This window comes from Pseudoalteromonas sp. SCSIO 43101, from assembly GCF_023650775.1.
GTDB classification, from domain to species: domain Bacteria; phylum Pseudomonadota; class Gammaproteobacteria; order Enterobacterales; family Alteromonadaceae; genus Pseudoalteromonas; species Pseudoalteromonas apostichopi.
Genome location: NZ_CP072673.1, coordinates 426626 through 483974 on the forward strand (window position 1 = coordinate 426626; position 57349 = coordinate 483974).

Annotated in this window: 58 protein-coding genes (2 of these 58 cut by a window edge); 31 read left to right on the forward strand and 27 right to left on the reverse strand. The window is 41.3% G+C overall.

All coding sequences use genetic code 11. From position 1 onward, the window contains the following. Positions 1 to 1295 carry the 3' portion of a YgiQ family radical SAM protein gene (locus tag J8Z25_RS02065; RefSeq protein WP_167658736.1) on the forward strand. Its footprint begins 886 nt before the window's first position, so only the last 1295 of its 2181 coding nucleotides appear in the window; the start codon falls outside the window, past its left edge; it ends in the stop codon at positions 1293 to 1295. Positions 1296 to 1329: 34 nt separating this feature from the next. On the opposite strand, the gene mgtE is transcribed toward J8Z25_RS02065, so the two are convergent. From mgtE to J8Z25_RS02125, 12 genes are all read right to left on the reverse strand, one after another. Then, positions 1330 to 2688 (reverse strand): magnesium transporter, encoded by a 1359-nt coding sequence (gene mgtE / locus J8Z25_RS02070; protein WP_130049836.1) that lies wholly within the window; start codon positions 2686 to 2688, stop codon positions 1330 to 1332. A 211-nt stretch (positions 2689 to 2899) separates the two neighbouring features. Then, the gene (locus tag J8Z25_RS02075) at positions 2900 to 3172 is read right to left on the reverse strand and encodes an HPr family phosphocarrier protein (protein ID WP_167658735.1); all 273 of its coding nucleotides are present in this window, start codon (positions 3170 to 3172) and stop codon (positions 2900 to 2902) included. 15 nt (positions 3173 to 3187) lie between these two features. Next, entirely contained in the window at positions 3188 to 4033 is an 846-nt protein-coding gene (gene rapZ / locus J8Z25_RS02080) for an RNase adapter RapZ (RefSeq protein WP_130049834.1), read from the reverse strand. Next, complete coding sequence (ptsN, locus tag J8Z25_RS02085; RefSeq protein WP_130049833.1) at positions 4034 to 4486, reverse strand: PTS IIA-like nitrogen regulatory protein PtsN; 453 nt, start codon at positions 4484 to 4486, stop codon at positions 4034 to 4036. Positions 4487 to 4489: 3 nt separating this feature from the next. Then, the gene (gene hpf / locus J8Z25_RS02090; protein WP_036971325.1) at positions 4490 to 4777 is read right to left on the reverse strand and encodes a ribosome hibernation promoting factor; all 288 of its coding nucleotides are present in this window, start codon (positions 4775 to 4777) and stop codon (positions 4490 to 4492) included. Positions 4778 to 4804: 27 nt separating this feature from the next. Continuing rightward, positions 4805 to 6301, reverse strand: a complete 1497-nt coding sequence (locus J8Z25_RS02095) for an RNA polymerase factor sigma-54 (RefSeq protein ID WP_130049832.1) — start codon at positions 6299 to 6301, stop codon at positions 4805 to 4807. 117 nt (positions 6302 to 6418) lie between these two features. After that, positions 6419 to 7144: an LPS export ABC transporter ATP-binding protein gene (gene lptB, locus J8Z25_RS02100; protein ID WP_062566533.1), complete on the reverse strand. Its 726-nt coding sequence runs from the start codon at positions 7142 to 7144 to the stop codon at positions 6419 to 6421. After that, on the reverse strand, positions 7141 to 7662 hold the full coding sequence (lptA, locus tag J8Z25_RS02105; protein ID WP_130049831.1) for a lipopolysaccharide transport periplasmic protein LptA: 522 nt from the start codon (positions 7660 to 7662) through the stop codon (positions 7141 to 7143). Before lptA ends, lptB begins: the two co-directional genes overlap by 4 nt. Beyond that, positions 7652 to 8206 (reverse strand): LPS export ABC transporter periplasmic protein LptC, encoded by a 555-nt coding sequence (gene lptC, locus J8Z25_RS02110; protein ID WP_130049830.1) that lies wholly within the window; start codon positions 8204 to 8206, stop codon positions 7652 to 7654. Before lptC ends, lptA begins: the two co-directional genes overlap by 11 nt. Further along, positions 8203 to 8754, reverse strand: a complete 552-nt coding sequence (gene kdsC / locus J8Z25_RS02115) for a 3-deoxy-manno-octulosonate-8-phosphatase KdsC (protein WP_054561100.1) — start codon at positions 8752 to 8754, stop codon at positions 8203 to 8205. The genes lptC and kdsC overlap by 4 nt, the downstream gene beginning before the upstream one ends. A 3-nt stretch (positions 8755 to 8757) precedes the next feature. Next, positions 8758 to 9729 carry a KpsF/GutQ family sugar-phosphate isomerase gene (locus tag J8Z25_RS02120; protein ID WP_130049829.1) on the reverse strand — a complete coding sequence of 324 codons (972 nt, stop codon included), beginning with the start codon at positions 9727 to 9729 and terminating at the stop codon, positions 8758 to 8760. Between the two features lie 3 nt (positions 9730 to 9732). Continuing rightward, positions 9733 to 10701: a calcium/sodium antiporter gene (locus tag J8Z25_RS02125; RefSeq protein WP_130049828.1), complete on the reverse strand. Its 969-nt coding sequence runs from the start codon at positions 10699 to 10701 to the stop codon at positions 9733 to 9735. Between the two features lie 248 nt (positions 10702 to 10949). On the opposite strand from J8Z25_RS02125, the gene J8Z25_RS02130 reads away from it, so the two are divergent. From J8Z25_RS02130 to murA, 7 genes are read left to right on the forward strand one after another with little or no spacing between them, the layout of a single operon-like run. Beyond that, positions 10950 to 11768, forward strand: coding sequence for an ATP-binding cassette domain-containing protein (locus J8Z25_RS02130; RefSeq protein ID WP_167658743.1), 819 nt, complete (start codon positions 10950 to 10952; stop codon positions 11766 to 11768). Continuing rightward, positions 11761 to 12540 (forward strand): lipid asymmetry maintenance ABC transporter permease subunit MlaE, encoded by a 780-nt coding sequence (gene mlaE / locus J8Z25_RS02135; RefSeq protein ID WP_130049827.1) that lies wholly within the window; start codon positions 11761 to 11763, stop codon positions 12538 to 12540. The genes J8Z25_RS02130 and mlaE overlap by 8 nt, the downstream gene beginning before the upstream one ends. 13 nt (positions 12541 to 12553) lie before the next feature. Continuing rightward, complete coding sequence (gene mlaD, locus J8Z25_RS02140; protein ID WP_130049826.1) at positions 12554 to 13102, forward strand: outer membrane lipid asymmetry maintenance protein MlaD; 549 nt, start codon at positions 12554 to 12556, stop codon at positions 13100 to 13102. A gap of 2 nt (positions 13103 to 13104) precedes the next feature. Then, complete coding sequence (locus J8Z25_RS02145; RefSeq protein ID WP_130049825.1) at positions 13105 to 13782, forward strand: MlaC/ttg2D family ABC transporter substrate-binding protein; 678 nt, start codon at positions 13105 to 13107, stop codon at positions 13780 to 13782. Next, the gene (locus tag J8Z25_RS02150; protein WP_130049824.1) at positions 13775 to 14068 is read left to right on the forward strand and encodes an STAS domain-containing protein; all 294 of its coding nucleotides are present in this window, start codon (positions 13775 to 13777) and stop codon (positions 14066 to 14068) included. Before J8Z25_RS02145 ends, J8Z25_RS02150 begins: the two co-directional genes overlap by 8 nt. Before the next feature lie 5 nt (positions 14069 to 14073). Next, a complete protein-coding gene (locus tag J8Z25_RS02155; protein WP_054554171.1) occupies positions 14074 to 14331 on the forward strand; it encodes a BolA family protein in 258 nt (85 codons plus the stop codon). 15 nt (positions 14332 to 14346) lie between these two features. Then, the gene (gene murA, locus J8Z25_RS02160) at positions 14347 to 15606 is read left to right on the forward strand and encodes a UDP-N-acetylglucosamine 1-carboxyvinyltransferase (RefSeq protein ID WP_130049823.1); all 1260 of its coding nucleotides are present in this window, start codon (positions 14347 to 14349) and stop codon (positions 15604 to 15606) included. 230 nt (positions 15607 to 15836) lie between these two features. On the opposite strand, the gene J8Z25_RS02165 is transcribed toward murA, so the two are convergent. The 3 genes from J8Z25_RS02165 to J8Z25_RS02175 form a co-directional block, all read right to left on the reverse strand. After that, entirely contained in the window at positions 15837 to 16919 is a 1083-nt protein-coding gene (locus J8Z25_RS02165) for a trypsin-like peptidase domain-containing protein (protein ID WP_130049822.1), read from the reverse strand. 98 nt (positions 16920 to 17017) lie between these two features. Then, positions 17018 to 18370: a DegQ family serine endoprotease gene (locus J8Z25_RS02170; protein ID WP_130049821.1), complete on the reverse strand. Its 1353-nt coding sequence runs from the start codon at positions 18368 to 18370 to the stop codon at positions 17018 to 17020. A gap of 123 nt (positions 18371 to 18493) precedes the next feature. Then, positions 18494 to 18937 (reverse strand): Z-ring associated ZapG family protein, encoded by a 444-nt coding sequence (locus tag J8Z25_RS02175; RefSeq protein ID WP_130049820.1) that lies wholly within the window; start codon positions 18935 to 18937, stop codon positions 18494 to 18496. Positions 18938 to 19156: 219 nt separating this feature from the next. On the opposite strand from J8Z25_RS02175, the gene zapE reads away from it, so the two are divergent. The 3 genes from zapE (at position 19157) to rpsI (ending at position 21402) form a co-directional block, all read left to right on the forward strand. Further along, positions 19157 to 20245, forward strand: coding sequence for a cell division protein ZapE (zapE, locus tag J8Z25_RS02180; protein ID WP_130049819.1), 1089 nt, complete (start codon positions 19157 to 19159; stop codon positions 20243 to 20245). A 327-nt stretch (positions 20246 to 20572) separates the two neighbouring features. Beyond that, complete coding sequence (gene rplM, locus J8Z25_RS02185; protein ID WP_130049818.1) at positions 20573 to 21001, forward strand: 50S ribosomal protein L13; 429 nt, start codon at positions 20573 to 20575, stop codon at positions 20999 to 21001. Between the two features lie 8 nt (positions 21002 to 21009). Next, positions 21010 to 21402, forward strand: a complete 393-nt coding sequence (gene rpsI / locus J8Z25_RS02190; RefSeq protein ID WP_095209788.1) for a 30S ribosomal protein S9 — start codon at positions 21010 to 21012, stop codon at positions 21400 to 21402. Between the two features lie 134 nt (positions 21403 to 21536). Here rpsI and J8Z25_RS02195 read toward each other — a convergent pair whose 3' ends face one another. Beyond that, positions 21537 to 22196 (reverse strand): LiaF domain-containing protein, encoded by a 660-nt coding sequence (locus tag J8Z25_RS02195; RefSeq protein WP_130049817.1) that lies wholly within the window; start codon positions 22194 to 22196, stop codon positions 21537 to 21539. Positions 22197 to 22514: 318 nt separating this feature from the next. Between J8Z25_RS02195 and J8Z25_RS02200 the strand changes: the two genes are divergently transcribed. The 3 genes from J8Z25_RS02200 to J8Z25_RS02210 all read left to right on the forward strand — a co-directional run bounded on the left by J8Z25_RS02200 (position 22515) and on the right by J8Z25_RS02210 (position 23758). Continuing rightward, a complete protein-coding gene (locus J8Z25_RS02200) occupies positions 22515 to 23081 on the forward strand; it encodes a BON domain-containing protein (RefSeq protein ID WP_167658732.1) in 567 nt (188 codons plus the stop codon). A gap of 55 nt (positions 23082 to 23136) precedes the next feature. Then, the gene (locus J8Z25_RS02205; protein WP_064971745.1) at positions 23137 to 23295 is read left to right on the forward strand and encodes a YqaE/Pmp3 family membrane protein; all 159 of its coding nucleotides are present in this window, start codon (positions 23137 to 23139) and stop codon (positions 23293 to 23295) included. Between the two features lie 253 nt (positions 23296 to 23548). Next, on the forward strand, positions 23549 to 23758 hold the full coding sequence (locus J8Z25_RS02210) for a hypothetical protein (protein WP_239976560.1): 210 nt from the start codon (positions 23549 to 23551) through the stop codon (positions 23756 to 23758). On the opposite strand, the gene J8Z25_RS02215 is transcribed toward J8Z25_RS02210, so the two are convergent. Next, positions 23743 to 25770, reverse strand: coding sequence for a methyl-accepting chemotaxis protein (locus J8Z25_RS02215; protein WP_178926548.1), 2028 nt, complete (start codon positions 25768 to 25770; stop codon positions 23743 to 23745). The genes J8Z25_RS02210 and J8Z25_RS02215 overlap by 16 nt on opposite strands. A 113-nt stretch (positions 25771 to 25883) precedes the next feature. Between J8Z25_RS02215 and J8Z25_RS02220 the strand changes: the two genes are divergently transcribed. Beyond that, positions 25884 to 26654, forward strand: coding sequence for a Rossmann-fold NAD(P)-binding domain-containing protein (locus J8Z25_RS02220; protein ID WP_130049813.1), 771 nt, complete (start codon positions 25884 to 25886; stop codon positions 26652 to 26654). Here the strand turns inward: J8Z25_RS02220 and hutC are convergent, their stop codons facing one another. Then, entirely contained in the window at positions 26655 to 27362 is a 708-nt protein-coding gene (hutC, locus tag J8Z25_RS02225; RefSeq protein ID WP_250661602.1) for a histidine utilization transcriptional repressor HutC, read from the reverse strand. Positions 27363 to 27504: 142 nt separating this feature from the next. Here hutC and hutI point away from each other — a divergent pair, with 142 nt between their 5' ends. Together hutI and J8Z25_RS02235 are read left to right on the forward strand one after the other, a co-directional pair. Continuing rightward, entirely contained in the window at positions 27505 to 28746 is a 1242-nt protein-coding gene (hutI, locus tag J8Z25_RS02230; RefSeq protein ID WP_250661603.1) for an imidazolonepropionase, read from the forward strand. 118 nt (positions 28747 to 28864) lie between these two features. Then, the gene (locus tag J8Z25_RS02235; RefSeq protein WP_250662007.1) at positions 28865 to 30541 is read left to right on the forward strand and encodes a GGDEF domain-containing phosphodiesterase; all 1677 of its coding nucleotides are present in this window, start codon (positions 28865 to 28867) and stop codon (positions 30539 to 30541) included. A gap of 303 nt (positions 30542 to 30844) precedes the next feature. Here the strand turns inward: J8Z25_RS02235 and J8Z25_RS02240 are convergent, their stop codons facing one another. Beyond that, positions 30845 to 31894, reverse strand: a complete 1050-nt coding sequence (locus J8Z25_RS02240) for a formimidoylglutamase (protein WP_250661604.1) — start codon at positions 31892 to 31894, stop codon at positions 30845 to 30847. Between the two features lie 5 nt (positions 31895 to 31899). After that, positions 31900 to 32397 (reverse strand): ribonuclease E activity regulator RraA, encoded by a 498-nt coding sequence (gene rraA, locus J8Z25_RS02245; protein WP_054552822.1) that lies wholly within the window; start codon positions 32395 to 32397, stop codon positions 31900 to 31902. Between the two features lie 212 nt (positions 32398 to 32609). Between rraA and J8Z25_RS02250 the strand changes: the two genes are divergently transcribed. From J8Z25_RS02250 to J8Z25_RS02260, 3 genes are all read left to right on the forward strand, one after another. Further along, a complete protein-coding gene (locus tag J8Z25_RS02250) occupies positions 32610 to 33146 on the forward strand; it encodes a phosphatase PAP2 family protein (RefSeq protein ID WP_130049809.1) in 537 nt (178 codons plus the stop codon). After that, positions 33143 to 34192, forward strand: coding sequence for an MJ1255/VC2487 family glycosyltransferase (locus J8Z25_RS02255; RefSeq protein WP_250661605.1), 1050 nt, complete (start codon positions 33143 to 33145; stop codon positions 34190 to 34192). The genes J8Z25_RS02250 and J8Z25_RS02255 overlap by 4 nt, the downstream gene beginning before the upstream one ends. Before the next feature lie 105 nt (positions 34193 to 34297). Further along, positions 34298 to 36178, forward strand: a complete 1881-nt coding sequence (locus J8Z25_RS02260; protein WP_167658727.1) for a methyl-accepting chemotaxis protein — start codon at positions 34298 to 34300, stop codon at positions 36176 to 36178. A 341-nt stretch (positions 36179 to 36519) separates the two neighbouring features. Here J8Z25_RS02260 and J8Z25_RS02265 read toward each other — a convergent pair whose 3' ends face one another. From J8Z25_RS02265 to priA, 5 genes are all read right to left on the reverse strand, one after another. Next, complete coding sequence (locus J8Z25_RS02265) at positions 36520 to 36894, reverse strand: gamma-butyrobetaine hydroxylase family protein (protein WP_130049806.1); 375 nt, start codon at positions 36892 to 36894, stop codon at positions 36520 to 36522. Positions 36895 to 36970: 76 nt separating this feature from the next. Then, positions 36971 to 38299 carry an ATP-dependent protease ATPase subunit HslU gene (gene hslU, locus J8Z25_RS02270; protein ID WP_130049805.1) on the reverse strand — a complete coding sequence of 443 codons (1329 nt, stop codon included), beginning with the start codon at positions 38297 to 38299 and terminating at the stop codon, positions 36971 to 36973. A gap of 11 nt (positions 38300 to 38310) precedes the next feature. Beyond that, positions 38311 to 38829 carry an ATP-dependent protease subunit HslV gene (hslV, locus tag J8Z25_RS02275; protein ID WP_054552816.1) on the reverse strand — a complete coding sequence of 173 codons (519 nt, stop codon included), beginning with the start codon at positions 38827 to 38829 and terminating at the stop codon, positions 38311 to 38313. A gap of 80 nt (positions 38830 to 38909) precedes the next feature. After that, positions 38910 to 39437 carry an SPOR domain-containing protein gene (locus J8Z25_RS02280; protein WP_130049804.1) on the reverse strand — a complete coding sequence of 176 codons (528 nt, stop codon included), beginning with the start codon at positions 39435 to 39437 and terminating at the stop codon, positions 38910 to 38912. A 15-nt stretch (positions 39438 to 39452) separates the two neighbouring features. Beyond that, positions 39453 to 41633, reverse strand: a complete 2181-nt coding sequence (gene priA, locus J8Z25_RS02285; protein WP_250661606.1) for a primosomal protein N' — start codon at positions 41631 to 41633, stop codon at positions 39453 to 39455. A gap of 233 nt (positions 41634 to 41866) precedes the next feature. Between priA and rpmE the strand changes: the two genes are divergently transcribed. Both rpmE and J8Z25_RS02295 read left to right on the forward strand, forming a co-directional pair. After that, positions 41867 to 42082: a 50S ribosomal protein L31 gene (rpmE, locus tag J8Z25_RS02290; RefSeq protein ID WP_036973208.1), complete on the forward strand. Its 216-nt coding sequence runs from the start codon at positions 41867 to 41869 to the stop codon at positions 42080 to 42082. Positions 42083 to 42654: 572 nt separating this feature from the next. Further along, positions 42655 to 43896, forward strand: a complete 1242-nt coding sequence (locus tag J8Z25_RS02295) for a malic enzyme-like NAD(P)-binding protein (RefSeq protein WP_130049802.1) — start codon at positions 42655 to 42657, stop codon at positions 43894 to 43896. 99 nt (positions 43897 to 43995) lie between these two features. On the opposite strand, the gene metJ is transcribed toward J8Z25_RS02295, so the two are convergent. Continuing rightward, complete coding sequence (metJ, locus tag J8Z25_RS02300) at positions 43996 to 44316, reverse strand: met regulon transcriptional regulator MetJ (RefSeq protein WP_036973203.1); 321 nt, start codon at positions 44314 to 44316, stop codon at positions 43996 to 43998. 224 nt (positions 44317 to 44540) lie between these two features. On the opposite strand from metJ, the gene metB reads away from it, so the two are divergent. Next, on the forward strand, positions 44541 to 45800 hold the full coding sequence (gene metB / locus J8Z25_RS02305) for a cystathionine gamma-synthase (RefSeq protein ID WP_250661607.1): 1260 nt from the start codon (positions 44541 to 44543) through the stop codon (positions 45798 to 45800). Between the two features lie 5 nt (positions 45801 to 45805). Beyond that, a complete protein-coding gene (gene metL, locus J8Z25_RS02310) occupies positions 45806 to 48151 on the forward strand; it encodes a bifunctional aspartate kinase/homoserine dehydrogenase II (protein ID WP_250661608.1) in 2346 nt (781 codons plus the stop codon). 83 nt (positions 48152 to 48234) lie between these two features. Here the strand turns inward: metL and J8Z25_RS02315 are convergent, their stop codons facing one another. Then, positions 48235 to 50745: a penicillin-binding protein 1A gene (locus J8Z25_RS02315; protein ID WP_250661609.1), complete on the reverse strand. Its 2511-nt coding sequence runs from the start codon at positions 50743 to 50745 to the stop codon at positions 48235 to 48237. A 132-nt stretch (positions 50746 to 50877) separates the two neighbouring features. Between J8Z25_RS02315 and J8Z25_RS02320 the strand changes: the two genes are divergently transcribed. The 7 genes from J8Z25_RS02320 to aroB all read left to right on the forward strand — a co-directional run. Beyond that, a complete protein-coding gene (locus J8Z25_RS02320; RefSeq protein WP_130049798.1) occupies positions 50878 to 51957 on the forward strand; it encodes a pilus assembly protein PilM in 1080 nt (359 codons plus the stop codon). Continuing rightward, a complete protein-coding gene (locus J8Z25_RS02325; RefSeq protein WP_130049797.1) occupies positions 51945 to 52517 on the forward strand; it encodes a PilN domain-containing protein in 573 nt (190 codons plus the stop codon). The genes J8Z25_RS02320 and J8Z25_RS02325 overlap by 13 nt, the downstream gene beginning before the upstream one ends. Beyond that, positions 52507 to 53112, forward strand: coding sequence for a type IV pilus inner membrane component PilO (locus tag J8Z25_RS02330; protein ID WP_130049796.1), 606 nt, complete (start codon positions 52507 to 52509; stop codon positions 53110 to 53112). Before J8Z25_RS02325 ends, J8Z25_RS02330 begins: the two co-directional genes overlap by 11 nt. Next, positions 53109 to 53645 carry a pilus assembly protein PilP gene (locus tag J8Z25_RS02335; protein WP_130049795.1) on the forward strand — a complete coding sequence of 179 codons (537 nt, stop codon included), beginning with the start codon at positions 53109 to 53111 and terminating at the stop codon, positions 53643 to 53645. The genes J8Z25_RS02330 and J8Z25_RS02335 overlap by 4 nt, the downstream gene beginning before the upstream one ends. Further along, positions 53632 to 55725, forward strand: a complete 2094-nt coding sequence (locus J8Z25_RS02340) for a type IV pilus secretin PilQ (protein ID WP_130049794.1) — start codon at positions 53632 to 53634, stop codon at positions 55723 to 55725. Before J8Z25_RS02335 ends, J8Z25_RS02340 begins: the two co-directional genes overlap by 14 nt. Positions 55726 to 55904: 179 nt before the next feature. Continuing rightward, complete coding sequence (aroK, locus tag J8Z25_RS02345) at positions 55905 to 56423, forward strand: shikimate kinase AroK (RefSeq protein WP_036973192.1); 519 nt, start codon at positions 55905 to 55907, stop codon at positions 56421 to 56423. 27 nt (positions 56424 to 56450) lie between these two features. Beyond that, positions 56451 to 57349, forward strand: the 5' portion of a protein-coding gene (aroB, locus tag J8Z25_RS02350; RefSeq protein WP_130049793.1) for a 3-dehydroquinate synthase. It continues 172 nt past the right edge of the window; only the first 899 of its 1071 coding nucleotides appear in the window; it begins with the start codon at positions 56451 to 56453; its stop codon lies off the right edge, out of view.

Genomic DNA, 57349 nt, shown 5'->3' on the forward strand with positions numbered 1-57349 from the left:
TGCCAGCGTTTGAGCAAGTGAGTGTGAATAAGCCGCTTTATGCCCATGCGTCGCGTATTTTGCACCAAGAAACAAATCCAGGCTGTGCACGTGCGTTATTTCAACGTCATGGCGACCGTTCTATTTGGGTAAATCCGCCAGCATTTCCACTAGAAACAGAAGAAATGGATGGTGTATTTGGTTTGCCATACCAACGTATTCCGCACCCAAGTTATGGTGATGACAAAATCCCTGCGTATGAAATGATTAAAACCTCAGTGAACATTATGCGTGGCTGCTTTGGTGGTTGTTCTTTCTGTTCGATCACAGAGCACGAAGGGCGTATTATTCAAAGCCGTTCAGAGCAATCAATTATTGATGAAATTGAACAAATTCGTGACAAGGTACCGGGCTTTACAGGGGTTATTTCTGACTTAGGTGGACCGACTGCGAATATGTATAAGTTGCGCTGTAAGAGTAAAAAAGCAGAGAGTACTTGCCGTCGTTTATCATGCGTTTATCCTGATATTTGTAAGCATATGGACACGGATCACACGCCAACCATTGAGCTTTATAAAAAAGCCCGAGATGTGAAGGGTGTGAAGAAAATCTTAATTGCTTCAGGCGTACGCTATGACTTAGCAGTTGAAGATCCACGCTATGTAAAAGAGCTGGTTACCCATCACGTAGGCGGGTATTTAAAAATTGCCCCTGAGCATACCGAAGATGGCCCATTATCTAAGATGATGAAGCCGGGTATGGGTGCTTATGATAAGTTTAAAGAGCTATTTGATAAATACTCAAAAGAAGCAGGTAAAAAGCAGTATCTGATCCCGTACTTTATTTCTGCTCACCCAGGAACTAAAGACGAAGACATGGTTAATATGGCGCTTTGGTTAAAGAGTAATGACTTTAAGCTTGATCAAGTACAAAACTTTTATCCGTCGCCAATGGCCAACGCAACGACGATTTATCATACTGAGATGAACTCGTTACGCAATATTAAAAATAACACTGAGCAAGTGCCTGTACCAAAAGGCGCCCGCCAGCGTCGTTTACACAAAGCGATTTTACGTTACCATGATCCTGCTGGTTGGCCGATGATCCGTGAAGCGCTAAGAAAAATGGGCAAAGCGAATCTAATCGGTAAGGGGCCAAACTGTTTGGTACCTGAAGAAGGTCGCAACGAGAAAGCAGCTAAAGGGAAGGGCGGTAAAGGCCGCGCGGCACTGACTCGTCATACCGGTTTTAGCCAGTTTAAAAAGGCCAATACTAAACCAAGAGTTGGTAAAAATAAGCAGCGTGCAAGTAAATAGAAATAAATACGGCCCTTAAAGGGCCGTTTTCAGATTAGATTAATAACCACGTTGCAGTACCTAAGAAGGCAAAGATACCGACAATATCGGTAACGGTTGTGAGTACCACACTGCCAGCGAGGGCAGGGTCAATTTTCATTTTCTTGAGAATTAATGGAATGCTTGCACCCGCAATACCTGCAGCAACCAGGTTCATAAACATTGCAAAGGCTAATACTGCACCGAGCTTAAAGTCCCATTGCCATAGGGCAACAACACCGGCAATTAATATCGACCAAATAACGCCATTCAGTGCGCCAATCGCTAATTCCTTGAGTAATAAGAAGCGTTGGTTAGTTTGATTAATATGGCCAACGGCTATACCACGAATAACCAGTGTTAAAGTTTGACTGCCTGCAACGCCACCCATTGAAGGTACGATACCATTGAGTACTGCCAAAATAGGCAAAATTGCTAAGGTATTTTCAAAAAAGCTTGCCACAATTGCTGCTAGCAATGCGGTTAATAAGTTAACTCCAAGCCAAATAGAGCGACGTTGCGAACTTTTTAGCACTGGCGCAAAGGTATCTTCTTCGTCATCAAGACCAGCGAGGCTTAGCATGCTATGTTCAGCATCTTCGCGGATTACGTCAACGATATCATCGATGGTAATACGACCTAGCAAGTGTGCGTTGTCATCAACAACCGGGGCTGAAATCCAGTTATGACGTTCGAAAAGTTGTGCTACATCACTTTCATCCATTGAAATAAGTATAGACTCACAATCTTCATCCATTAAATCGCGAACAATTTTATCAGATGGGCTTGTCAGCAGTGTAGTTAACGAAAGTGCTCCTAGGAAGCAGTTATGCTTATCAACAACGTATAAGTCATCAGTGCCTTCTGGTAGCTCACCTCGTAGGCGTAAATAGCGTAGCACTACATCTAAAGTAACATCTGGGCGAATTGTTACCGTATCGCTGTTCATCAAGGCACCGGCAGAGCGCTCTTGATAAGAAAGTGCCTGAGTAGCCCTTTCTCTATCTTGCGAGTCCATTGCACTAACTACGTCTTGATATACGGTATCAGGAAGGCTACGTAAAACCTCACCTAAGTCATCGTCGTCCATGTCCTCGGTGGCGGCAGCAATGTGCTCAGGTTCCATCTGCGCAATAATACCAAGACGTACATCTTCAGACAGTTCTTCTAGAACATCACCACGCACATCTGGATCAACCAGCTGCCAAAGCATACGACGAATTTTATGGGGAGAAGACTCAAGTAAAAGGGCTGTATCACAAGGCGCCGTTTTGGCTAACATACCGCGCACTTGAACAAATTGACCACTATTGAGTGACTTGGTCACTTGTTTGAGTTGTTGTAGTGGGTAATCTTGTTCAAAGGCTTCTGGCATTGGCGTCCTTACAACTGAAAAAAGTTTATATAGGCTGAGCAAATACAGCATAGTTGCTTTGTGGTGTATTTGCAGAGATATCGTCGCACTGTGATAAATTTATTAAGAGTTTTGCAACTTAGAAAAGCGAGCGATATAAAAGTAGGATATTTAAAGGGAATTTAAAATATCCTAATTAAGTTTACCGTAAATCTTGAAGGCTTAGCAAATGCTATTCTTGCTCGTGAAAGCGCTGTGCGATTAATTCACCGATTGCAGTTAATGCTGCATCAGCATCAGGGCCTTCACAAACGACTCTAACTTCTTTACCTTGACTGCTTTCAAGTAGCATTAATGCCAATACGCTGTCACCTTCAGCTTCTTTATCGTCTTGATAAAGCGTAATTTTAGCATCAAATTGTAGTGCTAATTGGGCTAAAACAGTGGCTGCGCGAGCATGTAAGCCGAGTTTGTTTTGAATTAAAAAGGTATCTTCAGCGCGCATTATAATAGTGCCTAATTAAATGTCTTGTTCACGGTGGCGAATTTTTACATTGTCATGGCTTTTAGCAAAACTCTCACCAATTGTTTGCGCTAAGTAAACAGAGCGATGTTGGCCACCAGTACAACCAATGGCAATGGTAAGGTAACTTCGGTTGTTACGCTCTAAATGTGGTAGCCATGTTTGTACAAATGTTTGAATTTGCCATGTGAACTTTTGCACTATGCTGTGGCTAGCTAAGTAATCTTTTACTGGTTGATCTAGACCCGTTAGCGGCTTCAAATCAGGTTCCCAGTGTGGGTTAGGTAAAAAACGTGCATCAAATACGTAATCAGCTTCTTTTGGAATACCGTGTTTAAAGCCGAAAGACATAAAAGTGATAATCAGTTTTTTATCCTTTTTACCCAAAATCTTTTCGCGAATTGATTCAGCTAACTGATGAACACTGAGATCTGTGGTATCAATCATAAAATCAGCACGAGTGATCAACACATCGAGTAAGACTTTTTCTTGTTTAATGGCCAGATCAAGTGGCAAAGAATCAATGGATAATGGGTGTAAACGACGAGTCTCTGAAAAGCGTTTTATCAGGGTTTGGTCATCACTGTCTAAGTAAAAAAGTGTTGGATTTGCGAAACCTGGAAGGTACTCAAGAATATCATTAAATTCTTGCTGCTCTTTTGGAAGGTTACGCACATCAATACTGACCGCTATTTTATCGTAGTTATCTGATACGCTACGCACGAGCGAAGGCAGTAAATTGACTGGAATATTATCAACGCAATAATAACCTAAGTCTTCAAGTACTCGTAAAGCGACCGATTTACCTGAGCCTGAGCGACCGCTGATAATGATTAATTCCATTTATGCCTCTGCTGATATAACCTGAAACAGTTGCTGATCGGTAGTAGCACTACGCAGCTGTTTACAAAACTCTTTATCTTTAAGTCTATCAGCAATTGTTGATAAGGTCTTTAGATGAAGCTGAGAGTCACCATCTGGTACGATGAGTGCTACAAAAATGTCAACAGGGCGATTATCAATTGCATCAAAATTGATTGGGGATTCACTCACTATGACAAACGCCTGAGGTTCATCGGCGCCACTCATTCGGCCATGTGGAATAGCAATACCTCGGCCAATACCAGTGCTACCTAGCTTCTCTCGGTTGAGTAAAGCATTTAGGATATCTTGTTGAGATAAATGAGGAAGCTGCTGGTGAGCCAGTTCGCTGATATATTCAAGAATTCTTTTTTTGCTATTAAAAAGGACCGCAGCTTTGCTGCAGTCCTGATTAGTAAGTGAACTTAGTTTCATAATTTAATGTCGAGCTAATTTCTCTTTGTGTTTAATGACTTGGCGATCAAGCTTATCGATCAACGAGTCAATGGCTGCGTACATATCTTGATGTTCTGTAGAAGCGAACAATTCGCCTCCGTTTACATGTAAAGTTGCTTCTGCTTTTTGGCTTAATTTTTCTACATCTAGAATGACATGAACATTATTAATATGGTCAAAATGCCTTTCTAGTTTCGCAAACTTGGTGTTTACATAGTCTCTTAATGAATCAGTGATTTCTACATGACGACCAGTTAAATTTAGTTGCATAAGCATTTTTCCTTCTATGTAAAACGTCTAAATCAAACTCTTACGCTGATTAGACGGAGGTATTGCTAGAGACTCACGATATTTTGCAATTGTACGTCTAGCTACTTTAATTCCTTGCTCAGCCAATATATCTGCAATTTTGCTATCACTCAATGGTTTAGCCGAGTTTTCTGCAGCGACTAACTTCTTGATTAAAGCGCGTATTGCTGTTGAAGAACACTCACCACCATTTTCAGTGCTGACATGGCTTGAGAAGAAATATTTCAACTCAAAAATACCCCTAGGGGTATGCATATATTTTTGCGTTGTTACTCGTGAAATCGTCGATTCATGCATTTCGACCATTTCAGCAACATCATTTAGCACCATCGGCTTCATTGCTTCTGGGCCATGCTCAAAGAAAGCTTGTTGTTGTTGAACGATACAGTTGGTCACTTTTAATAGTGTATCGTTACGGCTTTCTAAGCTCTTAATAAACCACTTTGCTTCTTGTAAGTGAGAGCGAATAAATTGGCTGTCGCTACTTGATTTAACAGAGCGAGACATAGCCGCATATTGGCTGTTCACTCTAATCTTTGGCATACTATCTGGGTTTAACTCAACCACCCAGCGACCTTTTACTTTTTTCACTGATACATCAGGTATGACGTACTCAGACTCTTCGCGTACTATGCTATCCGCAGGCTTAGGGTTTAAGCTGTGAATTAGCGTCATTACTTCTTTAAGCTCATTTTCTTTAAGCTTAGTCTTTTTCATCAAAGTTCGATAGTCGCGACTCGCTAATAATTCGATATGCTCAGATAAAACCATTTTAGTTTCAGCTAAATATGGCGTGTTTGCATCGAATTGGCGAAGTTGAATACACAGGCATTCCTGTAAACTACGCGCCCCAATACCGACAGGATCAAACAATTGAATTCTCTTTAGGACCGCTTCGACTTCATCAAGTTCGATTTCTTCTTCATCACTATTTTGATTAAAGCTCTCGACGATATCTTCACAGCTTACCGTTAAAATACCAGAGTCATCGATAGCCTCAACAATTGCCACAGCAATCGCTTCATCAGTCGGACTAAAGGGAGTTAGCTGTAATTGCCACATAAGGTATTCGTGAAGGGTTTCGGTCGATGCACCTTGATAAATAGATTCATCTTCTGGCATTGGCCCTGATGATGTTGATGGAGCGGCACTCATGTACTCATCCCATGTAACATCCATGGCTAAATCGTCACTTACAGTGTCTTTATTTAGAGCATCACTGCTTTCTTGTTCATATTCGCTAGGTGCTTCGTCTGCAGAAGCGCTGACTTGCACATCGTCAGATTCAGCTTTTTGCTCATTTTTGCCGATGCTTTCTTCGTTGTAATCCGCTTCTTCCACTTCAAGTAAAGGGTTACTATCTAGCGCCTCTTGAATTTCTTGTTGGAGATCCAATGTACTGAGCTGCAACAAACGAATAGCTTGTTGCAGTTGTGGAGTCATTGTAAGTTGCTGGCCCATGCGCAGCTGTAATGATTGCCTCATGTATCCCTAACAATCCTTTTTTTAAGTTATCGATAACTGTGCAAAGACAGTTAAGTTATTATCGATTTATTGTCATTGTTATAAGTCTAGCAGATGCTCTAGTCGGTGGCGTAATGGTTACAGCCTAAATTGCTCGCCTAGATAAACATCGCGTACAGTTTGGTCAGCTAATACGTGCTCAGGTGTGCCTGATGCAATTAGCTCCCCATGAGAAACAATGTAGGCTTTTTCACAAACATCAAGGGTTTCTCGAACATTATGGTCAGTAATTAGTACACCAATACCACGATTTTTTAGGTGCTCAATAATTTTCTTTATATCTAACACTGAAATTGGATCAACACCAGCAAAAGGCTCATCTAAAAGGATAAATTTAGGATTAGCGGCTAATGCGCGAGCAATTTCAACGCGGCGACGTTCACCACCAGATAGCGCCATACCTTGACTATCACGGATGTGTTGGATGCTAAATTCATCTAATAAGCTATTTAGAGTTTCTTCCCGCGTGGTTTTATTTAGATCTTTACGAGTCTCTAAAATAGCCATCAAGTTTTGGTAAACTGTTAACTTTCGAAAAATCGAAGATTCTTGCGGTAGATAACCAATACCCAACCTCGCACGGCTGTGCATTGGCAAAAGGGTAATATCGTTATCATCGATGCTAATTTTACCTTTGTCGCTCGGAACTAGGCCTACAATCATGTAAAAAGTCGTGGTTTTACCAGCACCATTTGGGCCAAGCAAGCCAACAATACTGCCTGCTTCAACTTCCAGACCGACATTTTTAACCACTTGGCGGCCTTTGTAGCTCTTAGCTAAAAGCTCTGCTTTTAATGTGCTCATGGTTGGCCTTTATTGTCTTTTTTATTTTCAACAGGTACTAAAATAGTGTGTACACGATCTGATGAGTTTTCGTCTTTTTCAGCACTGATAAGCTGCTGAGCCATATCATAGGTAATGCTTTTCGCTGTTACTTTTTGACCAGCTTGGGTAACTTCAGCTTCACCGTTTAAGGTTAAGAAGCGTTTCGCAACATCATAACGAACTTCTTCAGCACTGGCGCTCATTACGGAACCATCCGTTTGTTTTTCTTCGAAGTAAGCTGGTTTGCCTGTTGCAATAATTAGCTCTACAGTACCTTCGGTATCACCGCCGTGTGCTTCAAGACGTTCTGCTGTAATACGACGATTACCATGCACGATCTCTACGTTACCTTCAAATATGCCAACGCCATCTTTTAGTTTACCAACTTGGCGATCTGAGCTAATGCTAATTTGTGCGCCAGTTTGCTCGGCAGCGGTGCCGGAAAACGCAATCAATAAGCTTGGGATCAGGAGTAATTTCTTCAGTTTATTGGTCATAGTATATGGTTCGTGTATGGTTAGTTAACTCAACAATTTCGGTTTTTAAATCGGCTTTTAAGCCTTTACCGGTAATCTTTAAATTCGGTCCTGTTAGTGTTACAGGTTGCTTTGAAAACATGGTCATTTTATTAATGTCGACATTAATGTTTTCTGCTTTTATATCTTCGATCATACCGTTATGGGTTAAGTTTTTAGCAACTACATCCCCTTCAAAAATCAGCTGATCATTTTCGTATAAAGTGGCTTCTTTGGCTTTTACTTGCCAAACCTGCTGGTCGCCATAAATAGTAAATACAGGTTGCTCAAAAAAGGTAAACCCTAATTGTTGATACAACTCCATTTTAGCCGCAGCTACTTTATGACTGATTTTTCCTTGCTCGTCATAAGCAGTTTGCTTTAACGCCACCGCAGTGTAATCAGGCGTTGCAATGATCTCGTCTTCACTAGTTATTGTGTCTGCTGATTGATTAAAGTACGGATACCACAACCACACCATGCAACAAACAAAAACAACACTCAGTAAAATACGGGCTATATTCATGCGCTGGTTCCATCGCTAGTTAACGGCTTACCGTTTTCTAACATCAGTAAATCAGTTAATTCACGCACGGCTCCAAAGCCACCTGGTAATAATGTGGTGTAATGAGCCAGCTTTTTAATTAGTGGGTGTGCGTCGTTAACAGCAACAGCAAACCCTACTTTTTCCATTACTGGTAAGTCTGGACCATCATCACCAATATAGGCAATTTGCTCATCAGTTAGCCCCAGTTTATCCTTTAACTCTTGATAAGCAATTAGCTTATCTTCTTGTCCCTGATAAATGTGCTGAACTGTTAGGCTAGTCATTCGCTGCTGAACTATTTGTGAATGGCGGCCAGTAATGACTGCCACTTCAAAACCACTATTTATGAGCGCTTTAATACCAAAGCCATCTTTTGTATTGAATGCTTTAAGTTCTTCGCCATCATTGCCTAAATAAATTCGGCCATCAGAAAAAACACCATCAATATCGCAGATTAGCAATTTTACTTTTTGTGCGCGCTGACTCACATCAGGGCTAAGAGGCTGGTAAAGCTCGGCGAATGTCATTGCTTAAAGAACTCCTGCTTTTAATAGGTCTTGCATATTAAGGGCACCAATAGGCGTATTACTATGATCTACCACAATTAAACCATTGATACGTTTACGTTCCATAATGTTCAATGCCTCAGCTGCAAGCATGTCAGGGCGCGCAGTAGTACATGAACGAGTCATCACTTGACTAATAGCAGTACTATGGATATCAATGCGCTGCTCTAAAATACGGCGTAAATCACCATCGGTGAATAATCCGGCTAACTTTTTGTCTGCACCTATTACCGCAGTCATACCAAGGCCCTTGGCTGACATTTCAATTAACGCATCTTTAATGCTTTGCGTTTCGTTAACGATTGGGGTGGCATCGCCTGCGTGCATAACATCATCTAATGTTAGTAATAAACGTTTACCTAGACTGCCACCAGGATGCGAAAGTGCAAAATCGTCAGCTGTAAAACCACGCGTTTCAAGTAACGCAACGGCTATTGCATCGCCCATAACTAATGTTGCTGTTGTACTAGCAGTTGGTGCTAGGCCTAACGGGCATGCTTCTTTACTTACTTTAATGCAAACATGGACATCAGATAACTTTGCCATGGTTGAATCTGGATTGCCTGTTAGTGAAATCATCTTTGCGCCAATGCGCTTAATAACAGGAATTATGCTTAGTACTTCGCTGGTCTCACCAGAGTTAGAAATACACATCACTACATCATCATGAGTGATCATGCCTAAATCACCGTGGCTTGCTTCACCAGGGTGAACAAAAAATGCGGGTGTACCAGTACTTGCAAGGGTCGCCGCAATTTTATTACCAACGTGGCCTGACTTGCCCATACCGATAACAATGATACGGCCTGTACACTGGAACATTAATTGACAAGCCTTATCGAAATCTTGATTTATATATTGCTCAATTTCTTGTAAGGCTTGTGCTTCAATTTCGAGTACGCGCTTACCTTGCGCGATAAAGCTTTGTTGTGTCATTGATTATCCTATTTGGCTAAAAATATAGCCCTGATATGCAATAAATGCGACTAACAAGAAGCCACCTTCTACTCTATTGATACGACGAGCACCTTTAAAGTTCAATGACATGGCCATCAATACAACGGTTGCTGCAATCATAATAAGTGCATCGCGGTTTGCCGCAGAAGGGTCAATAATTGAAGGGTTGATAATGCCCGCAAGTGGTAATACAGCGAGTAAATTGAAGATATTTGAGCCAACGATATTACCCAGTGCTAAATCGTCTTCGTTTTTTAAAACCCCAGCAATACAGGCTGCTAGCTCAGGTAAGCTGGTACCAATGGCAATGATGGTTAAGCCAATAACGAGATCAGATAAACCAAAATATTTTGCAATATCAACCGCCGACCCAACTAAAAAATGCGAGCTAATAGGTAATAAAATCATGCCGATGACTAACCAAAATACGGCTGATTTTGTGCTCACGTCGTTCGGGACATCTTCACATGCTTCACTGACAAAAGGATCATCTTGGTTTTTCGCGCGCAGTGAGACGATCACTAAGCCACCAATGAATACAGCAAAGGCAACCATCAATGCAATGCCCTCAGTGAATGAAAAATAGTTATCTGAAAACACATACCAAGCTGCTACAGAGATTAACAGTACGAGTGGCATTTCGCGTTTAAGCGTCAAAGATGATACTGAAAGAGGACGCAATAAAGCAGTAACACCAAGTACAAGTAAGATATTGGTGATGTTAGAACCAACCGCATTACCTACTGCAGTATCTGTTTTATCAGCTAGAGCTGCTGATGCTGATACCATCATTTCAGGCGCAGATGAGCCCATAGCTACTACGGTTAAACCAATGATTAGGGTGGGGATCCCCATGTTTTTTGCGAGTGCAGCCGCCCCATAAACAAACCGATCGGCACTCCAAACGAGTGCAGCAAAACCAATAATTAAAATGACAAAAGAAGTCACCATTGTGATACGCCAACATTACTTATACAGATGACTGCAAATAGTAACAAAAGCGAAACTGAAAGTATAAGTAAAAGAATGAGCTGGCAAGCATAAAGCGTGCTGGGCGAGGAATCTAAATTTCAGGTGTGATTAAGTTCTTTGCAGCTAGCTTTAGAATTTATTGATAGGAAATATTACAAAATTTTACGATTTGTTTTTTCCATATTGACTAAAAAACCCTTAAAATGGCAAAACTAGTGAAAAAAGTTATGGAGAGCGACTTGTCGCAATCAATAGTAGAAATCAAGGATGTAACCTTTTCACGGGGCGATAGAATCATATATAAAAATATGAGTTTTAACATTCCGAAAGGCAAGATAACCGCTATCATGGGACCGAGCGGCATTGGTAAAACCACCATGTTACGCTTAATTGGCGGTCAGCTTAAGCCTGATTCTGGTGACATTTTATTTGAAGGCAACAGTATTCCTGGCATGACTCGCAAGGAACTTTATGCTGCCCGTACCAAAATGAGTATGCTGTTCCAAAGCGGTGCCTTATTTACCGATATGTCAGTATTTGACAATATCGCCTTTCCTTTGCGCGAACATACTCAACTTAGCGAAGATTTAATTCGTCTTGTCGTTTTAATGAAATTACAAGCCGTCGGTTTACGTGGTGCACAAGATTTAATGCCGTCTGAGCTTTCTGGTGGTATGGCTCGCCGTGCAGCCCTTGCGCGTTCTATTGCTCTGGACCCTGAACTGATTATGTACGATGAACCTTTTGCTGGCCAAGACCCTATCTCAATGGGGGTGTTAGTAAAGCTAATTAAATCACTTAATGAGGTGTTAGGTTTATCATCACTTATAGTAACTCATGATGTGACTGAGGTTTTGAGCATTGCTGATCACGTTATCATCATCGCTGATCAGGGGGTGATAGGAGAAGGTTCACCTGAACAAATGCAAAATCATCAATCTGAGCTAGTGCAGCAGTTTTTAAACGGCTTGTCTGATGGGCCTGTGCCGTTCCATTATCCAGCTCCTGCTTATGATAAAGAGTTATTGGGAGTGCACAATGCTTGATCTATTTCAGAAGTTAGGTCACAAAACGCTAGGCCGGTTTGCTGCTCTTGGTCGTTCAACACAAATGTTGTTTGGCGCATTAGTGAATATGCCTAACTTCAAAAAAGGCACGCCTTTACTTGTTCGCCAATTATATATGGTGGGCTCGCAATCTCTTTTAATCATCATGGTATCAGGCCTATTCATCGGGATGGTGCTCGCTCTGCAGGGTTATACCGTTCTAGTAGGTTATGGTGCAGAAGATAGCTTAGGGCCTTTAGTGGCATTAAGTTTGTTACGCGAATTAGGTCCCGTAGTAACAGCGTTACTGTTTGCAGGGCGGGCGGGTAGTGCGCTTACTGCTGAAATAGGTTTAATGAAAGCCACTGAGCAATTATCAAGTCTAGAAATGATGGCAATCGACCCACTTAAGCGTATTATTGCGCCGCGTTTTTGGGCTGGTTTTATTAGTATGCCATTGCTTGCGCTGATTTTTTCGGCAGTTGCTATTATTGGTGCTCACTTAGTTGGTGTTGATTGGCTAGGTGTTGACTCGGGTAGCTTCTGGTCAATTATGCAAGCACAAGTGTCGTTCCAACAAGATATTGTTAACGGCATAATTAAAAGTTTTGTATTCGCCATGATTGTGACTTGGATCGCTCTTTACAAAGGCTATGACTGTGTTCCGACTTCTGAAGGTATCAGTAAAGCGACAACAGAGACCGTAGTGCACTCGTCACTGGCAGTATTAGGTTTTGACTTTATTTTAACCGCGGTAATGTTTACCAGCTAATTAGGGTATAAAGATGAATTCACGGAAATTAGAAATTTTAGTTGGCTTTTTTGTAGCCCTTGGTATCGCTGCATTTGCATTACTAGCATTGAAAGTTGCCAATGCTGGTATTAGTGGTAGCGGTGAAACTTACCAACTAAATGCAAAGTTTGAAAACATTGGCTCTTTAAAGGCCAGAGCACCTATTAAAGTAGGTGGTGTTGTTGTTGGTCGAGTTGAGTCTATTTTCATTCACCCGAAAGAGTTTGTACCAGTCGTTAACATGGCGATTGATGCAAATTATTTATGTAAATTTTCAGACACAACATCTATCTCAATTTTAACATCAGGTATTTTAGGTGAGCAGTACTTAGGCATTAATCCTGTTATTGCAGCTGAGTCTGCTGAGCAACGCTGTATGGGTGAGGATGTAACTGCAAGTGAGCATGATTCAGATTTAGATGATTTATTTGGTGTTGAAAGCAAAGCGCTTTCAGATGGTGATTACATTACTGATACAAAATCAGCGCTTGTTTTAGAAGAGTTAATTGGTCAGTTCTTATTCAACCAAGGTGGTGAGTAATTATGTTTAAGAAGTTTTTATTATGTATTGGTGTGTTGTTTTCACTTAACACACATGCTGCTGAGCCTGCGGTTGATTTAAAAGACCCGTATAAAATGGTACGTACGGTGTCAGATAATACCTTTGCACGTATTACTAAAGATCAACCGATTATTGCAAAAAACAAAGAGCATTTACGTGTTATCGTTGAAGAAGAGTTGATGCCTTACATTGATTATAAATATGCTGCACTACGTGTGCTTGGTAATCATGTGTCGAAGGTGCGTGCAATCGAAGATAAAGATGAAAAAGCGAAAGCGATTAAGGAACTACAACGCTTTATCGATGTTTTCCAAAAGTATTTAATTGCCACCTACGCTGGCGTGTTTACTCAATACACTAACCAAAGTGTTGAGTTTGCTCCGGCACAACCATTTAAGGGTAAAGACGTGGTGGTCGTTAAAACCAAAATTGTTGAAGCCGGTAAACCTGATATCAGAATCGACTTTAAAGTACGTGAAGACCGCAGTGGTGACTGGGGCGCGTACGATATGATTGCAGAAGGTATTAGTTTGCTTGATGCTAAACAAAGTGAATTACAAGGTATTTTACGCCAACATGGTCTAGATTATGTTAGTGACTTACTTGAGCAGAAGAGCCAACTGCCAGTGCAATTTAGAGGTAATGGTGGCGATGAGTAAAGTCGAGATTACTCAACTTGAAGATAACCAGTTTCGAGTCAGTGGTGAACTGACTCGAAATTCAATTGGCCGTGAACGCCTTCTGAACGTCAAGCCAGATTCTAGCCATAAAACATGGTATTTTGACCTTTCTGGGTTATCTAGGGTTGACACGGCGGGCTTAGCTTGGTTAATTCACTCTTTCGCAGAATTAAAGCAGCAAGGTATTCACCTTGAACTGCAAAATAGCCCTGAACAATTGCAAAACTTGATGCAGTTGGGTCAGGTCACAAACCTATTTGAGTGAGATTTATGGAAACAAGCCAAGTCGAAACGTTATTACGCGACGAACTAAAACTAGATGAAGTGATTGTTAAAGCAAATGGTAGCCACTACGAAGTGATTGCTGTTGGTGAGTGTTTTGATGGCTTATCTCGCGTGAAGAAGCAGCAGTTGGTTTATGCTCCGTTAATGTCAACAATCTCAGACGGTACAATCCACGCTGTATCTATCAAAGCGTTTACACCGACTGAATGGAAACGCGAACAAAAATTCATTTTACCTCAATAGTCGCAGGGCCTCCTCATGGATCAATTTGTTATTCAAGGTGGCACCTCGCTGGCAGGTGAAGTCACTATTTCGGGCGCGAAAAACGCCGCTCTTCCAATTCTTTTTGCTGCACTTTTAGGACAGGGTAAAAGTACTTTTAGTAATGTTCCTCGTTTACGCGATATCGGCACCACAGAAGCCTTATTAAAAACGCTGGGCGCCAATGTTGAGTGGCAACAAGATAAGCTAATCATTGATGGCGCGACGGTTGATAAAACCCTTGCTCCGTATGAGCTGGTTAAGCAAATGCGTGCTTCAGTGTTAGCATTAGGCCCTTTGGTTGCTCGTTTTGGTGAAGCGCAGGTTTCACTGCCTGGTGGCTGTGCGATTGGTGCCCGTCCGGTTGATATCCATATTCAAGGCCTTGAGCGCATGGGTGCTATCATTAAGGTCGAAAATGGCTACATTAATGCCAAGGTGGATGGACGCTTAAAAGGTGCTGAAATCTTTATGGAGATGGTCAGTGTTGGCGCAACAGAGAACTTACTAATGGCAGCTACGCTGGCTGATGGTAAAACTGTACTTGAAAATGCAGCCCGTGAACCTGAAATAACTGATCTGGCAAATTGCTTAATTGCGATGGGGGCGAAGATCAACGGGGCAGGCACAAGCCGCATCGAAATTGAAGGTGTCGAATCACTATCGGGCTGTGAATACAGCATTCTTCCCGATCGCATTGAAACAGGCACCTTTTTGGTCGCGGCGGCAATGGCTGGCGGTGAAGTGCTTTGTAAAAACACTGATCACCATAGCCTTGATCCTGTGATTGAAAAGCTGCGTGCTACCAATGCTTTGGTTGAAGTGACTGATAACAGCATTTATCTTGATATGCGTGGCCGTGAATTAAAAGCGGTGAACATTAAGACCATGCCACACCCTGGTTTCCCTACCGATATGCAAGCGCAATTTACAGCCTTGAATGTGGTGGCTAAGGGCAGTGCAACAATCACAGAAACGATTTTCGAAAACCGTTTTATGCACGTGCCTGAATTACAGCGTATGGGCGCAAATATCCGCTTGGAAGGTAATACGGCAATTTGTGGTGATACCGAAAGCCTATCTGGCGCGCAAGTAATGGCAACTGATTTACGAGCTTCTGCAAGTCTCATCCTTACCGGTATCGTTGCTCAAGGTGAGACCATTGTTGACCGTATTTATCACGTAGATCGTGGCTATCAGCGTATCGAAGACAAGTTGAGTGCACTGGGTGCAAACATTAAACGTCGTTCTAGCTAATCGCTAAATACTTATAAAAAAGGCCTAACGAATGTTAGGCCTTTTTTATATCTGTATGTCTCTGTAATTATACCAATCCGCAATAATGCTTAATCATTTTGAGGGATTAAACCTGTCGCTACCTGCGTTAAAAATTTCTGATTTAGAACAACTAAATAACGAAACTTTTGCCTTGTTATCAACGAGGTTTTATTGCCTCAAAATAGACCACTTTATTAAGCGAATTGGTATTATTGCTCGTCTTCGAGCTCTGCTACGGTCACCATTACTTTTAAAATTTTACCATCGCGGTAAATTTCAAATTCAAGCTCTTTACCTGGTTCTGTGTTGGCAAGTTTCTCAAGTACTTGTTGTGGATTTGCTACAGGAATACCACCAATTTTAATAACAATATCCGTTTCTCTAATGCCTGCTTTCCAAGCTGGGCCAAATGGATCAAGTTGAGAAATGCGCATCCCCGCAACGGGTGTAAAATTGTCGCTTACATCCTTACCTGTACTATCGATACCTGTGCCACTAAATCCTAAATAGCCACGTACTACACGACCATGTTTGATCAGCTTATCCATAACATCTTTGGCAATAGAGTAAGGTACTGCAAAGAAAATACCTTGAATATCGAGGTTCTCGTGAGTTTTAAACTGCGCCGACGTGATACCTACTAAATCACCCCGTGAGTTGACTAACGCGCCACCTGAGTTGCCTACGTTAATCGCTGCATCCATCTGTAATAGACTACTGTAAGGGCTATCGATTAAGTTCTGTTTGCCTGTGGCACTTATAATACCTTGGGTAATCGTTTGGCCTAAATTAAGCGGGTTACCAATCGCTAATACTACATCACCAACACGCGGTTTAAATTTATCGTTCACCGGGATTTTCGGTAAGTGCTCGGCGCTGATTTTTAACAGTGCTAAATCTGTTTGCGTATCAAAGCCAATCACTTGTACATCATAAAAACGACGGCCATCAGAGAGTGTGACTATAATTAGGTCGGCATTTTTTATTACATGGTAGTTAGTCAAAATATAGCCATCTTGGGTCATGATCACGCCAGAGCCTAGAGCTTGAACTGTATTTTGTCGTTTATAGCGAGGTTGATTCGAAATACTTTCTGAAAAAATAGTGACCACAGATGGAGCTGCTTTTTGTACCGCATCAGCAAAGCTCATGTGTTCTGATGACATTGCTACTGGTAAATTCATGTCAGGTAACAACGTGCTACGAAGACTTGGGCTAAATAACACCACTAAAAAGGCAATGCCTAAACCAGTGAAAAGCGGGGGAAGGATAAATTTAAAAAGTTTTAGCACAGTATTCTTATTATCAGTGAGCAATCCCTTAATGATGGCACAAAAAAAATAACAGCGGCAAGCACCGCTGTTATTTTTTCATGATTTATCAACTAGGTTTACTGAATTAATACGAAAATAAGCTCTCTACCTCGTTTAACACCTAGTACGATGTTACCTTTGGTATTTTCGATGATTTTATTCATGTCACGGATTGTTTCTACGCGTTGACGGTTAACTTGCATAATTACGTCACCTTCTTCAAGGCCGACACGTGCCGCAGGAGAGCGTGCTTGTACGCCTGTAACTTCAACACCTTTACCATCACTCTTCTGGGTATTTTCTAAAGTTGCCCCTTGGAATGCTGGATGTGTTTCTTCGCCAGCGGCTGTGATCGCTGATGCACCATCTAGGGTGACATTAACCGTTTTGACTTTGCCATCTCGGTAAATGCCAAGCTTAACTTTTTTGCCTTCACCAAGAGTGGCTATTTTACTGCGTAGTTCATGGAAACCGCTAATTTCAGTCCCATCAACGCTAATAATTACATCACCGGCTTTGATACCAGCTTTACTTGCTGCGGTATCATCCATTACTTGCATAACGTAGGCGCCTTGTTTGACGTCGAGTTGTTGTGCTTTAGCAAGGCCAGCATCAAGTGGGCGACCCGAAATACCTAATGAGCCACGACGCACTTCGCCGTGCTCGATAATTTGGTCAACAAGGTTTTTCATCATGGTCGATGGAATCGCAAAACCAATCCCCACATTACCGCCAGATGCGCCTAAGATAGCGGTGTTGATACCAATCAGCTCACCATTGAGGTTAACTAACGCGCCGCCAGAGTTACCTTGGTTGATAGCAGCATCGGTTTGAATAAAGTCTTCATAACCTTCTATATTTAAACCGCTACGGCCAAGGGCACTGACGATACCTGATGTTACTGTGTGACTTAAACCAAATGGGTTACCAATGGCAACTGCAAAATCACCTACACGTAACTTATCTGAATCAGCAATCTTAAGTGCTGTTAAATCCTCTGCATCAATTTGCAATAAGGCAATATCTGATTCTTTGTCACTACCGATTTTAGTTGCTTCATATTCGCGGCCATCTTCTAAGGTCACCACCATTTTTTCGGCATCTTCGATAACATGGTTATTGGTTACCACGTAACCTTCTTTTGCATCAATGATCACACCTGAGCCTAGGCCACTAAACTCACGCTTTTGACTGCCGCCACGAGGTACACCAAAAAAATCATCAAATGGTGTCGCACGGCGGCGGACTTCTTTTGAACCTGACACTTGAATACTGACTACGCCAGGTGTGATTTGCTCAAGCATAGGTGCTAGGGTTGGCAATTGTTGTCCATCTACAGCAACAGGAAGCTTTGCCATTGAAATAGTAGGGCTTAATAATAAGCTAGAAGATAAAATAGCAGCACTGATAACAGATAATTTCATTTTCATAGTCCGGGTTTACTCCACTTCAGAGATAAAGCAAAAACTAAAAAGGGCTGCATAAGCAGCCCTTTTCTTGGTTTAGATATAAAGCTGTTATATCTAAAGACTATGGGGTCAAAAAAAAGTTCATCAAGAGGCTTTAGAATGTTCTGAAACTTTCTCTGAACCAGTGAACAAGCCTGTTTCACCAACAACATAGTCAGCTGGCTGAGCTTCAGCACTTGAGCGATCGCCTCTGCGGTCTTGTAATGAGTTTTGTAATTGCTCCGTGGTTTCTTTAGAAAAGAACGGCTCATTTGGATGCTGTTTTTTATCAGCCAGTAACAAGTTATTTGTTTCTTCTACATGGTTTAGCAACTGGTCGTAGTTATCTTTCATTTTAGAAACTAGCTTACCAGTGCTAGCTAGGTGATCAGCCACATCTTGGCGGTATTGCTCAAGGGCATTGTTAGCTTGCTCAACTTGTTGTTCTAGTTCGTCTTGCTTAAATTGTTTTTTAGTTACAAAAGCACCAATGAAAAATGCTGAAATTGCAACGATGATTAGAATACCAATCCAGGTAATTGTGCCCATAAATCTACCCCTTTGGGAAAAAATAACAAAAACAGATGCATCATACCAATTTGCAATAATTCTTAATTAAGCGCGTTGGTATTAAAAGCATTTATAGTCCAATCATTATTAAAATATGCTTAATTTGATTGTGAAATCATACTGCGGGCTAATATACCCTGAGATACGATGCGTGTTAATATACTACGCAAATTTAACAGTGTTTTATTGTAACGACCTATGACTCCATGGCAGAAATACCAACAAGATTTACAACGTGAAGACTTTGTACATGATGCAGCACAAGAAAATGCAGTGCGCCACTTACAAAGACTCTATGATGACCTTACGGCAGACAAACCCGCCGCGAAGGGATGGTTTGCCAAACTATTCTCTAAAGATAGCACGCCGAGTATAAAAGGGCTTTATTTTTGGGGGGGAGTTGGTAGAGGTAAGACCTATTTAGTTGATACTTTCTATGAAGCTTTACCTACTGATCGTAAAATGCGTGTGCACTTTCATCGTTTTATGCATCGAGTACATGATGAGCTTAAAAAATTAAAGAACACCAGCAACCCATTAAATGTTGTAGCTGATATTTTTAAATCAGAAACAGACATTATCTGTTTTGATGAATTTTTTGTTCAAGACATCACTGACGCAATGCTGCTTGGTGGCTTGATGGAAGCATTATTTGAACGTGGTATTGTGCTCGTTGCTACATCTAATATAGTGCCAGATGAGCTGTATCGTAACGGTTTACAGCGCGCACGTTTCTTACCTGCAATTGAGCTGGTAAAAGCTAATACAGAAATCGTTAATGTTGATTCGGGTGTTGATTATCGATTGCGTACACTTGAACAGGCTGAGATTTTCCATAGCCCGCTTGATAAACAAGCTGACGATAATTTATTTGAATACTTCGATAAGTTGTCACCTGAGCCGGGGGTGCTCGACAAGGCAATTGAAATTGAAGGGCGCATGATCAAAACCCGTAAAGTATCAGACTGTATTGCCATGTTTGATTTTAGCGAGCTGTGCGAAACAGCTCGTAGTCAAGTTGATTACATGGAAATCAGTCGACTCTATAACACGGTGATTTTGTCTAATGTAAAATCGCTAGGTCAAGCTAATGATGATGCGGCACGTCGTTTTATCGCATTAGTGGATGAATTCTACGAACGTCATGTCACCTTGATTATCTCTGCAGAAAAGCCAATTACTGAGCTATATAGTGAAGGTAACTTAAACTTTGAATTTAAGCGTTGTATTAGTCGATTACAAGAAATGCAATCGCTAGAGTATTTAGCAAAAGAACACTTAGCTTAGAAGAGCCGTCAGTCTTTAGCCGAACGGTGTTGAATGTAAGGCGCGTCAAGCAAGCGTGACGCCTACGATTGATGTAGGCGTGAAATTTATTTCGCGCGCACTTATTAGCTGATTTTCTCGAATAAAAAACAACCATCAACTAGCAATGTGGTTTGAGTGCTGGTATACTCCCGCGTCTGCCACGTTGCGTTCTATTACCAATTATTAGTTTAGCCTCTAATTTTTGGTTTAAAGTCTTCAACTCGAAGGGGTTAAAGCATTCAACTTAGAGCGGTAATTAATAATAATTACCTGTGGTTTTAATTAAAAAACATTGGATTTTAATAAATGAAAACGTTTGTTGCTAAGCCAGAAACAGTAAAACGTGACTGGTACGTAGTTGACGCTGAAGGTAAAACTTTAGGTCGCATCGCTACTGAAATCGCTCATCGCCTACGCGGTAAGCATAAAGCTGAGTACACTCCTCACGTAGATACTGGTGATTACATCATCGTTATCAACGCAGAGAAAGTTACTGTTACTGGTAATAAAGCAAAAGACAAAATGTACTACGCTCATACTGGTTTCCCAGGTGGTCTTAAGTCTACTACTTTCGACAAGCTTCAAGCTGCAAAGCCTGAAATGATTATCGAAAAAGCTGTTAAAGGCATGTTGCCACGTGGTCCTTTAGGCCGCGCTATGTACCGTAAACTTAAAGTTTACGCGGGTACTGAGCACAACCATGCTGCACAACAGCCTCAGGTTCTAGACATTTAAGGAGCACTATCATGGCAAATCAATACTACGGTACAGGTCGTCGTAAAAGTTCAAGTGCTCGCGTATTCTTACGCCCAGGCACTGGTAACATCGTAATCAACAAGCGCTCTCTAGAAGAGTACTTCGGTCGTGAGACTGCTCGCATGGTTGTTCGTCAAGCATTAGAGCACGTAGAAATGACTGAAAAGTTTGACCTACACATCACTGTTTCAGGTGGTGGTACTACTGGTCAAGCTGGTGCTATCCGTCACGGTATCACTCGTGCACTTATGGAGTTTGACGAGTCTCTACGTCCTACACTTCGTAAAGCAGGTTTCGTTACACGTGATGCACGTAAAGTTGAGCGTAAGAAAGTGGGTCTTAAGAAAGCACGTAAGCGTCCACAATTCTCAAAACGTTAATATTTACGTTTATCAGAATACCAAAAACCCAGCTTCGGCTGGGTTTTTTGTATTTATAGCTCTCTCAGACGTCAGTATTGTTTAAATGAACAAACCCCTTACCACACATAATAGCTTTATAAGAGTAGACTTTTTTATTGCATCTTATTCATTTCTTTCCAACTGGCTTTTAGGCTGTTAGCAAAGCTAATGAACTTTTCTTTCATAGTGCGTTTAACTGAAATCTCGACTGAGCCTAGCCATACGTTACCTTCAATGGTGATGGTTGGACCTTGACCTTTGTTTAGAGCGACTGACTTGTTCTCAACACTGCCTATTACACTAAACAGTTTGGATACCACATTGACATGTTCTGGTACGTAGATTTCGTCGTTACCTAAAATACAGTTTACATATATAGTGACATGCTGATGCTGGAAGATCGCTTCGCTAAAGTCGAGTTCGATAGAGCCTAAACAGTTTGTCAGGTGAATTTCTTTTGGTACCACCCATTGGCCGCTGCGCTCATTTGAACCAAGAATACTACGAAGGTGTAGGCTTTCGTTATCGCTGCTGTGACTATAATGAGGCTTAAATTGAGCATGCTTATGCGATTTGTAGTCAATGTCAGCTTTTAGTTCTAAGTCAGCAACAAGCTCTACCAGAACTTCGTTGCTGGTGGCCGCCATTGCTTGATCTAGTCGGCGTTCAAATGCTTCAGCTGAAATAACAGCATGACTATAGTTATAAATGAGTTGATCGATTACTTCTTCTCTTACTTGATCAATTGGGCGGTCTTCAAGTTTAACGGCCATGGTAGTTCCCTGTTGTGATTTTATAGTTATTATTCATGAAGCAAGGCTTAGGCCAAATTTTATTTCCATATAAATCAAAAGGTTAATTTTTATGGCTAATAATCAATTTCGTTAAATTAACCACAGATTAATAAAATTCGCAACTAAGTAGCTATTTTTGCAACATCGTGAACTTATTACCGATCAGCTTGTAAATCTTTACCGAAATAAATATAAACAGTCGCTGAATCAATGTTTAACTAATTGAAAATTAAGATATAAATAGTTGGCATCATAGTCGCATTACTTAATCTGTCTTTAATCAAAAGGAGAAAGATTATGAACACTTTTAACAAATCTATGATTGCCGCTTTAGTAATTGGTGCAACTAGCATGTCAGCTCAGGCAAGCAGCTGGGAAAATGAAAGTAAAGATGCTTGGATTGATGGTAAGGCAGAAACTGTGCTTCTTATGAACACAAACCTTAACAACTTTGACATCAACACTGATGTAACGAATGGCAAGGTTGTACTTACAGGTAAGGTTGATAGCGAATTAGATAAAGAACTTGCTGAAGAGCTGGTTCTTAGCCTAGACGGTGTTAGCTCTGTTGATAACAAATTAACTGTTGTTAAAAACATGAAAGCTAAGCACATGAAATCAGACAAAGCTGATTCAGCAGAAAGCGACTTAACCGATGCAAAGATCACTACTGTAATCACGACACGTTATTTATTTAACTCAGAAGTAGGTGGTACAGACATTGATGTGGATACTGACAACGGTGTAGTAACACTTAATGGTACTGTTGAATCTGATGCAGAAAAGCAATTAGCGGTAAGCATTGCTGAAAACGCTGAAGACGTTCATAAAGTAATCGATAAATTGAAGATTATTGCTGAATAATAGCAAGCCCTTTAGCCCAGCTTTAGCTGGGCTGATTTAATTCAAGGAGTGAGTTATGGATTTAATACGTATTATTTTATCAGTTTTAATTCCACCCTTAGGCGTATTTTTACAGGTAGGTTTAGGTGCGCAATTCTGGATTAATATTCTTTTAACCTTATTAGGATACATTCCTGGTTTGATTCATGCCGTGTATATCATCGCTAAGCGATAATTACTGCATTAATCTGCAAGGATGAGTAATGGAGCACAGCAAGGAAGGGCTGTAGGAGTAACGGATTATAAACCGCAAGGAGTTTACAGTATGGATAATGTAACTACGCTCAAAGGACAACAAGGAAGTAACAAGGCGTTATGGAGTAGCGCACAATGGCAACGCTTTATGGATAAAGTGAATGGAGATGACAGCAAGGAATAAGCTTAGGCAGGAGCCAAAAAGGATGAAGCTAGCGTAAGGAGGAGACTATATGGAAAAAGTACAAACGCAACCAACACAAGGATTGACCGACAAAGGAGTTGCTTTATGGAACAAGCAACAGTGGCACGAATTTATGGAACACGCGAAAGCGGTTGCGCCACGACTAACAGGGAAGGCTGACGATAAAAACCCGATGTCATCTTCAGGTGACATCGGGTTTTTAACTACTTCAGCAATTTATCTTTATAACTTAAATTGATTCACCGTCTTATTTAAAGCGGCTGCTAATTCATTCAAATCACGTGCTTCATCCGCCAATTCATGAGCATGATCCGCAGTGCTATTCACTAAGTGATTAATCGCTGCCAAGCTATTGTTGATATCTTCTGCAACCACAGTTTGTTGCTCTGTCGAAGTCGCAATTTGATGACTTTGATCTTGCACATTTGTCACAGATTGCGCGATATCTTGTAGAGCTTGCAATACAATTTGTGTTTGCTCAACTGAACCCTCAGCACGCTCTTGACCTTGTTGCATCATGGTTGATGCTTGTTGAGCAATTTGTTGTAAACGGCTGATCATATTGCGAATATCATCTGTTGACTCTTGCGTTCTGCTTGCCAGTGAACGAACTTCGTCAGCAACAACCGCAAAGCCTCGACCTTGCTCGCCAGCACGGGCTGCTTCAATTGCCGCGTTCAGTGCTAGTAAGTTAGTTTGCTCTGCAATTGAGTTGATAACATCAACTACCGCGCCAATATTGCCACTTTCTTGCTCAAGACCCGCAACCACTTTAGAGGCTTCACCAATGTGGCTTGCAAGAGCGGTCATCACTGATTGCGCTTGAGTCGAGCGCTTAGTGCCATCTGCGGTAATAGTTTGCACTTCTTCAGCCGCATTATTGGTGTGCTGAGCGTTACGTGAAATCTCCATCACCGTAGTTGCCATTTCTGTTACTGCAGCACTCACACTGTCTACTTGTTGCTTCTCTTGCTGAATTTCATCGTTGGTTTTTTGCGAAACTGTTTTCAGCTGGCTAGCAGCTTGGCTTAGCTGCTCTGCTTGTGCAGCAGTATTAAGCATCATTGCACGTAGCTTATCGATGAACGTATTCATGTGATGGGCAAGTTGACCCACTTCGTCATTACTTTTTATCTCGATTTTTTGTGTTAAATCGCCATCACCTGAGGCAATATCACGCATGATGTAAGTTAGTTTTGTTAGAGGCTTGGTGATCATTTGCGTCGCCCAAAAGATCATCGCAATGATAATCGCGAGAATGATGATCACAGATGTGGTCGTTGTCATCACCGCATCGTTTACTGGCTCATCAATCATGCTGGTCGGTATTAAAATACCGACATACCAATCTAGGTAAGGAGTTTCTAACTCAAGTCGGTTGTATACAACATAATATTGCTCACCTTTGAATGTAACAAAGCTGCTACCATCTTTTTGGCTTTTCATCGCGCGGTTTAATTCGCTAAAGCCTGAAGTGTCGCTAAATTGTTTTTCGAGGGCATCTAAGCCTTCTTTACCATTCGGTCCTTCATCAGTTACAGACAGCTTATGACCAGTGCGTTTCGATAAGTGTACAACCTTTTGATTGCCATCTAGTAGGAAGCCAAAACCTTGGCCATTAAAACGAATGCCTTCAACCATGTCGTTAATATTATTAAGCTGTAAATCAACACCACCAAAGCCTACAAGTTTATTTTGTTTATTATAAACAGGCTGCTGTACAACTGCTGAGGCATTCCCGGTGGTCAGATCTACAGAAATAGGACCAACATAGAGTTTGTTGATTTTTAAAGCGTCTTGCCACCAACCTCGTTTGTACGCGTAATAAGGCTGGCCGTTATAATGAGAGGTGCGCTCATTTTCTTTAAAATACTCACCTGTTGTTGCAGATGCAAAAAAGGCAGATAAGATGTTGTCGTCGTTACCACTGATGCGGACAAAATCTTGGTTAACACTGTCATATCCAGGTTGGTTATCAAGGCTTTGATCACGTTCAGTCCAGTTGTCGAACCAATTAACTAAGTGCGGATTTGTCACGAAAGTTTGTACAACTTTACCGTATTTGGCAAAGTAACCTTGCATTGAGAGTCGCTCACTCTGTAAATAGCTATCTGCTTCTCGTTGAATAGCTTGGCGTGATAGCTCGGCAATATGGTTAACAAAAAAACTAGAGGCGATGATCAGTAATACACTTATCGTCCCGCCGATGAGTAGTAATATTTTTTTTCGTAAAGAGAGGTTATTTAACATAGGTGCACGTGTTTTTATTATCGGGTAGAGTTATCTATCTAATCATATTTGCACCCAAATCGCTACACTGTTAAGTGAAGGTTAATAATAAATGCTAAGGACTTATTGTATAAATGAGTATTGAAAAGAATAAATTGGTAGTTTTAGGTGCTGGTTGGCTAGGCCAAGCACTTTGTATTAAGGCAAAAGAATTAGCATGGCATGTGCAGGGAACACACCGTAGTAGCGAACATGAATATGACTTTCAGCGTCAGTTTGTACTTGAAGACACAGTGCTTAAACAAGACGTATCACTTGAAGATGCATGGTGGGTGTGTGCAATCCCACCACGTAGCCGCAGTTCAGAAAGTAATTATCTAGCCACTTTGCAAGCAGGTCTTGAGCTTGCTAAATACCTAAATTGCAAAGGCTTTATTTTATGCTCTTCGACAGGTGTCTACCCAACTGACAATGGTCAATACGACGAAACTACAGAAATTAATTGTCAATCAGCGCGCCAACAACTGCTATTTGATGCCGAGCAGTTAGTGTTAAATGCCGGTGGTAAAGTATTGCGTTTGGCAGGACTAGTTGGCCCTGGGCGCGATCCGGGTAAGTTTGTTGCTGGTAAAGAGCTTTCTAGCTCAAGTCAGCAGGTAGTGAACATGGTACAACAGCAAGACGTGATAGCGGCGATTTTGGCTGTACTTGAAAATTGGTCTAACGCGAGCAGCATTTATAATGTTGTCAATCCGGCGCATCCAACAAAAGTGGATTACTACCAGCAAAAATGTTCTGAGCAAGGCAATCAACCACCCACTTTCACAAGCCATGATAAAGGCGAACGAATCATTGATGGTTCAGCGATAGAGACACTGAATTTTCTTTATCAAACGCCTATTTAGCTACTTTTTAAAAGTAAGGTGACCGCCTAGCCGGTATTTACTACCCGGTGAGACTAAGCGTGCAAAGCTTACAATACCTTGTGATGACCAGGTTCGGCGGATCACTTGTAAGCATGGCTCTTCGTTATAAAGATTGAGCCATTCACACATTTCTGGATTTGGCATAATTGCTTCAACCGTGTGACGTGCTTCGGTTAGTGGAGCATTCTGCGATAAATATTCGTGGGGTGTTAGGCTGTGAAAGTCTTGCTGTAAGTAGTCTTTAGCAAGAGCTGGGTTCACAAAACGCTCCTCAACTTGCAAAGGTTGCTCGTTTTCATTGTGCACAATCACACTTCGATAAACATGGCTGTCGACCTCGACACCCAAAGCAATCGCAATTGGCGCTATAGCGCTAATTGATTCCATCACTAAAATAGTACAACTGTAGTTGCTGTTTCGTGCTTTAACTTCATCGGCAATGTTTTTGATTTCAAGTAGTGATGATTGTGATTTGAAGTTGGCAACAAAAGTACCTTGGCCTTGGCTGCGCGTTAAAATACCGGCACCGGTTAATTCACAGAGTGCGCGCCTAGCTGTCATGCGGCTAACTCGAAATTGACTAGTTAGTTCGTTTTCAGACGGGACACGATCGTTTTCTTGCCATTCTCCCGATTGAATATTTTCCAGAATGAATTCTTTTATTTGCGCAAACTTAGGAACGTTCATTATGAAAAGTTTATAGGTAAGTTAATAGTATGTTACAAGGTGACATAATTTCCTTGTATATACAAGATGAGTTGATAAACTTTAAACAAATTTAAATTTAGGCTCACACTGAGCCTTTAGCAAGCATCAAGATAGGTGAAAAATGCACACAACCAACAATGATCAAGCGCTCTGGGATTTACTGATCACAGATGCCAATATCGCCACAATGGATCCTGCTGTCGATGCACCATACGGCGCCATTGAAAATGCAGCTATTGCCGTTAAAGATGGCAAAATTGCCTGGTTAGGTGCACAAACTGATTTACCTGAGTTTGACGCACTCGCAACGCCAACTGTGTCTGCAAAAGGGCAGTGGTTAACACCTGGATTGATTGATTGTCACACTCACTTAGTATTTGCTGGTAGCCGCGCAGAAGAATTTGAGCAGCGTTTACAAGGTGTAAGCTATGAACAAATCGCTGCAAAGGGAGGCGGTATTGCAAGTACGGTACGTGCAACCCGAGAAGCCGACCACGAAACCTTATTTGTTAGTGCAAAAGAGCGTTTAAATGCGTTATACGCAGAAGGCGTGACTACGGTAGAGATTAAATCGGGTTATGGCCTTGATTGCGAAAACGAAATTAAACTACTTGAAGTGGCTCGTTTACTCGGTGAAAATCATCCGGTTGATGTTAAAACCACCTTTTTAGGTGCTCACGCGTTACCGCCTGAATATAAAGGCCGTAGCGATGAGTATATTGACTTGGTGTGCGGTGAGATGCTTGACCGTGTTGTTGAGGCTGATTTAGCTGATGCGGTTGATGTATTTTGTGAAAACGTTGGCTTTAGTAACGAGCAAACTCGCCGTGTGTTTGAAGCAGCTAAAAAGCACAACTTACCGGTTAAGTTGCACGCTGAGCAGCTATCTAATCAACATGGTGCAGAGCTTGTTGCAGAATTTAATGGCTTATCTGCTGATCATATTGAACACTTAGATGAAGCAGGCATTCAAGCAATGGCCAAAGCAGGCACTGCTGCGGTATTGTTGCCTGGTGCATTTTACTTTTTACGCGAAACAAAGTATCCGCCAATTGAACTACTCCAGCAGTATCAAGTTCCTATCGCTATTTCAACTGACTTTAACCCAGGGACTTCACCATTATGTTCATTGCACTTAATGATGAATATGGCATGTACTATTTTCCGCATGACGCCTGAACAAGCATTAGCAGGGGTAACGCGCAACGCCGCAGGTGCTTTAGGTCTTGATGACCGTGGAGTGTTAAAAGTAGGCGCTCGGGCTGATATTGCCCACTGGCAAATATCCCACCCAGCACAATTAAGTTACCAGTTTGGCGTAAATAAACTGTTAAATCTGTGGATTTTGGGTAGACTTAGTTAGATAAGTTTTATTACGCAGTTTGGATTACATGTCATTGATTTTTAGTTTAGCGAGTAGTACTCAACTCGTAAATTTAACAAGTGATGTTGTGCCAGTGTTTTTAGCTGGTAGTGTCTTTATGGCAATGATTTGTGCCTTATGCGTAACCCATAATCCTATTTTGAGACTTAGCCTAGTCGTTAATGGCGTTCTAGGTTTAGCTATCCTAAGTTTAGGATTACCTTGGCTGGTTATATTGCTTGCTTTAAGTTTATGTTTTCATTTATGGCAAGCATTTCGTACCACAAATTGGCTTGCCATAATTTTGAGTGTGGCTAGTGCTATTTTATTTGCTGTTTTATATTCAGCCCACCTATTACTCGATATAGCTTTATATTGGCTTGTTTTCTCTGTTGTCATTTTATCTATCTCGGGCTTTTTTAATTACGAAGAGCCCGAAGATGAAGAGCTGGTTGAGGTTGAGCCCTTGTATCACGATGAGTTAGATGCGACCCCACTCACAGGCTTACCCGATCGCAATGCTCTAAAAAATAGCTTTGTTGCATGGACTGAAGAGCACTCAGCGAACTGCGCACTAGTGATGATCCGCCTTGAAGGTTTTAACGATGTTAACCAGCATATTGGTCGTGACTTTGGTGATTTGTTATTAGCACAATCGGCTACACGAATTAAACAACAACTCAATGCTAATGCTGTTCTTAGTGTGGCAAGTAATACAGGTAGTGCTGAAAAGTTGGCGCATTTAGGGGGGTTAAATTTTGCGTTTATTTGCTCACTTGAAGAACAAAAACATCTTCACGAGCAGTTGATCAGCCAAATTAGGCAAGTCACACTAAAACCATTTAACGTTGCTAATTGCACCATTGAAGTGAAAGTGCGTGCTAGTTATGTGAACTGCGACGAGCCAGACTATAGCTTCGAAAATCTAATTTCATTTGCCAACCTTGCCCTTGACTCAAACCCTGAGCGAGCAATTGTGCCTTATCACCCGCAAATGATGATCGAGCAATTAGAACAACAAGCACGATTGCGCGAGTTAGCACATCTAGATTTTGCCAGCGAACTTGAATTGTATTTTCAGCCGGTTATCCGCAATAGCGACGAGCAAATTGAATTTTTAGAATTGCTGTTGCGTTGGCAACACCCTAAACAAGGCATTCTTTCAGCGAATAAATTTATTGATGATATTCGTGTCGCTGGGCTTAGCTACCCCGTTGCTGCCTACGTTATTGAGCGCGCTGCCGAACTAGCTATGGCGCTGCGTATGGAAGGTATTGAATTACCTCTTAGTATCAATGTGTTTGGCCCTGAAATGCTGCATGAAGAGTTTATCGAGTTTGTTGATCGCATTATGGCTGAGCACCGCTTAGAACCGGGTGATTTAATCATTGAATGCCCGCTCGATTTATTTATGAACTTAGATGAGCAGGGTAAAGCTATGGTTGCAAGGCTAAGTAGTATTGGCATCAAATTGTGTATTGATGGATTTGGTGACACACCTATTTGGCTTGCTAAATTACCTAACCTCAATGTTGAGTATATTAAAGTGGCTGCATCACTAACCGCTGACTTTGCCCATCAAAGCCAAGTTCGCAGTCTGGTTTCTGGCATGGTGGATATGCACAGTCAAAACAATGCGAAAGTAATTTGTGAAGGGGTAGAAACCATAGAACAGCTTAAATTTGTTAAGTCGCTGAACACCTACGCCGCACAGGGCTATTACTTTAATTACCCGCTTAGCAGCGTAGGTATGATGTCATGGTTAAAACAGTGGCGGTTAGAGCATCAGGGTTGAGTTAGCGAGTTTCAAGAGTAAAGTTAGCGAGTTACTAGAGGAAAGAGTTATATAGAGCTTTCAGCTTTCAGCCGTCAGCTATCAGATTGAAAGTTAGCGAGCAGTTTGACTCGTTACATCGCGTTTTATCTCGAATCTTGCTTCCAATTTAAGTGGCGCGGCATAAAGCCGCTGATACAGGTAGGCGTGAAACTTGTTTCGCGCGTCTGACCGCTGAAGGCTGAGAGCTGACCGTTTCTATGTGTTGAGTATCGCTTCGTTCGACCCGACCTCCCCAAAAATCAGCCGTTACATAGCTTCTTTCTAACTTGCCTCTCTCGCCTGCAAATACGCATTCACCAAGGCTGTGATGATTTGGCCGGCATCGTTCATTCCAGCTTCTAAACCTACTGGGTGTTGCGATGGTGCGCCTTCACATAAATGTAAGTAGTGAGCGGTTGTTTGACTGGCAGCTAAATGCACAAAATGTTCTGCATCACTAACACTGAAACCACAGTTAGTATAAGCACTTACAGGCATTAATGAGATGCTGTCTAGGTCTAATTCTACTCCAAGCGGTGCATTATCAAACTGAGCTAAAGCATGTTTACATGCTGAAGATAAATCGACTTTGCGACGGACCTGAATGTCTTGATAACTATCAAACGTGAAGTTCGCGTGAGTCAGGGCATCCATAATCGCTTGGTTATTTTTAAATTCGTGTAAACCCATGACATGATAATCAGCAAGGTGGTTTTCGCTGTACGCATATCTAAAGCCATTGCCGCTATGACGGCCTTCACACTCTCTGAAATCAGCATGAGGGTCTAAGTTAATAGCGTTCACTGGTTTGCCATGTTGCTTACTAAGGGCACGTAATATGCCCAGGCAGTTGTTATGGCCGCCGCCAATTACAATTGGTTCAAGGCCTGCTGCAAAAATCATTGCAAGTACTTGCTCAACGCGAGTGTCGATATCGCCGCACAGTTCACGAAGTTTGGCTAAGTCTGCTTCGTTTTTATTATCAAGGTTAATAGCCTGTTGGTTTAAGTCGACAAGGTCAACTTCGCCAAGTAGCAGCACACGTTCATGATTTAAAAACTGATTATGCGTTTGGTTTAAAAAGCGTTTTAAAAAAGCCTGCCATGCTTGCCCAGAGCCACCATTGCCTAAGTTAGCTCGAGGTCCAATATCTTCACATACGCCAACTAAAACATAGCGAATACCGAATTGTTTTGCATCGATGAGGGCTTGTGGGGCATTAACTTGAGTGTCGAGAAGGGCAAGGGCTTGCCAAGCTTTAAGTTCGTTAGCGCGGCGAGCACATAAGTGCCTCACCGCCGCTTCATCATAAATTTTAAGGTAATTTGTCACCGAGATTAGTCTTCTATTATTTCTAACTCTAATTCTTCAGCAGATAATATAATACCGGTGCTATCAGCGTAAACAAAGTCGTCATCAAAGAAAGATACGCCTGCGAAGTTAACGCCAATGCCATCTTCACCTGCACCTTCACTATCTGCAGCAACAGGAATAGACGCAATTGCTTGAATGCCTAGGTCTAGCTCTTCAAGTTCATCAACATGGCGAATTGCACCGTAAACGATAATGCCTTGCCAGTTGTTTTCTAATGCGATTTCAGCCAGCTCTATATCAATAAGGGCGCGTCGGGTTGAGCCACCACCATCAATCAATAACACGCTGTCGGTACCATCGGTTGATAAAATCTCGCGGATCAGCTCGTTATTTTCAAAGCATTTAACGGTTTTGACTCGACCACTAAAGCTTGGGCGTCCACCAAAATTGATAAACATTGGTTCGAGCACATCAACCACATCTGCAAAGTGGTCGCATAAATCAGAAGTGCTGTAATCCATTTTTTCATCCTCTAAAGAGACTGTCTGTTTAGTACTCAGTATACCCTGATACAACTCAATAACAACGACTTAATAGCGGTTTATTAGTTTAAATCAAAGGAATCTCGTTATCGCAACATTAGTGTCTCAAAAGCGTCACCTAATTGTTATTTTTAGCGCCTAAGCTGAGATGAGTATAAAAATTAGACGCAAAGTATGATAAGGAGCTCACCATGGCAAACAACATACTTACTAAATTGGCAAAAGTGGATGAACAGCTGTTTTTAAGTGTGTTTAATGATGCTTCGCCAATTTGGCTCAGAAGATCAGCGCTCGGGTTTTCGAAAAGTGGCGATGGCGGACTTTACGTAATGTTGTTTTTTGGTTTTTGGTGGTTTACCGAGCAGCTGCATTTTCAGCAACTTGCGATGAGTATATTGGTGGGCTTTGCAATTGAGCGGCCTATTTACTTTTTAGCTAAAAAGCGGATTGCGCGGGTAAGGCCTTGCGATTGCTTAGTGCAAGGCGCTTATTTAGTACCAAGTGATCAGTTTAGCTTACCGTCAGGACATAGTGCAGGGGCATTTGTGGTGGCGACTATTTTGACTATGTATTTTCCTGAATTTGCTGTGCTGTGGTTGATGTGGGCATCAGGGGTGGCGGCATCAAGGGTGATTATTGGTGTGCATTACCCCGCTGATGTAGTGATTGGTGCAGTGATGGGATCAAGTTGTGCAGTATTAGCAGTGATGGTGGTGGAATCTATATGAGAATTTTGTACGGTATTCAAGGTACGGGTAATGGACATATTACTCGAGCTCGAGTGATGGCAACAACTTTTAAAGCGTTGGGAGTCGATGTTGACTATGTGTTCTCGGGCCGTAAAGAACAAGACTACTTTGATATGGACGAGTTTGCTGATTATCGAGCTTTTCGCGGCTTGTCGTTTACCAGCAAATCGGGGCAAGTTGATAGCTTTAAAACATTAAAAAAAGCGCGCCCACTTCAGCTTATAAGAGATATAAAAAACCTTGATTTGCGTCACTATGATTTAGTTTTTAATGACTTTGAACCAATCACCGCGTGGGCTGCTAAACAGCAAGGTATCCCTGTTATTGGTATGAGCCACCAAGCTGCATTTTTATCTGATAAAGTACCGATGTTTGGCCGTGCCTTCTTTCGCCGTGCGCTGATCCGTAACTATGCGCCAGCCAGTGTTTATTTAGGTGTCCATTGGCAACCCTATGCAGAGAACATAATTCCGCCATTTATTGCCAATCATCATCATGATAACCCGGTTATGGTCGAAAATAAGGTATTGGTTTACCTGCCTTTTGAGAATCTAGACAGTGTAGTTGAGTACTTAAAAGACTTTCCTGAACGTGAGTTTTATTGTTATCACCCTGATGCGCAAGATTGTTCAATCGGGAATATTCATTTGCGGGCTCCCTCACGCGTTGGGTTTTTAAATGACCTAGCCAATGCTGGTGGTGTAATTGGTAACGCCGGGTTTGAACTTGCAAGTGAAGCATTGCAGCTTGGTAAAAAGTTATTGTTAAAACCGCTTGGTAAGCAATTTGAGCAGGGGATTAATGCGCAGACTTTATTGTCGATGGGAGCTGCACATGTAATGAGCTATTTAAACCCTAATGCGATGGATGATTGGTTGCAATCTCCACAGAACAAAAAACTCAATTTTCCCAGCGATCCAGCGCCCTTGGTTGATTGGTTGCAAAAAAAACAATGGGGAAAACTGGAACAATTACATAAAAACCTATGGCAAAAGGTTGATTTAGAAGAAAAGCTGATTGTTTAAAGGTACCTTATACTGGAAAATGCACGGCAAATTTAACCACTTTTTATTAGCTGCTTTAAATAGTTTAGCTATACTTTAAATGCATGTTTCTATAAGGCACTTTGAATGAATGTATTACAAAACTTAACTATTAAGCGTCGTTTACAGTTAAACGCGCTCGTTGTTGGTCTTGCAATGATTGTGATGCTGTGTGTAATCATCTTTGAGTCGCGCATGATGCTTAAGCTCAACGAAACAATTCAAAATGCGGAGGAGCTCGACATTCATGAACTTGCGATGCGTAAGCATGAAAAAAACTTTTTGTTTTACAAAGATGTCGATAGCCTTGAGCTTTTTGAGAAAGAGTATTCGCAGCTAAAAATTAAAATGGCGAGACTAGACGAGTTAGTGAAAGATTTGTCGATGGACTCATCTAATCTAAATGAATTTAGACGTCTTGCGAAAACTTATTACGATGACTTCAATGAAGTTGTGGAACTACAAAAGAAAATTGGCTTACACCCTAAAGATGCACTTTATGGTGATTTACGTGGTGCGGTGCATCAAGTAGAAACATTATTAAGTGAGCGCGAAAACTATAAATTACTAGCTTTAATGCTACAGCTTCGCCGCGCAGAAAAAGACTTTATGTTGCGCTTTGACTTAAAATATCTGAGTAAATTTAACGATTTAGTCACAAACTTCCAATCAGAAATTAAAAATGCTGGATTCGATGCAAATTACGAAAATCAATTAATTAATTTGCTTGCGACTTATCAAAGTAAATTTAAGGCTTTAGTTGATGCACAAGTTGCCTTAGGTCTGGATTTAGATTCAGGTGCACTCGGTGAGATGAAACACAGTGTTGGACTCAGTGATGCTATTGTTACAGAGCTGACAGATCAAACAAAGGCCTTCGTCGAATCAAGTGCAGCCACTGCGCAGCTAATTGCACTCATTGTATTTATTATTGCGAGCATTTTAGTGATGGTATTAGTTTACTTTACTAGCCGCTCAATTATTCAGCCTATTGAACGTGTGTACCACACGATTAACGAGATTCGTCGTAATAACGACTTAAGCATGTCGATTACTCAATCAGGTAAAGATGAAATCACCACTATGACGATCGACTTTAATAGTTTGATTAGTGATTTCAAAAAGCTTATTTATGAGGTAAATACAGCGCTAAGTACCCTTAATGTGGCTACAGAGCATTTATCTGAGACGACAGCTGCGACCAGTTCAGGTATGCAAGAACAACTTCATGAAGCCGATATGGTTGCCACGGCGGCGACTGAAATGCAGGCGACGATTCAAGATATCTCGCACAACACTGAAGCTGCAGCGAAAAAAGCTGAGTCAACTAACTTAAGTGCGCAGCAAGGCCGTTCAGAAGTTGAATCAACAGTGGTGCAAATTAATCACTTATCCGATTCACTCGGTAATGCCTCAAGTGTGGTTTCACAGTTAGAAAAAGACGCCGAAACAATAGGCTCTGTACTTGATGTTATTCGTGGCATTGCTGAGCAAACAAATTTACTGGCACTCAATGCGGCAATTGAAGCAGCACGTGCTGGCGAGCAAGGTCGAGGCTTTGCGGTGGTTGCTGATGAAGTACGTTCACTTGCGCAGCGTACTCAAGACTCAACTCAAGAGATCGAGAGTATCATTTCAACCTTACAAGGGCGCACTCAAGAAGTGGTGAGCATTATGCAGCAATGTCGTACACAAGGTGGCGAAAGTGCAGCACAGGCAACTAAAGCCGGTGAGTTACTGCGCTCAATTACCGAAGATGTTCAAACGATCATGGATATGAGTACTCATATCGCTACAGCAATCGATGAGCAAAGCCAAGTGGCTTCTGAGGTGAACAAAAACGTGGTACGTATTCGTGATATCGCTCAAGAGGCATCAGGCCATGCGGCAACTAACGCACAAACTAGCGAAGAAGTGTCTGAGCAAGCGCGTGTACTTTATCAGGCAATAGATAAGTTTAAAGTTTAATGAGTATACCCAAGCCACCCCAAGATGCAGAGTTCAGCGTTTCACAGGTGATTAATATCAAGGCGTTACTTTGCAAGAGTCAGTCCCTTTTAAGAAGTAACAAGGATGAGAGTAAGTTCCTGTGAAGCGCCCAACGGGTTGGTTTAAAAGCGATTTATACTGCGTTATTGATTTGAACAATAGAACCACTATTACTTGCAATCAATGCCTTGCCTAAATCGCTTTTAATTCCAACTGAAACTCGCATCTTGAGGTGGTTTGGGTATATAAAAAAAGCGCGGTGACGGTGCCGTCATCGCGCTTTTTTTTAGGTGTGCTTTATCGAGGCATTTTGATAGGTATTAAGGCACGAACTTAATAGGCACACTGTCCTTATTTGCTTCGTGCTCGGTGACTCTAGCTTGGTATTGCTGCCAAAGCTCGTCATGGTTAGCATGTAGCTCGCTAAGATAGTGCCAGCTAAATAAACCGCTATTATGATTGTCGCTAAATACCAGTCGAATTGCATAATGACCAACAGGCTCAATCTTGCTAATTCCTACTTGCTGCTTATCAAGCACTAGTTTCATCGGCTCATTACCATGTCCTTGTACTTCAGCTGAAGGTGAGTGAACACGCAAAAATTCAGCACTAAATTGAGCAATAGTCTGATCATCAAAATGAACATCTAATACTTTGCTAACGCTGTGATAATGCACTTTAGTGACTTCTTTCATGTGAGCCTCGTATGTACGATTTATAAACTAAAAAGCCTCCAACTGGAGGCTTTTGATTATAACGCTAAATTGTTGATTAAAGAATGAAGCGACTCAAATCTTCATCTTCAACAAGTGCACCTAAATGCTGCTCAACGTAGTTGGCATCAATTGTCAGTGTTGAACCTGCTTTTTCTGAGGCATCAAATGAAATTTCTTCCATTAGTTTTTCCATCACTGTGTGTAAGCGACGTGCACCGATGTTTTCGGTTTTTTCATTTACTTGCCAAGCCGCTTTCGCAATGCGTTCAATGGCATCATCTGTAAACTCAACCTCAACTTGTTCTGTTTTTAACAGCTCACGTTGTTGCTCTGTCAATGAAGCGTGAGGCTCAGTTAAGATACGTTTAAAGTCATCAGCACTAAGCGCTTCAAGCTCAACACGAATTGGTAAACGACCTTGCAGCTCTGGGATCATGTCTGATGGTTTAGCCATTTGGAATGCGCCTGATGCGATAAACAACATGTGGTCTGTTTTAACCATGCCGTGTTTAGTGCTTACCGTTGAGCCTTCGATTAATGGTAGTAAATCGCGTTGTACACCTTCACGGCTAACATCTGGGCCAGAAGCTTCACCACGTTTACAGATTTTATCGATTTCATCGATAAAAACGATACCGTTTTGCTCTACCGCGAAGATAGCTTGCTCTTTTAACTCTTCAGGATTAACAAGTTTTGCGGCTTCTTCTTCAACTAATAGTTTGAATGCTTCTTTGATCTTCAGCTTACGCTTGCTGCGCTTATCACCACCCATATTTTGGAACATGCTTTGTAGCTGGTTGGTCATTTCTTCCATACCAGGAGGAGCCATGATCTCAACATTTGGTTGTGCTTGTGCAACATCGATATCAATTTCTTTGTCGTCTAATTGGCCTTCACGTAATTTCTTACGGAAAGATTGACGAGTAGAAGAGTTCTCTTCTGTTTTTGATTCACCAAATGTATCGCGTGCTGGTGGTAAAAGAGCATCTAAAATGCGTTCTTCTGCCGCTTCTTCAGCGCGGTGTTTAAATTTTTTAGTTTGTTGTTCACGTGTCATTTTAATTGAAATATCAACTAAATCACGGATGATCGTTTCAACTTCTTTACCAACATAGCCCACTTCAGTGAACTTGGTTGCTTCAACTTTAATGAAAGGGGCATTAGCAAGTTTGGCTAAGCGTCGAGCAATCTCAGTTTTACCCACACCAGTAGGACCAATCATTAAAATATTTTTTGGTGTTACTTCAGCGCGTAAATCGTCGCTCAGTTGCATACGGCGCCAGCGATTACGTAGCGCGATTGAAACTGCTTTTTTAGCTTTAGCTTGGCCAATAATATGTTGATCAAGCTCGTGAACGATTTCTCTTGGCGTCATCTCAGACATGGCAGTTCCTATTACAATTCTTCAATAGTTTGGAAATTATTCGTGAATACACAGATATTGCCTGCAATTGTTAGGCTTTTCTCTACAATGTCACGTGCACTTAGGTCGGTATTTTCTAGTAGCGCTGTGGCTGCTGATTGTGCGAAGTTACCACCACTGCCAATCGCAATTAGGTCGTTTTCTGGCTGCACAACATCACCGTTACCTGTGATAATTAATGAAGCAGTTTCGTCTGCGACTGCTAATAGTGCTTCGAGCTTTCTAAGTGCGCGATCACTACGCCAATCTTTGGCCATTTCTACGGCAGCCTTAGTCAGGTTACCTTGGTGCATTTCTAGTTTGCTTTCAAATCGTTCGAAAAGGGTGAAGGCATCAGCAGTACCGCCAGCGAAACCAGCGATTACTTTGCCATTATAAAGACGTCGAACTTTGCGGGCGTTGCCCTTCATTACGGTATTACCAAGTGAAACTTGGCCGTCGCCACCAATAACGACCTTGTCGTCGCGGCGTACACTTACAATAGTGGTCATGATTATTCCTCATCATCGAGCGGCGAAGCCGCTCGTAAAAAGCGATTGATGAGGTGTTTATATGGGTGAATGAACTAAAATCAAGTCCAAAGCCAAATTCCGCAGCCCATTATTTTGATGCGTTTAAGTTTATTCTTGTCACTTTCGGCTAAACGTTTGGTTTCGTAAGGGCCTAAGCGCACTTTATACCAAATACCATTACTGCCTTGTGTTTTCTTTACCTCGGCAACTAAGCCTGCAAAAGCGATTTTTGCTTTTAATGTTTGTGCTTGTGCCATGGTTCTAAAAGAGCCGCATTGCATTACATAAGGGCCTTTTTGTTCAATCTCTTTGACCTCGACTTGAACTTCATGCTCTTTAATCTCCTTAATGAACTCAGGCGTTTTAGGAGGCGGAATGATAGCTTCTTCTTTTTTAACTGGGTTTGCTTGCTGCTCTACTAACTCAGGATCGGCATTATGTTTGATATACCACAAGCCGTAACCAAACCCGCCTACTAAGATAAGCGCAATTAAAACAAGAAAAATTGGGAAGGGCTTTTTTGCCGGGGCTTGTTTTTTATTATTTCGATTTGCTGGTTTTTTATTTATGTAATCGTGTTGTGCCATGATTCTTAATTGGCCTTAAATCATATCTATAGGATCAACATCTAGGCTCCAACGCACCTTTTGCGCTAATTTACTGGTACTTATATAGTCAACCATCTGCGCTAAATATTGGTGTAAGTGAGAGCGTTCCTGCGCCTGAATATGTAATTGAAAGCGATATTTACCTGCTACACGTTCCAGTGGCGCAGGTATCGGACCAAGCAATTGTATACCAGATACGTTCTGGACAGGAACCAAATCAGTTAAAAAATCGACCACTTGATTAATGTTATGCCCTTCTGCACGAACCATGGCCATATTAGTGACAGGTGGAAGCTGCGCATCTTCTCGCTCTGTGAGTGCATAGCGGGCAAAATCTTGGTAACCATTATTTACTAGGTCTTGTAGTAGTGGATGCTCAGGAAAGTGAGTTTGCAGTAATACTTGCCCTGGCTCACCACTTCGCCCAGCACGGCCTGCCACTTGTGTAACTAGCTGTGCTAAATGCTCTGTCGCGCGAAAGTCACAGGAATATAAACCACTATCGACATCTAAGATTAAAACGAGACTCACATCGGCAAAGTGGTGGCCTTTTGCCAACATTTGCGTACCGACTAAGATACGAGCACCACCTTGATTAATATCATCAAGTGCTTTCTCTAAGCTGCCTGTACGACGGGTTGAGTCGCGGTCAATACGACTAATCGGAATATCAGCGAAGGTTTGTGTTAAAAACTCTTCAATTTGCTCAGTGCCTTTACCATTTGGAAAAATCTGCGTGCTGCCACAATCTGGACACTGATGGGGCACCTGATGTTGCTCACCACAGTGGTGACAAATCATTTGGCCAATGGCTTTATGAAAGGTTGCGCTAGTGCTACAACGTGAGCACTCACTTAGCCAACCACACTCATGACATATGAGGGTAGGTGAAAAACCTCGGCGGTTTAAAAACACCATCACTTGCTTGCCTCGCTCTAAATGTTGACGCATATAGGCAAGGCTGGCATGGGCAATACCAGCTTGTTCTGGTTGGCCTTTCATATCGATTAATTGGAACTGATTATCAGTGCTGGTTTGGGCACGTTCAGTAAGACTCAATAACTGATACTTGTTATTAATTGCTTTGTGTAAGGTTTCAAGTGCCGGTGTGGCGCTACCTAAAACCAGTGGAATATTATGCTGGTATGCTCTATAAGCGGCTAAATCTCTGGCATGATAACGTAACGTGTCTTGCTGCTTAAACGAGCTGTCGTGCTCTTCATCAACAATGATCATCCCAAGCGATAAAAAGGGTAAGAAAATACTCGAACGTGTACCGATCACTATGGCACAACTGCCTTTTTCACAGAAACGCCAGGTTTGTAAGCGTTCATTGTCTGTTAGTGCTGAATGCCATAGCATAATTGGTGTATCAGGAAATCGGCGACGAAAACGGTTAACGGTTTGAGGTGTTAAGCCAATTTCGGGCACTAATACTAAGGCTTGTTGACCTTTTTTAAGTACTTCTTCTAGGCATTGCAAATACACTTCAGTTTTACCACTTCCGGTAACCCCTTCAAGTAAAAAGCTAGTAAAGCCGCAAGCTTGATTAATGCTGGTACAGGCAACGGCTTGCTCTTTATTAAGAGTTGGTTTGTTTCCAACGGTCGGCACGCGTTGCTGCCATTGGTTATCATGTTCGATAAACTGAGTGATCAATTCTTTATCGAGTAGGCCGTCGATGGTTTTTTTTGTAAATCCGAGTGCTTTTAATTCAGTAACAGATGATTTGCCCGATTCGGCTAGCTGCTTTAATAAACTCAACTGGGTTTTTGCTTTTAGTGATGGAAGCTTTGCGCCTTTATCGGTCAGCTCAACCATATTAATACTGGTTTTATCTGGACATTCGCCTTGTCTTAAAGCAGCCGGAAGTGCCGTATGAATGGTTTCACCCAATGGGTAACAGTAGTAGCGGGCAGTAAATTTTAGCAAGGCTAGATGCTGCTCTGATAAAACTGGTGTGTCGTCTATTACATCAATAATAGCTTTAATTTTGTCTGCAGGAACTTCTGTTGATGTTTTTAGAGCGAGTACCACAGCGACCTTTTTTTGACTGCCAAATGGCACACGAACTCGCATACCTGGCTTTAAGTCAGGGCTATGCAGCAGCTGTTCAACTTTATAATCGAAGGTACGCTGTAAAGGGACTTTTATGGCAACTTCTACAAAGTGCATAACAACTCAACTGAAACAAAGATAGAAGGATAATGTACTAAAATTACTGTTAAAAACCTACCAACAAATACTGAACAACAGGCCACTTGATTATTTTTTTAGCGAAAGATGCATTTAAAGCTTGTCGCAAGGTCACTTGAGCTATAAAATACGCGGCCTATTAATTGTATTAACTGCGTATGGTGCCAGACTTCGGGTTTGGAGAGCGATACGGCCTTAACTAGAGGTTCCCTATGAAAGAAGGTATTCACCCTAAGTACGAAGCTATCACTGCAACTTGTTCATGTGGTAACAAATTCGAAACTAGCTCAACTCTTTGTAAAGACATCCACTTAGACGTATGTTCTGAGTGTCACCCGTTTTACACTGGTAAGCAAAAGATTCTAGACACTGGCGGCCGTGTTGATCGTTTCAACAAGCGCTTCGGTGCACTTAGCAGCAAGAAGTAATTTCTGCTGTTTAGTTAAAAGAAGCACCTTAGGGTGCTTTTTTTATACCTAAAATTCATTAAGTATACTTTGAACTCATCACTAACTTACCATCTTAACATATTTCTTTTGCATAACTATTTCTGAGTGTTATGCCCACTATGTCGCTAATTGTGCAGACAAAGTGTAATCCCTTGGCTATATTCTTTTTTGTATAAATGCATACCAATCCGCAATAATACTTAATTAAGCGTATTGGTATCTAAAAGTTATTAAAAATAATAATTTTAAATAATTTCGTAATTAAATGCTGTGAACTTCGTTGAAATGGCGGTTATAGGCTAATTTCGGCTATTTGCAGTGTTCGTGCATACAAAATACAAAAACACGTGCTTAAAAGGCCATAAATAGGTGAATTTTTATGTCTAATTAATCGCAACTATGCACAGAAATTGTGGGGAAATCCTTTAAAATTAAGCGATATAGCTTATAACAGGATAGACCTGATAATACTTGGAATTTTTATACATTACAGGTATCGTACTGATGCAAGCTCTCTCACTTTTTAACTTTTTGCAGGATACTATCGCGTTATGTCAGATTTTCGTGAACAAGCATTACATTACCACGCTCACCCCGTTCCAGGTAAAATTAGTGTTGAACTAACCAAGCCAGCCGAAACGGTTAACGATCTCGCTTTAGCTTATAGCCCAGGTGTTGCTGAACCGGTCCGCGAAATTGCTGCTGATCCAGCAAATGCCTATAAGTACACAGGTAAAGGTAACATGGTTGCGGTTATTTCAAACGGTACCGCAATTTTAGGTTTAGGTAACTTAGGTCCGCTTGCATCAAAACCTGTAATGGAAGGTAAAGCCTTATTATTCAAACGTTTTGCTGGCCTTGATTCAATTGATATTGAAGTAAAACACCGCACAACAGAAGATTTCATCAATACGGTTGCTAATATTGCTGATACCTTTGGTGGTATCAACTTAGAAGATATTAAAGCACCTGAATGTTTTGAAATCGAAAAAGCGCTTATTGAACGCTGTGATATTCCCGTTTTCCATGATGACCAGCATGGTACAGCTATTGTTACTGCTGCCGGTATGCTTAATGCCCTTGAAGTACAAGGTAAAGATATCGAAGATGCCATTATTGTATGTTTAGGTGCCGGTGCTGCCGCAGTTGCTTGTATGGAGCTTTTAATTAAATGTGGCGCACTACGTGAGCACATCTATATGCTTGACCGTAAAGGTGTGATCCATACTCGTCGTGATGACTTAAACGAGTATAAGCAACTATTCGCTAATAATACTGATAAGCGTACATTACAAGATGTTATTGCTGATGCTGATGTATTCGTTGGTGTATCAGGTCCTAACCTATTAACTGCAGATGATCTTAAGCTAATGGCTGATAAACCAGTCGTGTTTGCGTGTTCAAACCCAGATCCTGAGATTGCACCAGAAGTTGCGCACAGTGCACGTAACGATTTAATTATGGCTACGGGTCGTTCAGACTTCCCTAATCAAGTAAATAACGTGCTTTGCTTCCCGTTTATTTTCCGCGGTGCGCTTGATGTGCGTGCAACGGCAATTAATGATGAAATGAAAATTGCGGCAGTACACGCTATTCGTGGTATCGCTAAAGAGTCTGTACCAAATGAAGTACTGAAAGCGGCTGGTGTTGAGTCACTAGAGTTTGGTGCTGAGTACATCATTCCTAAGCCAATGGACCCGCGTTTATTACCTCGTATTGCACGTGCTGTTGCTGAAGCTGCAGTGGAGTCAGGTGTAGCGCAAATCGAGATGCCAGAAGATTACATGCGTTAAACTTAATTACTCAAATTGTATAACGCTAATAAAAAACTCAGCCTTGGCTGAGTTTTTTTATATCTGCGATTATCGGCGGTGATCCGATGGCCGAAATACTTATTCTGAATCAAGCACTGGGATATCTAACCCCATTTCTTGCATAATTCTTTTAACTTCTTCAGGTACCTTTTCAGGATTGTCTTTACGAAGGTCGTCATCATTTGGTAATGGTTGACCTGTAAAAGCATGTAAGAAAGCTTCACACAATAACTCGCTGTTCGTCGCATGACGCAGGTTATTGATCTGGCGGCGTGTACGCTCGTCAGTTAATACTTTTAATACGTTAAGTGGGATTGATACGGTAATCTTTTTTACTTGTTCTGATTTTTTACCGTGTTCTGCATATGGGTGAATGTATTCACCGTTCCATTTAGCCATAAGTTGTTTCGTTGCCTCGGTTGTCAGTGATTTACGCCTTATTCACAGCGCAAGATGCGGAAATTCTATCTCTTTAAAAAAGATAGTCAAATACTAGTTATTTAGCCATCTAGTGGTGTAAATGTATAAACTTCTATGCGTGAGCGATAAATGCTTTGACTTCTCATATTTGATCATCTAACCTTTTAGACGTCTAAACATCCAATTTAGGAATAGGTGATGAAATGAGCGATAAAAATAAAGCGACGATTACTGTTCGTCACGGCATCGAAGCCGATAAACATCATGGCGCGGTTGTACCGCCAATTTACTTATCAACCACCTATTCATTTGCTGATTTTGATACTAAGCGCCAGTATGACTATGGCCGCAGCGGTAACCCGAATCGCGATATCTTAGCTGAAACCTTAGCTGAACTTGAAGGTGGCGCTAGAGGTATTATTACTGCAACAGGTATGTCAGCAGTGCATTTAGCGACTCAGCTATTAAACAGTGACGACACCTTAGTGATCCCACATGACTGCTATGGTGGTAGTTATCGTTTATTCACTTCGCTTGAAAAGCGTGGCCTGTTAAAACTAAAAGTTTTGGATTTAACGAAATCTGAAAATCTCCAAGAAATTTTATCGATTAAACCTAAGTTGATTTGGATAGAAACGCCAAGTAATCCAATCTTGCGTTTAACAGATATTAAAGCAATCACTAGTATTGCTAAGCAGTGTGATGCTTTAGTTGCGGCTGATAACACCTTCTTATCACCTGCGCTGCAAAACCCAATTGAGTTTGGTGTTGATATTGTTGTTCACTCAACTACTAAATATATTAATGGTCACTCTGATGTGGTTGGCGGTGCGGTGATTGCTGCTACGCAAGAGCTAGGTGATGAGCTTGCTTGGTGGGCAAATAATATCGGTATTACTGGTGCACCATTTGACAGTTACTTAACGCTTCGTGGTTTACGTACTTTAAATGTGCGTTTAAAGCAGCATCAAGAAAATGCTTTTGCGATTGCGGAGTATTTAGAAAACTCTCCTTTTGTAAGCCAAGTTTATTATCCAGGCCTTGCTTCTCACCCACAACATGAGCTTGCTAAAGCACAGCAACGTGGTTTTGGTGGCATGGTGAGCTTTGATATTAAAGGCGACATTAACGATGCAGCAGCGTTTTTAACCAGTCTTAAAGACTTTAGCCTTGCAGAGTCGTTAGGTGGGGTAGAAAGCTTGATTTGTCACCCTGCGACTATGACACACGCAGGCATGGAGCCTAAAGCACGCCTTGAAGCCGGTGTGGGCGATACTTTGATCCGTATTTCTGTAGGCATTGAAGATGTAAAAGATCTTATCGCAGATTTAGACCGTGTTTTCAATTTAGTAAAACCAGGTCAAAGCCAGCAAGTTGCTAAAGCTGAAGTAAAACAAACACAGCAAGATACACAACAAAACGCGTCATTTAAGTTAACGCCTGCGCATACGGCATTGTGGTAGAAGAGATGGTAAATATTGTTCATAAATTTGGTGGCTCAAGCTTAAGCTCGGCAGATCGTTATCATGCGGTAGCTAACATCGTTCTAGCGAATACAGAGCAGGGTGACGGTGTGGTTGTGTCGGCATCAGGTAAAACAACCGATACTCTAGTAAAACTTTGGCAAAGTTACCAGCAGCAAGATTGGCAAGCTGTTAGCGATATTTTATTGCTTATTGATAACAATCAACGAGCCTTAATTGAGCAATTACTTACAGGCCAGAATAAACAACAGGCGTTGGCGCAGCTAAATGATGAGCTTGCGGTTTTAAATGAATTAATTAGTCAACAGCAGTTACTTGAGGCGCCTTTACTTGCCCATGGTGAAGTGTGGTCGGCGCGCTTGTTGGCCGCTTACCTAAATCAGCTCGGTGTCGCTGCGCAAGATGTTGATGCAAGGCAGTTATTTACTTTAAATGACGGGCAACTATTACATCAAAAAAATCAGCAGCAATGCACAAGTATAATTAGTAAGTCACACATAAACGTAGTAACGGGCTTTATAGCTGTGGATTGCCAAGGCAATACGGTTACATTAGGGCGCAACGGCAGTGATTACAGTGCGACGTTACTGGCCAGTTATACTTTTGCGAAACAAGTGTCTATATGGACCGATACACAAGGAGTGTTTAGTACAGATCCTCGTAAAGTTAAAAATGCGCTTAAATATGCCAAGGTTTGTCGCGAGCAAGCTAACTTATTAGCGCGTTTAGGTAATCCTGTACTGCATGCTAAGACGTTATCGCCGTTAAAAGGCACCGAGATCAAGCTAGTTGTTAGAAGTAGCTTTGATTGCGATGCAACACCAACCGAAGTAGTAAAAGAAGGCTATAGCAAAGCAAAACGTTTTATTACTACCTTAGATAACATCGATTTATTACGGGTTGATAAACTTAGTAGTGGTGAAGTAGGTGAACTAAGCCAGTTAATCCAACACAGCCTGCACCACTTTACTAAAGATGGCGATACTTACTTATTAGTGCCAGGTCAAAGCACTCATCAGGTTGTAGGCCACTTAGCGGGTCGCGCCAATATTGTTGAGTCTAATTTAAGTGGTTGTGCAGTGGTTGCACCAACAACAGATGTAATTACGCTTACAGATCAAGCGACAGCGCTTTTAAAAGAGCAAAGCATTCATCCTCGTTTTGTACAACAAGATGATAACTATGTGTTGATCTTAAATGACCAGGCAATTGATAGTGATGTTTTAACTCTTCTACATGACAAGTTAGTCAACAAAGGCCAAGAGCTGGCCATTATCGTTGCTGGTCTTGGTAATGTGGGTGAGGTGTTCTTATCGCAACTACAAGCTCAGTTTGCTCGTTTATCTGCTCAGTATAAAGTAAAAGTTGTTGCTCTTTTACGCTCAAAGCAAATGCTTTTTAGTGCCAGTGGTTTAAATACTGAAACATGGCAAGAGCAATGGCACAACGAAGCGCAAAGCTACAACAAAGCTGAGTTATTAGCACGTATCAATGAGCTTGATTATGAACACAAAGTAGTGATTGATATTACAGCCAGTGAGGCCTTTAGTCAGTTTTATCCTGATTTTATAGAACTTAACTGCCATTTGATCAGTGCAAACAAATATGCTGGCACCGCCGCCAGTAGTTGGTATCAAACATTACGTAATAATTTAGCCGAGCGAAATTTATTGTGGCGCTATAACACCAGTGTGGGGGCAGGTTTACCAATTAATTTTGCTTTAGCTGATTTACAAAATAGTGGTGACAGAATTAACCGTATTGAAGGGGTATTTTCAGGTACCTTGTCATGGTTATGCAGCAGCTATGATGGCAGTGTGCCGTTTTCAGATTTAGTGCTTCAAGCTCAGCAAATGGGCTATACAGAGCCAGATCCTCGTGAAGATTTATCTGGCCGCGATATGCAGCGTAAACTGCTAATTTTAGCGCGAGATCTCGGTCTTGATTTAGAGCTTGATGACATTGCTTTAACTCCACTCATGCCTGAAGCGTTAGCAATAGGTAGCTGGCAAGATTTTCTTGCAAATAAGCAGCTACTCGATGATTTTATGACTGAAAAAGCAAACTTGGCTGCAGCTGAAGATAAAGTTGTGCGCTATACCGGTGCTATTACATTAGTAGATGGTAAGGTCAAAGCACAAGTTGGCTTAGTCAATGTTGGCAAAGATGATGTACTAGCAGGTCTTAAACCGGGCGATAATATCTTTGTAATTAATTCACAGTGGTATTTAGATAATGCATTGGTGATCCAAGGCCCTGGAGCGGGCAAAGAGGTCACCGCGGCGGGGATTCACTCAGATCTTTATTGGTTAGTGAATAACCTAAAATAATTTTGCTGATCTTAGTTTAAATGGCTAAGCAAAAAGCGCCCTTTGGGCGCTTTTTTATTATCACAACTACTTATACAAATTGCTTAAAACAGCTCTTCTTCTGTGCTGAGCTTTTCTTCAAACACATCAGTAGGTTGATCAAGTACATACTTGGTTGGCGCAGTGCCTTTAATAAAGTACTCAAAGCGACTAGTGTAATCGTTTTTATGGCTTAAAAGGCCCGTCGCTAAGTCGATACGAACCGATACTAGCCCCTCAGGAAGTTCAATAGGTGCTTCTGGCATACCATCAAGGGCTGCACGCATAAAGTCGACCCATGCCGGTTGCGCTGTTTTAGCGCCTGATTCTGCACCAGATATTTGCGATTTATCGAGGTTATTATTATAGGTCGAACGGCCAAGGGCCTTACCTGGGTTATCAAAACCAACCCATACCGAAGTCATCACATTGCGGTTAAAGCCGCTGAACCAAGTATCAACAGAGTCATTGGTGGTACCTGTTTTACCGGCTAGGTCACGACGACCAAGGGCTTGTGCACGCCAGCCTGTACCACTCCAACCCGTTTTATGAGTCCAGCTACCGCCACCCCAAATAGCACTGTGCATAGCTTGTGAAATTAAGAAAGCATTTTGCTTTGAAATGATTCGTGGTGCACAACGTGGGGCGCTAGTAACCTGAGTATTTGGAATATTTATCTGAGTATCATCCAGAGATGCAAATTCAGGGGTAATGACTTGTTGTGGTTCATCACAGGCAAGTTCAGGCTCTGTTTTAAATAACACATTTCCGGCAGAGTCTTGAATTTCTGAAATAAAGTATGGAGTAATTAAGTGCCCACCATTAGCAAAAGTACTCATCCCCCTCGCAAGTTCAAGAGGAGTTATAGAGGCGCTGCCAAGTGCCAGCGATTCACTACGGTTAATATCACTGTTTAAAAAACCAAACTTAAGCAAATGATCGGCTGTGCGCTCAAGACCAACACCACGTAATAAGCGTACCGAAATTACGTTTTTCGACTGGGCAAGTGCTCTACGAATACGGATAGGTCCATTATAAACCGCAGGACTGTTTTTCGGGCGCCATGCGACACCTTGACTTTTATCCCACTGATTAATTGGTGCATCATTCAGAATAGAAGCGAGTGTATATCCATTTTCAAATGCCGCTGAATAAATAAACGGCTTAATGTTTGAACCTACTTGGCGTTTTGCTTGAACTGCACGATTGTATTGGCTTTGCTCAAAACTATAACCACCAACAATCGCTTTAATACGACCATCTTGTGGATCTAGTGAAACCAATGCGCTCGAAGCTTCGGGCACTTGGCTTAATATATAGCTGTCATCTGCATTTTTACGCAGCCAAATTTGCGCTCCAGCCGTTAGGATTTCACCAGCGGTTTTTGGTGCGAAGCTTTGACGGTATCGCGTAATATATTTACGTGCCCATTTTAAGCCATCCCACTCAATAGTAACTTGTTCGCCGCTTTTTAAAAGCACATCGATTGACTGCTCTGCGACATTTGTTACAACACCAGCCAATAACGGGCCAAATTCTTTAACATCTTTTAGTTTATTTAAGATTTCTTCTTGGCTAAGTGGGCTCTCGTTTTCACTGTCCCATAACTGTGCCGTAGCACCACGGTAGCCATGACGCATGTCGTAAGCATGTAGGTTATCAACAATGGCATCTTGTGCTGCTTGCTGAATATTTGAGTCAACGCTAGCGTAGACCTTAAAACCAGAATTATAAGCGCGCTCATGGCCATAACGTTCAACCATATCAGCACGCACCATCTCAGAGATATATGGTGCATACACTTCAATTTCTGCGCCGTGGAATTTTGCAGTAATAGGTGCCTTAGTGGCTTCTGCGTATTCACTTTGCGTAATGTACTTTTCGGTTAACATACGTCCTAAAACAACATTACGACGGCTTTTAGCACGGGTAGGGTTACGTATAGGATTTAGTGCTGAAGGTGCTTTAGGTAAACCTGCAATCATTGCCATTTGCGCCAAGGTAAGTTCATTTAATTCCTTACCGTAATAAACTTGTGCTGCAGCACCAATACCAAAAGCACGGTTACCAAGTTCAATTTTATTTAAATATAATTCGAGGATTTCGTCTTTAGTTAATATACTTTCGATATGTAAAGCGATGAAGATCTCTTTGACTTTACGGATGTATGCTTTTTCTCGGGTTAAGAAGAAGTTACGGGCAAGCTGCATAGTTATCGTACTTGCGCCTTGTTTCTTTTCACCTGTAGATATGAGTACAATGGCAGAACGAACAATACCAATTGGATCGATACCGATATGCTCGTAAAAGCGATTATCCTCTGTTGCTAAAATAGCATCGATTAATGGTTGAGGGATTTGATCTATCGTAACGGGAATGCGTCGTTTTTCACCGAATTGGTTAATCAATAAACCATCGCGTGAGAATACTTGCATAGGTGTTTGTAATTGAACGTCTTTTAGTACCTGAACGCTAGGAATGTCAGGTTTAACGTAATAGTATAGACCAACTAAAGTGATTAGCCCTAAGAATGAGCAAATGATAATAAATTGTAAAGTTCGCTTTAATAAAATCACTTATATTTTCCCTAAATGGACTCCCAATTAGAATCGGAGACTGCTAGTATATATTGATTAAAAAATGAATAATATTTTTTCAGATAAAAATTATAACTTGTTTATTATTAAAACAAAGGCAAAGTTGCAAACATGCTAAGTCAGCTATTTAAAAAGCCTTCATCTATGATGGTAGGAATTGACATCGGATCGCACTGTATAAAAGCAGTGTTGCTGCAAGAAACAGACGCAGGTATGCGGCTTGAAGCGTTAGCTATTGAACCTATGCCAAAAGGCGCTATGTCTGAGCGTTCTATTCAAGACATAGAAGCGATAGGCAATGTTATCGCTAAATTAAAAAGAAAAATTCCTAAATCAGTTCAAGCTGCAGCAGTCGCTGTTTCTGGTCAAACTGTAATAACGAAAGTGATTTTTATGGATGTATCATTAACAGATGCTGAATTAGAGTCACAAATTGCCATTGAAGCAGATAGCTTAATTCCATATCCACTTGATGAAGTAAATATCGATTTCGAAAAGCTGGCAATCAACGAAGCAGATCCAAGTAAAGTAAATGTTCTTCTTTCTGCAGCTCGTACTGAAAGTGTGCAAGCGCGAGTCGGTGCACTTGAAGCTGCAAACTTAAAGGCTGCGGTTGTTGATGTTGAAAGTTATGCACTAAGTAGAACAATGGATATTTACTACCAACAACTACCTAGTGATGCTTTCAACAAGTGTGTTGCCGTGGTTGATATTGGTGCTGTATTGATGCTTGTCAGCGTAGTACAGGAAGGTGAAACAATTTACACTCGTGACCAAGTTTTCGGTGGCGACCAATATACCAATAGTATTGTTGCTTATTACAACAAGAGCTTTGATGAAGCTGAAATAGGTAAAACAACAGGTGACTTACCACCAAATTACACGTTTGAAGTTCTTGCGCCATTCCAGACATCGTTATTGCAACAAGTAAGGCGTGCAGTACAAATGTTCTTAACTACCAGTGGTAAAGATCAAGTCGATTACATTGTGCTGACTGGCGGAACCGCCATGATTGAAGGCTTAGATAGGTTGCTAATTGAAGAGTTAGGAATCCACACCATTGTTGCTGAACCATTTGCAAATCTTGAAATTTCGCCGAAGGTTGACCGTAATATGTTACAGCGTCATCGCACTCAGTTTGCGATAGCTACAGGATTGGCTTTAAGGAGCTTTTCATCATGCCACATATAAATCTATTGCCATGGCGCGAACAACAAAGAAAAGATTCCCAGAACAAGTTCATTACAATTTTGTTCGGCGTTGTTGTTGTTAGCTTCTTGAGTATGTATTTATTAAGCTCTTTTTACAGCGGCTTACGTGAAGGGCAGAATGTAAAGAACAACTTCTTAAATACTGAAATAGCATTATTAAACCAACGTATTCGTGAAATTAATGAGCTAGATAAGAAAAAAGAGAACTTACAACAACGTATGCGCTTAATTGAAGAGTTACAAAGTAACCGTAATTTGGGAACACAAATTATGGATGAAGTGGCCAATATAGTCCCTGCCGGTGTTTATTTAACTAAACTAGAGCGACATGATAATCGCATTCATGTTATCGGTCGCAGTGAATCCAATAATCGCTTATCGACTATGTTGCGCCAAGTGCAAGGTTCTTACTTATTAGAACGACCGATTATGCAAGGCATTGTAGCTGGTGAGCAAACGTCGCGATTGTTGAGTGACTTTAATATGGATTTTTATGTTAAGCCTTTTGATCAGATAGGTGAGGCACGTAATGAACCTTGATATCAAAGCGCTAACAGAAATAGATTGGAATGAAATAGAACTTGAAAATATGGGCGATTGGCCCATAGCAGTGAAAGCGCTATGTTGTGCGTTTGTGGCTGCAATTGTTTTGTATTTTAGCTATAGCTTATTAGTTTCAGATGAAATTGCTAGCTACCACAGTGCAGTAGCTAAAGAAACTGAACTGCGCCAAACATACAAAGCAAAATATGCGATTGCGAGTAACTTGGAAATATATCGTCAACAAATGGTTGAAATGGAAGATAAGTTTTCGCAGCTCTTAAAACGCTTACCAACCTCCAATGAGACTCCTGGTTTACTAGATGATTTATCTTATGTTGGTACAACTAGTGGCTTAACTTTTTTGAAAATTGGCTGGTTACCAGAAATTGAAAAAGAGTTTTATACAGAACTACCAATTAAAATAGAAGTGGTAGGAACGTATCATGAATTTGGTGAGTTTGTTGGTAAAGTTGCTCAGTTACCGCGTATTGTTAGTTTACATGACTTTACGATTCAAACACTCGGTAATGGCGAACTAACTTTTAGTGTTGTTGCAAAGACTTATCGTTATGAAGGGGGGACTAAAAAATGAAGAAGCTTCCCTTAGTTATTGCAATGGCTATTGTGCTTACTGCTTGTAATGATGATACTTCTGAACAAAAAGAGTTTATTGATCAAGTAAAAGCGAGTACGACGCCTAAAGTTGAACCGATACCTGAAATCACAAAATTTGAGCATTTTGAATATAGTGCTGGTAAGTTACGCAGCCCGTTTGTGGCACCTAAGCCAGAAATAATCCAAAACAATTTAGTACAAGTTAAAAATTGCTTACATCCAGACCCTAATAGGGTTCGTCAACCACTTGAGAAATACCCATTGGATAATTTAGTTATGCAAGGGACTATCGGTCGTGCTGACAATACTTGGGCACTGATCAAAGCGACTGATGACACGCTTTATCGAGTGACAGTGGGTAATTATATTGGCTTGTATCACGGTGAAATAAAACAAGTGCACGACAATTATATTGAATTATTAGAATTAATCCCAGATGGGGCTGGTTGCTGGAAAGAGCGCCTGACCAAGCTAGAAATGTCAGAGGCAAGTACAAATGGTGCAGGTTAATCATATGAAAGGTGAAAAGAAAATGCATAAAGGAATGGCTTGGTTAAAGCACATAAATAAATGCGTGTTAGCTGCGTTAGCCTTAATTGTGGCTCAGACGGCAATCGCTGCCCCTTTATTGTACGACGTTCGTTATAACCCATTAATGCAAGGCGAAACACAATTACAACTTGTGTTTGATGAAGCTCTTACGTTTGAACCTAAAATCCAGGTATATAACTCGCCAGCTCGTATCGAAATGCTTTTTAGTAATGTAGGTGTAGATAATGAAGTACGTGATGTACCAGTTAATCAAGCAGGTATTCAGCATGTAACCAGCACTATGACCGAAGATGGTTTAAAAGTAATTGTTAGCTTAGATAAATTAAAAATTTATAAAACAACAGCGAAAGACAACATTGTTACTTTGCATGTTTCAGACAATCCGATTACAACAGATGACTCAAAGGATGGATTAACCGCTTCTAATAACTATATTAACACAGTACAGTCGATTGATTTTCGTCGTGGTGAAAAAGGTGAAGCGCGTCTATTAGTCTTTTTACAAAATACGCAAGCGGCAATTAATGTGTATGAAAGCGGTGGCAAAATCATTGCTGAGTTTCACCACACAGATATTTTAGACGATTTATTATATCAATTAGATGTGATTGATTTTGGAACGGTCGTAAGCAACATTGAAACCTTCAAAGAAGGCAACATAACACGCATTGAGGTTGAACCAAATGCGGCATTTAAGTTTACGCACCAACAAATTGAAAACATCTTTACCCTCACAGTTGAAAAAGACGATACTCAGCGCGCATACCTTGATGGTGGAATTGAATATCAAGGCCGCCCTATGAGTCTTAATTTTCAAGATATTCCTATTCGTTCTGTATTACAGATTATTGCTGGTTATAACGAATTTAACCTTGTCACAAGTGACTCTGTAACAGGCAATATCACTTTACGTTTAAGCGGTGTTCCTTGGGATCAGGCACTTGATGTGGTGCTGAAGATTAAAGGCTTAGATAAGCGTATGGATGGCACTATCTTGATGGTGGCTCCTGCAGAGGAGTTAGCCGCTCGTGAAGCAAAGGAGCTTCAAGCTAAGCAGCAAGTTGAAGACTTGGAGCCGCTTTACAGTGAATATATTCGCCTTAACTATGCAAAAGCTGAAGAATTTGCTGATCTTTTAAAAACAGACACCAATAGCATAATCTCTTCACGAGGCAGTGTTTCTGTTGATAAACGTACCAATACTTTACTCATCAAAGATACAGCCAAAAGCATCGAAAGCGTGCGCCGTATGGTGGAAACCTTAGATATTCCTGTTAAACAAGTGGTAATTGAATCACGTATGGTGACAGTGAATGATAATGTTCAAGAAGACTTAGGTGTTCGTTGGGGGATCAGCGATGTAGGTAGTGATGGCGCTATTTCTGGCACATTAGATGGTGCCGGTGGTATGTTTGGTGCTGGCTCTTACGATAATATTCCAAGTATTTCTGACCGCTTAAATGTTAACTTACCTGTTTCAAGTCCTGCCGGTAGCATTGGTGTACAAATAGCTAAGTTAGCCAACGGTACAATATTAGATTTAGAGCTAAGTGCTCTTGAAGAAGAAAACCGTGGTGAGATTATCGCAAGTCCACGTATTACTACGGCGAACCAACAAAAAGCTCGCATTGAGCAAGGTACAGAGATCCCGTACGTTGAAGCAGCATCAAGTGGTGCAACTACGGTAACTTTCAAAAAAGCGGTGTTGAGCTTAGAAGTAACGCCACATATCACGCCTGACAATAAGGTCATTTTGGACCTAGTTATTACACAAGATACCCGCGGTGATACAGTGCAAACACCAACAGGTTCTGCTGTGGCAATTAATACCCAAGAGATCCAAACGCAGGTATTAGTAGAAAATGGCCAAACTGTGGTGCTTGGTGGTATCTTCCAACAGCAAATCGTTAACTCAACTAAGAAAGTACCTCTGTTAGGTGATATTCCATACCTTGGTGCGTTGTTTAAAAGTACGAGTGAATTTAACGAGAAAAAAGAGCTGTTAATCTTTGTAACACCAAAAATCCAAATTGAATAAGTGATTTTTTCTTAAGCAACGAGCAATTAGCATGTTTAATTGCTCGTTATCTGGCTTTTTATGCTAATTGACTTGAAATACCCAAGCAATTACTGAGATAATCCCCTCCTTAATTTTGGGGCCAGGTCGTTAGGCGGGGTTTTATTTCAAATTTTAGAGTTCGTTTGTACTAAAAAGATATGGCTGAGAAACGTAATATATTTCTAGTGGGCCCTATGGGGGCTGGCAAAAGCACAATTGGTCGTCACATTGCTGATCAATTACACCTTGAATTTTTCGATTCAGATCAAGAGATCGAGCGTCGCACTGGAGCAGATATTGCTTGGGTGTTCGATCTTGAGGGTGAAGAGGGCTTTCGACTTCGTGAAGAAACTGTAATTTCAGACCTAACAGAGATGCAAGGTATTGTGCTTGCTACTGGTGGTGGTTCTGTGATCAGTAAAGAAGTGCGTAACAAGCTATCTGCTCGCGGTATCGTTGTATACCTAGAGACACCAATCGAAAAGCAAGTTGCACGCACGCAGCGCGACAAGCGTCGCCCATTATTGCAAACAGAAGAAGCACCGCGTGATGTATTAGAACGCTTAGCTGAAGAACGCGAACCGTTATACAAAGAAGTTGCTGATTTTGTTGTCCGCACTGATGAGCAAAGCGCGAAAGTTGTTGCTAATCAAATCATCGAGAAATTAGATTTTTAAAAACCAATAATAAAAAGGGAACTAGCTATGCTTGAATTAACAGTTAATTTGGACGAGCGAAGTTATCCTATTTATATTGGTCAATCTGCTCTTAAAGAGACTGGTCGGCTACGCGAGCACATCGGCGATTGTCGACCTATCATTATCACCAACGACACCATTGCACCTTTATATCTTGATGATGTAATGACGTCGTTGGCTGATCTTAACCCGTTATCTTTTACCATCCCAGATGGCGAACAATACAAATCACTTGAGTGGTTTGAAAAGATTTCGGCGTTCTTACTTGAACATAACTGTGGTCGCGATACTTGTCTTATTGCCTTAGGTGGTGGTGTTGTTGGCGACTTAACCGGCTTTGTTGCTGCATGTTATCAACGTGGTGTGCCTTTTATTCAGGTGCCAACTACTTTGCTTTCGCAAGTTGATTCGTCTGTAGGTGGTAAAACGGCAGTAAATCATCCTCTTGGTAAAAACATGATTGGCGCGTTTTACCAACCACAAGCTGTATTCATCGATACTCAATCGCTGCATACTTTGCCTGAGCGTGAATTTGCTGCAGGTATGGCTGAGGTTATTAAGTACGGCCTCATTTACGACACTGAATTATTTGCTTACCTAGAGCAAAATATTAACAACCTTAAATCACTTGACGAGCAAACTTTGCAGCATGTGATTTACCGTTGTTGTGAAATTAAAGCTTTGATTGTTGCACAAGATGAAAAAGAAGCTGGCTTACGTGCACTGCTAAACTTAGGACACACCTTTGGGCACGCGATTGAAGCACAAATGGGTTATGGCAATTGGTTACACGGCGAAGCCGTTGCGGCAGGTATGGTGCTCGCAGCTCGTTTAGCGCAAACCCGTGGTGATTTAACTGCTATTGAAGTTGAACGCATTGTTAAATTGATTGCTGAGTATGATTT

Excerpts from the sequence above, each read along its gene's own strand:
- J8Z25_RS02175 (WP_130049820.1), bottom strand. The coding sequence starts at position 18,937 with ATGGGCACAATTACCTGGATTGGTATTCTAATCATCGTTGCAATTTCA.
- J8Z25_RS02210 (WP_239976560.1), top strand. The coding sequence starts at position 23,549 with ATGGAAAAAGTACAAACGCAACCAACACAAGGATTGACCGACAAAGGA.
- zapE (WP_130049819.1), top strand. The coding sequence starts at position 19,157 with ATGACTCCATGGCAGAAATACCAACAAGATTTACAACGTGAAGACTTT.
- J8Z25_RS02320 (WP_130049798.1), top strand. The coding sequence starts at position 50,878 with ATGCTAAGTCAGCTATTTAAAAAGCCTTCATCTATGATGGTAGGAATT.
- hutC (WP_250661602.1), bottom strand. The coding sequence starts at position 27,362 with ATGAACGTTCCTAAGTTTGCGCAAATAAAAGAATTCATTCTGGAAAAT.
- kdsC (WP_054561100.1), bottom strand. The coding sequence starts at position 8,754 with ATGACATTCGCCGAGCTTTACCAGCCTCTTAGCCCTGATGTGAGTCAG.
- rplM (WP_130049818.1), top strand. The coding sequence starts at position 20,573 with ATGAAAACGTTTGTTGCTAAGCCAGAAACAGTAAAACGTGACTGGTAC.
- lptA (WP_130049831.1), bottom strand. The coding sequence starts at position 7,662 with ATGACCAATAAACTGAAGAAATTACTCCTGATCCCAAGCTTATTGATT.
- aroK (WP_036973192.1), top strand. The coding sequence starts at position 55,905 with ATGGCTGAGAAACGTAATATATTTCTAGTGGGCCCTATGGGGGCTGGC.
- J8Z25_RS02205 (WP_064971745.1), top strand. The coding sequence starts at position 23,137 with ATGGATTTAATACGTATTATTTTATCAGTTTTAATTCCACCCTTAGGC.
- J8Z25_RS02155 (WP_054554171.1), top strand. The coding sequence starts at position 14,074 with ATGGAAACAAGCCAAGTCGAAACGTTATTACGCGACGAACTAAAACTA.
- murA (WP_130049823.1), top strand. The coding sequence starts at position 14,347 with ATGGATCAATTTGTTATTCAAGGTGGCACCTCGCTGGCAGGTGAAGTC.
- hslU (WP_130049805.1), bottom strand. The coding sequence starts at position 38,299 with ATGTCTGAGATGACGCCAAGAGAAATCGTTCACGAGCTTGATCAACAT.
- J8Z25_RS02150 (WP_130049824.1), top strand. The coding sequence starts at position 13,775 with ATGAGTAAAGTCGAGATTACTCAACTTGAAGATAACCAGTTTCGAGTC.
- J8Z25_RS02130 (WP_167658743.1), top strand. The coding sequence starts at position 10,950 with ATGGAGAGCGACTTGTCGCAATCAATAGTAGAAATCAAGGATGTAACC.
- J8Z25_RS02255 (WP_250661605.1), top strand. The coding sequence starts at position 33,143 with ATGAGAATTTTGTACGGTATTCAAGGTACGGGTAATGGACATATTACT.
- priA (WP_250661606.1), bottom strand. The coding sequence starts at position 41,633 with ATGCACTTTGTAGAAGTTGCCATAAAAGTCCCTTTACAGCGTACCTTC.
- J8Z25_RS02330 (WP_130049796.1), top strand. The coding sequence starts at position 52,507 with ATGAACCTTGATATCAAAGCGCTAACAGAAATAGATTGGAATGAAATA.
- J8Z25_RS02215 (WP_178926548.1), bottom strand. The coding sequence starts at position 25,770 with ATGTTAAATAACCTCTCTTTACGAAAAAAAATATTACTACTCATCGGC.
- rapZ (WP_130049834.1), bottom strand. The coding sequence starts at position 4,033 with ATGGAATTAATCATTATCAGCGGTCGCTCAGGCTCAGGTAAATCGGTC.
- J8Z25_RS02295 (WP_130049802.1), top strand. The coding sequence starts at position 42,655 with ATGTCAGATTTTCGTGAACAAGCATTACATTACCACGCTCACCCCGTT.
- J8Z25_RS02145 (WP_130049825.1), top strand. The coding sequence starts at position 13,105 with ATGTTTAAGAAGTTTTTATTATGTATTGGTGTGTTGTTTTCACTTAAC.
- rraA (WP_054552822.1), bottom strand. The coding sequence starts at position 32,397 with ATGGATTACAGCACTTCTGATTTATGCGACCACTTTGCAGATGTGGTT.
- J8Z25_RS02095 (WP_130049832.1), bottom strand. The coding sequence starts at position 6,301 with ATGAGGCAATCATTACAGCTGCGCATGGGCCAGCAACTTACAATGACT.
- mlaE (WP_130049827.1), top strand. The coding sequence starts at position 11,761 with ATGCTTGATCTATTTCAGAAGTTAGGTCACAAAACGCTAGGCCGGTTT.
- rpmE (WP_036973208.1), top strand. The coding sequence starts at position 41,867 with ATGAAAGAAGGTATTCACCCTAAGTACGAAGCTATCACTGCAACTTGT.
- lptB (WP_062566533.1), bottom strand. The coding sequence starts at position 7,144 with ATGAGCACATTAAAAGCAGAGCTTTTAGCTAAGAGCTACAAAGGCCGC.
- J8Z25_RS02325 (WP_130049797.1), top strand. The coding sequence starts at position 51,945 with ATGCCACATATAAATCTATTGCCATGGCGCGAACAACAAAGAAAAGAT.
- hslV (WP_054552816.1), bottom strand. The coding sequence starts at position 38,829 with ATGACCACTATTGTAAGTGTACGCCGCGACGACAAGGTCGTTATTGGT.
- J8Z25_RS02120 (WP_130049829.1), bottom strand. The coding sequence starts at position 9,729 with ATGACACAACAAAGCTTTATCGCGCAAGGTAAGCGCGTACTCGAAATT.
- mlaD (WP_130049826.1), top strand. The coding sequence starts at position 12,554 with ATGAATTCACGGAAATTAGAAATTTTAGTTGGCTTTTTTGTAGCCCTT.
- metL (WP_250661608.1), top strand. The coding sequence starts at position 45,806 with ATGGTAAATATTGTTCATAAATTTGGTGGCTCAAGCTTAAGCTCGGCA.
- J8Z25_RS02170 (WP_130049821.1), bottom strand. The coding sequence starts at position 18,370 with ATGAAAATGAAATTATCTGTTATCAGTGCTGCTATTTTATCTTCTAGC.
- J8Z25_RS02335 (WP_130049795.1), top strand. The coding sequence starts at position 53,109 with ATGAAGAAGCTTCCCTTAGTTATTGCAATGGCTATTGTGCTTACTGCT.
- J8Z25_RS02200 (WP_167658732.1), top strand. The coding sequence starts at position 22,515 with ATGAACACTTTTAACAAATCTATGATTGCCGCTTTAGTAATTGGTGCA.
- mgtE (WP_130049836.1), bottom strand. The coding sequence starts at position 2,688 with ATGCCAGAAGCCTTTGAACAAGATTACCCACTACAACAACTCAAACAA.
- J8Z25_RS02075 (WP_167658735.1), bottom strand. The coding sequence starts at position 3,172 with ATGCGCGCTGAAGATACCTTTTTAATTCAAAACAAACTCGGCTTACAT.
- lptC (WP_130049830.1), bottom strand. The coding sequence starts at position 8,206 with ATGAATATAGCCCGTATTTTACTGAGTGTTGTTTTTGTTTGTTGCATG.
- J8Z25_RS02250 (WP_130049809.1), top strand. The coding sequence starts at position 32,610 with ATGGCAAACAACATACTTACTAAATTGGCAAAAGTGGATGAACAGCTG.
- J8Z25_RS02195 (WP_130049817.1), bottom strand. The coding sequence starts at position 22,196 with ATGGCCGTTAAACTTGAAGACCGCCCAATTGATCAAGTAAGAGAAGAA.
- J8Z25_RS02340 (WP_130049794.1), top strand. The coding sequence starts at position 53,632 with ATGGTGCAGGTTAATCATATGAAAGGTGAAAAGAAAATGCATAAAGGA.
- J8Z25_RS02280 (WP_130049804.1), bottom strand. The coding sequence starts at position 39,437 with ATGGCACAACACGATTACATAAATAAAAAACCAGCAAATCGAAATAAT.
- metJ (WP_036973203.1), bottom strand. The coding sequence starts at position 44,316 with ATGGCTAAATGGAACGGTGAATACATTCACCCATATGCAGAACACGGT.
- J8Z25_RS02260 (WP_167658727.1), top strand. The coding sequence starts at position 34,298 with ATGAATGTATTACAAAACTTAACTATTAAGCGTCGTTTACAGTTAAAC.
- metB (WP_250661607.1), top strand. The coding sequence starts at position 44,541 with ATGAGCGATAAAAATAAAGCGACGATTACTGTTCGTCACGGCATCGAA.
- J8Z25_RS02265 (WP_130049806.1), bottom strand. The coding sequence starts at position 36,894 with ATGAAAGAAGTCACTAAAGTGCATTATCACAGCGTTAGCAAAGTATTA.
- J8Z25_RS02125 (WP_130049828.1), bottom strand. The coding sequence starts at position 10,701 with ATGGTGACTTCTTTTGTCATTTTAATTATTGGTTTTGCTGCACTCGTT.
- J8Z25_RS02235 (WP_250662007.1), top strand. The coding sequence starts at position 28,865 with ATGGCAATGATTTGTGCCTTATGCGTAACCCATAATCCTATTTTGAGA.
- hutI (WP_250661603.1), top strand. The coding sequence starts at position 27,505 with ATGCACACAACCAACAATGATCAAGCGCTCTGGGATTTACTGATCACA.
- hpf (WP_036971325.1), bottom strand. The coding sequence starts at position 4,777 with ATGCAACTAAATTTAACTGGTCGTCATGTAGAAATCACTGATTCATTA.
- J8Z25_RS02220 (WP_130049813.1), top strand. The coding sequence starts at position 25,884 with ATGAGTATTGAAAAGAATAAATTGGTAGTTTTAGGTGCTGGTTGGCTA.
- ptsN (WP_130049833.1), bottom strand. The coding sequence starts at position 4,486 with ATGAAACTAAGTTCACTTACTAATCAGGACTGCAGCAAAGCTGCGGTC.